The organism is Secundilactobacillus muriivasis, assembly GCF_054785195.1.
On record NZ_BAABMI010000019.1, the window covers coordinates 57,672 to 104,761 of the forward strand.

At 47.9% G+C, this 47,090-nt stretch carries 30 protein-coding genes; 7 read left to right on the plus strand and 23 right to left on the minus strand.

Translation table 11 applies throughout. The features are described 5' to 3' along the window. Nucleotides 1–341 precede the first annotated feature (341 nt). The 3 genes from ACYVR3_RS05710 to ACYVR3_RS05720 all read right to left on the minus strand — a co-directional run bounded on the left by ACYVR3_RS05710 (nt 342) and on the right by ACYVR3_RS05720 (nt 3,700). Nucleotides 342–1,646 carry a nucleobase:cation symporter-2 family protein gene (locus tag ACYVR3_RS05710; RefSeq protein WP_461243455.1) on the minus strand — a complete coding sequence of 435 codons (1,305 nt, stop codon included), beginning with the start codon at nt 1,644–1,646 and terminating at the stop codon, nt 342–344. Nucleotides 1,647–1,751: 105 nt separating this feature from the next. Continuing rightward, nucleotides 1,752–2,066, minus strand: a complete 315-nt coding sequence (locus ACYVR3_RS05715; RefSeq protein ID WP_461243456.1) for a PTS lactose/cellobiose transporter subunit IIA — start codon at nt 2,064–2,066, stop codon at nt 1,752–1,754. A 224-nt stretch (nt 2,067–2,290) separates the two neighbouring features. Next, complete coding sequence (locus ACYVR3_RS05720) at nt 2,291–3,700, minus strand: NAD-dependent succinate-semialdehyde dehydrogenase (RefSeq protein WP_054736742.1); 1,410 nt, start codon at nt 3,698–3,700, stop codon at nt 2,291–2,293. A gap of 400 nt (nt 3,701–4,100) precedes the next feature. Between ACYVR3_RS05720 and ACYVR3_RS05725 the strand changes: the two genes are divergently transcribed. Then, entirely contained in the window at nt 4,101–5,291 is a 1,191-nt protein-coding gene (locus tag ACYVR3_RS05725) for an MFS transporter (RefSeq protein WP_461243480.1), read from the plus strand. Between the two features lie 409 nt (nt 5,292–5,700). Here the strand turns inward: ACYVR3_RS05725 and ACYVR3_RS05730 are convergent, their stop codons facing one another. After that, nucleotides 5,701–6,321, minus strand: a complete 621-nt coding sequence (locus tag ACYVR3_RS05730; protein WP_057151787.1) for a DapH/DapD/GlmU-related protein — start codon at nt 6,319–6,321, stop codon at nt 5,701–5,703. Nucleotides 6,322–6,389: 68 nt separating this feature from the next. Here ACYVR3_RS05730 and ACYVR3_RS05735 point away from each other — a divergent pair, with 68 nt between their 5' ends. Both ACYVR3_RS05735 and ACYVR3_RS05740 read left to right on the plus strand, forming a co-directional pair. Next, nucleotides 6,390–7,592, plus strand: a complete 1,203-nt coding sequence (locus ACYVR3_RS05735) for an NAD(P)-dependent oxidoreductase (RefSeq protein ID WP_461243457.1) — start codon at nt 6,390–6,392, stop codon at nt 7,590–7,592. 159 nt (nt 7,593–7,751) lie between these two features. Next, entirely contained in the window at nt 7,752–8,399 is a 648-nt protein-coding gene (locus ACYVR3_RS05740; protein ID WP_461243458.1) for a DedA family protein, read from the plus strand. 70 nt (nt 8,400–8,469) lie between these two features. Here ACYVR3_RS05740 and ACYVR3_RS05745 read toward each other — a convergent pair whose 3' ends face one another. The 13 genes from ACYVR3_RS05745 to ACYVR3_RS05805 all read right to left on the minus strand — a co-directional run bounded on the left by ACYVR3_RS05745 (nt 8,470) and on the right by ACYVR3_RS05805 (nt 27,761). After that, nucleotides 8,470–9,558, minus strand: a complete 1,089-nt coding sequence (locus ACYVR3_RS05745; RefSeq protein ID WP_461243459.1) for an Ldh family oxidoreductase — start codon at nt 9,556–9,558, stop codon at nt 8,470–8,472. 83 nt (nt 9,559–9,641) lie between these two features. Then, nucleotides 9,642–11,705, minus strand: coding sequence for an alkaline phosphatase family protein (locus ACYVR3_RS05750; RefSeq protein WP_461243460.1), 2,064 nt, complete (start codon nt 11,703–11,705; stop codon nt 9,642–9,644). A gap of 654 nt (nt 11,706–12,359) precedes the next feature. Continuing rightward, nucleotides 12,360–14,456, minus strand: coding sequence for an ABC transporter ATP-binding protein (locus ACYVR3_RS05755; protein WP_461243461.1), 2,097 nt, complete (start codon nt 14,454–14,456; stop codon nt 12,360–12,362). A gap of 3 nt (nt 14,457–14,459) precedes the next feature. Further along, entirely contained in the window at nt 14,460–16,196 is a 1,737-nt protein-coding gene (locus ACYVR3_RS05760) for an ABC transporter ATP-binding protein (protein ID WP_461243462.1), read from the minus strand. Between the two features lie 698 nt (nt 16,197–16,894). Further along, the gene (locus ACYVR3_RS05765; RefSeq protein WP_461243463.1) at nt 16,895–17,545 is read right to left on the minus strand and encodes a histidine phosphatase family protein; all 651 of its coding nucleotides are present in this window, start codon (nt 17,543–17,545) and stop codon (nt 16,895–16,897) included. Between the two features lie 123 nt (nt 17,546–17,668). Next, nucleotides 17,669–18,457 carry a phosphosulfolactate synthase gene (comA, locus tag ACYVR3_RS05770; RefSeq protein ID WP_461243464.1) on the minus strand — a complete coding sequence of 263 codons (789 nt, stop codon included), beginning with the start codon at nt 18,455–18,457 and terminating at the stop codon, nt 17,669–17,671. Between the two features lie 134 nt (nt 18,458–18,591). Then, entirely contained in the window at nt 18,592–19,479 is an 888-nt protein-coding gene (locus ACYVR3_RS05775; RefSeq protein WP_461243465.1) for an ABC transporter ATP-binding protein, read from the minus strand. Further along, a complete protein-coding gene (locus ACYVR3_RS05780; RefSeq protein ID WP_461243466.1) occupies nt 19,476–20,528 on the minus strand; it encodes a taurine ABC transporter substrate-binding protein in 1,053 nt (350 codons plus the stop codon). Before ACYVR3_RS05780 ends, ACYVR3_RS05775 begins: the two co-directional genes overlap by 4 nt. Next, the gene (locus tag ACYVR3_RS05785) at nt 20,521–21,303 is read right to left on the minus strand and encodes an ABC transporter permease (protein ID WP_461243467.1); all 783 of its coding nucleotides are present in this window, start codon (nt 21,301–21,303) and stop codon (nt 20,521–20,523) included. Before ACYVR3_RS05785 ends, ACYVR3_RS05780 begins: the two co-directional genes overlap by 8 nt. 865 nt (nt 21,304–22,168) lie before the next feature. Then, on the minus strand, nt 22,169–23,593 hold the full coding sequence (gene araA / locus ACYVR3_RS05790) for an L-arabinose isomerase (protein ID WP_461243468.1): 1,425 nt from the start codon (nt 23,591–23,593) through the stop codon (nt 22,169–22,171). 33 nt (nt 23,594–23,626) lie between these two features. Further along, complete coding sequence (locus ACYVR3_RS05795) at nt 23,627–24,355, minus strand: L-ribulose-5-phosphate 4-epimerase (RefSeq protein WP_461243469.1); 729 nt, start codon at nt 24,353–24,355, stop codon at nt 23,627–23,629. 34 nt (nt 24,356–24,389) lie between these two features. Further along, nucleotides 24,390–25,991 (minus strand): xylulokinase, encoded by a 1,602-nt coding sequence (locus ACYVR3_RS05800; protein WP_057151782.1) that lies wholly within the window; start codon nt 25,989–25,991, stop codon nt 24,390–24,392. A gap of 693 nt (nt 25,992–26,684) precedes the next feature. After that, nucleotides 26,685–27,761: a substrate-binding domain-containing protein gene (locus ACYVR3_RS05805; RefSeq protein ID WP_461243470.1), complete on the minus strand. Its 1,077-nt coding sequence runs from the start codon at nt 27,759–27,761 to the stop codon at nt 26,685–26,687. A gap of 186 nt (nt 27,762–27,947) precedes the next feature. Between ACYVR3_RS05805 and ACYVR3_RS05810 the strand changes: the two genes are divergently transcribed. Beyond that, nucleotides 27,948–28,982, plus strand: coding sequence for an aldose epimerase family protein (locus tag ACYVR3_RS05810; RefSeq protein WP_054735865.1), 1,035 nt, complete (start codon nt 27,948–27,950; stop codon nt 28,980–28,982). A gap of 300 nt (nt 28,983–29,282) precedes the next feature. Here the strand turns inward: ACYVR3_RS05810 and ACYVR3_RS05815 are convergent, their stop codons facing one another. The 4 genes from ACYVR3_RS05815 to ilvA form a co-directional block, all read right to left on the minus strand. After that, nucleotides 29,283–29,735: a hypothetical protein gene (locus ACYVR3_RS05815; RefSeq protein WP_461243471.1), complete on the minus strand. Its 453-nt coding sequence runs from the start codon at nt 29,733–29,735 to the stop codon at nt 29,283–29,285. Between the two features lie 384 nt (nt 29,736–30,119). Further along, a complete protein-coding gene (locus tag ACYVR3_RS05820; RefSeq protein WP_461243472.1) occupies nt 30,120–31,583 on the minus strand; it encodes a sugar porter family MFS transporter in 1,464 nt (487 codons plus the stop codon). A gap of 384 nt (nt 31,584–31,967) precedes the next feature. Next, nucleotides 31,968–39,692 carry an MBG domain-containing protein gene (locus ACYVR3_RS05825; protein ID WP_461243473.1) on the minus strand — a complete coding sequence of 2,575 codons (7,725 nt, stop codon included), beginning with the start codon at nt 39,690–39,692 and terminating at the stop codon, nt 31,968–31,970. A 462-nt stretch (nt 39,693–40,154) separates the two neighbouring features. Continuing rightward, entirely contained in the window at nt 40,155–41,420 is a 1,266-nt protein-coding gene (gene ilvA / locus ACYVR3_RS05830; protein WP_461243474.1) for a threonine ammonia-lyase IlvA, read from the minus strand. Between the two features lie 343 nt (nt 41,421–41,763). Between ilvA and ACYVR3_RS05835 the strand changes: the two genes are divergently transcribed. Together ACYVR3_RS05835 and ACYVR3_RS05840 are read left to right on the plus strand one after the other, a co-directional pair. Continuing rightward, nucleotides 41,764–42,309 carry a hypothetical protein gene (locus ACYVR3_RS05835; protein ID WP_461243475.1) on the plus strand — a complete coding sequence of 182 codons (546 nt, stop codon included), beginning with the start codon at nt 41,764–41,766 and terminating at the stop codon, nt 42,307–42,309. Nucleotides 42,310–42,396: 87 nt separating this feature from the next. Then, on the plus strand, nt 42,397–42,861 hold the full coding sequence (locus tag ACYVR3_RS05840) for a helix-turn-helix domain-containing protein (protein WP_461243476.1): 465 nt from the start codon (nt 42,397–42,399) through the stop codon (nt 42,859–42,861). A 127-nt stretch (nt 42,862–42,988) separates the two neighbouring features. Here the strand turns inward: ACYVR3_RS05840 and ACYVR3_RS05845 are convergent, their stop codons facing one another. After that, nucleotides 42,989–44,239, minus strand: a complete 1,251-nt coding sequence (locus tag ACYVR3_RS05845; RefSeq protein ID WP_461243477.1) for an oligosaccharide MFS transporter — start codon at nt 44,237–44,239, stop codon at nt 42,989–42,991. Nucleotides 44,240–44,252: 13 nt separating this feature from the next. Next, the gene (locus tag ACYVR3_RS05850) at nt 44,253–45,227 is read right to left on the minus strand and encodes a glycoside hydrolase family 43 protein (RefSeq protein ID WP_461243478.1); all 975 of its coding nucleotides are present in this window, start codon (nt 45,225–45,227) and stop codon (nt 44,253–44,255) included. Between the two features lie 422 nt (nt 45,228–45,649). Between ACYVR3_RS05850 and ACYVR3_RS05855 the strand changes: the two genes are divergently transcribed. Continuing rightward, nucleotides 45,650–46,540, plus strand: a complete 891-nt coding sequence (locus ACYVR3_RS05855) for an ArsR/SmtB family transcription factor (RefSeq protein WP_461243479.1) — start codon at nt 45,650–45,652, stop codon at nt 46,538–46,540. Nucleotides 46,541–47,090: the final 550 nt, after the last annotated feature.

Consider the following 47,090-nt stretch of genomic DNA (forward strand, 5'->3'; position numbering starts at 1 on the left):
TGGTGCGATTTGGGTGCCGGCTGTTTGTCGTCGCTTCGCTTGCCAAAGCCGCACGAAAGCCAGCGCTCTCAGGCTACAAAATTCGGCGCCACTTAAACTGTTATTTCTAGGGTTCCTGAAGTTATAGAAACTTGTCAACCACGCGTTTTCTGGTCACCACGCCGAATGGTGCTGCGCGAGACTGAGAGCTGCATGTAGGGGCACTTCGATAAAACCGCCAGGCCCGGGCGCTTTCACCGAAGTGCCCCTACACACCGCTCTCACCCCGTCTCGCTCCGCACACTGTCGCACAAAAAGACGCCGATTCAATTACGAATCGACGCCAACAGTCAAAGCCAAGCCTAAGCTTCCTCTTCGACCTTATTCTTTAATGAAGTATTATTCAAAAGTAAGTTCAAGATAACCGCGATGAAACTCCCAACAACCATCCCGTTGCTCAAAATGGTCTGCACTTCAGCAGGCAAGAATTGGAACAGGGCTGGTTGAGTTGTAACACCCAGGCCAAGACCAACTGAAACGGCGATGATCAACATGTTCTTGTTGTTGAGATCGACCTTCATCAGCATCTTAACCCCTTGGGCACCAACCATCCCGAACATAATCAACATGGCACCACCCAGAACTGAAGATGGAATCAAGGTTGCGATGGCCCCAAACTTGGGGATCAAGCCCAAGAAAATCAATAGGAAGGCTGAGTAGTAAACTGGCCGTAATTTCTTAATGCCGGATAACTGCACGATCCCAACGTTTTGCGAGAAAGTGGAGTATGGGAAGGTGTTGAAGATCCCACCTAAAATGGCCGCTAACCCTTCAGACCGGTACCCACGCGCCAAGTCGTTGTCGCTCAAGTCGCGGTGAGTAATGTCAGCTAAGGCAAAATACACCCCGGTTGATTCGATCATACAAGTGATGGCCGCTAAGATCATGGTTGCAATTGATGACCATTCAAAGCGTGGGACACCAAAGTAAAATGGCCGTGGCAATTGAACCCAGTGGGCCGCACTAACTGATGCAAACCCAACTTTACCTAACGCGATTGCCAACAACGTCCCCACCAGAATTCCGACTAACACGGAAATCTGTTTGAAGAACCCGCGACCCCAGATGTTGATCACAATAATCACAAGCGCGGTCGTAAACCCGAGAATCAAGTTAACGGGCGAACCAAAGCTCTTGGCAGTGGCATCACCGCCACCAAGGTTTTGGAAGGCAACTGGAATCAGGGTAAACCCAATCAATGTGATTAATGACCCCGTCACAACTGGTGGGAAGAATCGACGTAATTTGGCAAAGAAGCCTGAAATCAAAAAGATAAAGATGCCGGCTGAAATAATCCCGCCGTACATGTATCCCCAACCAAAGTGACCGCCAATGCTTTGCAGTGGAGCCACGTATTCAACGGCACACCCAAGCACAACGGGTAAGCCGATCCCAGTCAACGGCGTCCGCTTCAATTGAAGCAACGTCGCGATGCCACACATAAAGATGTCCATTGAGACCAAGTAAGTCATTTGGGCAGCGCTAAAGTGCAGAGCGCCACCAATTAACAACGGGACCAAAATATCGCCAGAGTACATGGCTAATAAATGCTGAAAGCCTAAAATTAAGTTTCTGATCACCGATCGTTCGTTTTTTGCAGTATCCACGGTCTTCACGACTCCTTATTCGGTTTTAATTTTCTTGTCAACTAATAATAGCATTGAATCTAACCTAAATCAAATTAGTTCTGAACATTACAGCTATAATAGCGATTAATGTTCGCTTTCACTTATTTTCTGATATAAGTCGATAATTTCACGACCCAACTCAATCGTGGTCATCGCCATACTGAGGTGGTCTTGCGCGTGAACTGCCAGTAATGATGGGGGTTCGCTGTCGCCTCGTGCCATCGCACTTAACGCCGTTGTCTGAAGTTGATGCCCTTTAGCAAGGTACGCTTCGGCATCCGTCAACCGACTCGCCGCCAACTCAAACTGCCCCTGTTTGGCGGCTTTAATGGCTTCAAACGCCGTACTTTTCGCCTTTCCCGCCGTCATGATCAGACCCATGATGGTTTGCTCATCCACAATGTCACCTCCCTAAAGAAAAAACTTTTTAATAATTAACGTAGCGCTACTAGCAACGAAAAGCAATCTCTTTTTGGCGAATTCCGAATGTAACCGGTTTAGGTTGAAATGATTATCAAGTTTATCCAATCTAATTTTAATAAAAATAAGGCTGAACGCAAAAAAACGGTCCCGCCGCAGAATTATCATTCCGCAGACGTGACCGTCATGATTAATACTTTATTTTATAAGAAACCACCATAAGTGTTTGTCAGATCAACGTGTTCGTTTGGGTTGACCATCAACAGTTCGGCGTTAACGAAAGTCTCGATTCCAAGACGGCCTAATTCACGACCGTAACCAGAGTTCTTGATCCCGCCAAATGGGAGTTCAGGGGCAGTCCCACCAAAGTTGTTCACGAAGACCATCCCAGTTTCAATCTTACCAGCAACTTCAGCGGCGTGCTTTGGATCGCCACCGAAGACGATACCGCCAAGGCCGTAGTTTGAATCGTTAGCCAAATCAATGGCAGCTTGTTCGTCCTTGACCTTGTAAACGACCCCAACTGGACCGAAGAATTCCTTCCAGTATGATGGGTTATCACGCTTGATGTCCGTCAAGATGATTGGTGGGAAGAAGTTGTTATCCAAGTTATCATCGATTTCACCAAAGGCTAAGGTTGCGCCATTTTCAACGGCTTCCTTGGCTTTAGCGACCAAGCCCTTTTTAGCACTAACCGTACTTAATGGGGCTAAGCTCGTTTCAGGATCCATTGGATCGCCTGGTTTAACGGCACCGAAGGCCTTCTTCAAGATTTCCAAGAACTTATCGTAGTTCTTTTCAGTAACAATAAACCGCTTGGATGACGTGCAGACTTGGCCAGCGTTGTAAAGCCGGGCCTTGCCAACAATCTTTTCAACATCGCTTAAATCGGCGTCGTCTAAGATGACGAACGGATCACTCCCACCTAATTCGAGAGAACTCTTCTTTAAGTTACGACCTGCTTCGGAAGCAATTTCCTTACCAGCGCGTTCTGAACCGGTCAAGGCAACCCCTTGGACCCGCATGTCAGCAATCACGTTGTTAACTTGATCGTAGTTGATGAACAAGTTAACGCAGGCCCCGTCTTCAGCGCCACCTTCAGCAACGGCTTGTTCAAAGGCCACAGCTGAACCTGGTGTGTTGCTGGCGTGCTTGTAGACGAGTGGATTCCCAACTAAGTAGTTCGGTGCGAAGACCCGCATCATTTGGTAAAGTGGGAAGTTCCAAGGTTCAACAGCCATTAAAACCCCAACTGAGTGGTACTCAACGTGGGCTTCACCCATGACGGTTTCAATCGGTTCGTCCTTTAAGAAATCGGCACCCTTAGTGGCGTAGTATTCGGCAATCAAAGCACACAGCGCAACTTCGCCCTGCGCCTCAGCATAAAGTTTTCCCATGTCGTGGGTGATGATGGTTGCTAACTCATCTGATTTCTTTGTGAATACTTCCGCAATCTGGTGTAACACCTTTGCGCGTCCAGCAAGTGGTTCGTTCCGCCATTTCTTGTATAACGCGTGTGCCTTGGTTAAGGCTGATTCCACGTATGCATCGTCGTGGTTTTCATAAGTTTTTTCAACTTCATTCGTGTAAGGATTAATCGTTTGATAGGCCATTTAGTGACTCCCTTTCCTGCCATTCAAGATGACGTTTGTATTTGTAACCGTTATCAAGAGTATAGAGGGCTAGTTTGCCAAAAGCAAGCGCATTCTTACTCGCCGTAGTGTGAAGCTTTCACAAACTAAAAAAACGAATTGAAATGTATACTAGTCAACGTTTACAAGTTGTTTGATAATGGCGTGTTCATTGATTTCCATAATGAAAACCTAACTTTCACAGTTTGTGATGAAATGTACATTATTTAAAACTTTCATAAAAGAATTTTCGGCTAATGTTTACATTACGTTTTCATTAAAGCTTATTCGATGTTCTCATTTTTAAGTTAAGTTCCGATTCCGCCACCGCCTTGTCAAATGGTATACTTTATCTTAATAGTCCATTGCTAAAGGGGAAGTTATCGTGAAATACCGTCTACAGGTCATCATCTTTGTCCTCGTTGCCTTCATGCTAGGCTGCAACGAGTTTATGGTGGTTGGAATCCTATCCGACATTGCTGAACATCTGAACGTTTCGATTGCCGCTACCGGCTACCTCGTTACCATCTTTGCCACGACCTACGCATTAGGGACGCCGTTCGTGACCATTTTAACGAGCCGATACAGCCGGTATAAAACGTTACTGGCACTTATTATCGTCTTCTTTATTGGGAACACTTTGAGTGCCCTAGCTGTTAATTACTGGGTCATGATGCTGTCGCGAATCATCACCGCTAGTGTGGCGGGCTCGATCGAATCACTAATCATGATTTTTGCCAGTCAAGTGGCACCACGGGAGAAGCGCGCCGGGTTAGTGTCGTGGATCTACGCTGGCTTCAGTATCGCCTCCGTTTTAGGAGTGCCGATTGGGACCACTATCAGTACTAATTACAGTTGGCGGGATGCGTTCTTGGCAATTTCGGTCGTCACCGTTATTGTATTTGGCCTGCTAACGTTGATTCTGCCGAAACACATCGAGCAGGTCCAAAGTTCCATCCGTGATCAGCTCGTCATTTTAAAGGATCGGCGCATTTACGTCGCTGTTATTCTCGTGTTGTTCACGGCAGCAACCTTCTACGCCTACTACACTTATATTCGACCAATTTTGACGTCGGCACTTGGGTTCAACGTGCATCAACTCAACTGGCTGCTATTCGTCATCGGCCTCGTCAGCATCATGAGCAACTGGCTTTCGGGGACTTTGGCGAACCACGATGGCCTGAAAAAAATGCCGCCGTTTTACATGGTCGACATTGTGCTACTCGTTCTGCTGCCATTCGGCTTGATGAACCAAGTAATCGGCTACGGCATGTTGCTGATTCTGAGCTTGATCGTCACAGTTCTTGGGTCGCCAATTCAGATTCACTTCATGAACATTGCCGAACAGGATTATCCGCAAGCAATGGTGTTTGCATCGTCGTTAAATGCCATCTTCTTTAACTTCGGCATTTCGCTAGGTTCTGCCACGGCTTCGATGTTGATTGATCCGTTGGGCGTTGCGCGAATCAGCTGGGGTGCAGCGGTTTATGCGGCGTTGTCGTTGGGGTTGATGCTTGTGTTGAATCGGGTGATGAAGCGGCATCAGGCTGGTAAGGTTAAGGTGAACGATTAGCAGTTTAGATGATAAAAGCATCAAACAGCGGGCGTTGGGGCGCGTTGTTTGATGCTTTTTTGGGTTACTTGATAGGTTTTATATTGGTAAGTTTGAAGCCAATATTGCCTAGAATTGACGTTACCTTTTTGCTGTTACATAGCCTAAACGTGTTCCACAGGGCAGAGAGCTGCACGTAAGGTACTTCCACCACAATTCCCAAAACCCGGGAATTCTGGCGGAAGTACCTTACGCTCCGCTCTCTAACCGCCCTGTTCCACACTCTCTGCTCGTTCCTGTCCTCGAGACTAAACGTGCGCCACAAAGCAGAGACTTGCACATAAGGCCCTCCGGCCACAAACCCCCAAAACCGGGGTTTCTGGCCGGAGGGCCTTATGCTCCAGTCTCTAACCGCTTTGTTCTGCACTCTCTAACTATGCTTCTTAACAAACTCCTCAATCGGCAACCGAAAATCTTGATAGTACTTCTCTAAATCCTCACGCGACCAATCCCACCACGCGATTTTCTCTAAATCGGTTTTGATTTCGTCCGAGAAGCGGTCCTTGATCTTCTTGCCTGGAATGCCGCCGATGATCGTGTAGGGTTCCACATCCTTGGTGACTACGGCACCAGCGCCAATCACTGCACCGTCACCGATCGTGATCCCGGATTGGACGACGACATCGTGCCCCAACCAGACATCGTTGCCAATCACTGTCTTGACTTGCTTGCGTTTTTGCAAAAATTCGGTATCGGGATCACCGAAACCGTAACCGGCGCCGTTGTAAGCGAAGATGTGCTGAGCTGGCCGGTCGTACGGGTGATTCGTGGGGCCGATTCGCACCATCGCCGCCATACTAATGAACCGCTTTAAGGTACTATTTTGAATAAAGCAAAATTGTCCTGTATACGTATAATCATCAATGTTACTATTATCTATGAAATTTTGACTACCGATTTCAACGTATTGGCCGAAAGTCGTGTCCTTAATCTGACTGCCATCGCCAATCGTGGGGTGGTCCTTTGACAGTTTCACAAAATCAATGTGCATCTATGTCACATCCTCAACTTTAGTTTGTTCTTATTATAAAACAAAATGCCGAAAAAGGGGTCTTCATCATGTATCAAATTAACGCACTCGATCAGTTTGACGTTACCGATTACGCTGGCGACGTTTTCCAACTCAAAGACACGACGACGCCAGACGCCGTCCTCGTTCGGAGCTCTCAGGTGCCAGATGATTTAATTAGTCACCGGCTATTGTTAGTCGCTCGTTCTGGGATTGGCACCAACACGATCAACATTCCCGCCTGTACCGCAAACGGGACTGCCGTATTTAACACCCCCGGCGCCAACGCCAACGCCGTCAAGGAACTGGTGGTGCAGTGTCTCTTCCGCTACGTTCGCCCACTCTATCCGGCGATTAAAAATACCACTACGCTGACCGCCGACAACCTCCAAGACGCCGCCGAAGCAACTCGGAAGGACTACGTTGGCGAAGAACTTTACGGGAAAACCGTGGGCATCTTGGGGCTTGGCGCCATTGGCCAGCGGTTAGCGAATACCTGCTACCACATCGGGATGCAAGTTGTGGGTTACAACCGCAGTTTTAAAAATCTGCAACACGTTCAACAGTTAGAAACCGTTGATGAAGTCTTAGAACAATCCGATTTCGTCATCATCTTGTTACCATTGACCGACGAGACCAAGGGCATGCTGAGTACGGATCAGTTCCGCTTAATGAAGGACACTGCCATCTTGATGAACTTCGGTCGCGGTGAAATCGTTGATAATCAGGCCGTGATCAATGCACTGGAAGAAGGTCAGTTCTCCCGCTATATTACTGACTTCCCACATAACGATTTAAAAGATAACCCCAACGTTGTCATGATGCCCCACTTGGGTGGCAACACCGTTGAAGCCCTGTCACACAGCGCTAACCTAACGTTGCAAAACACCCTCGATTTCCTTGAATCTGGCACCATTCGGTCTTCCGTCAACTTTCCACCGGCCGACTTGCCATTTACCAGTCCTCACCGAGTAACCTTCTTCTTCAAAGCCCGGCAAGATTTTTGGGCTGACGTGGCACACATTCTTAACAAACACGAGATTCCGGTGCGTGAGTTGATGAGTAACTTCCGTGACGACTACGGCTACACCATCGTCAACATCGACTTAACGGAGATTCACAAGGAAATCGGTGAACTCAAGGAGATTCATGACCAACTGATGCACCTCGATGGTATGATTCGCATCCGCCTCCTGAAGAACCCATCAGAACGGGTCGAAGCCGCCGAAATGGAACATGGCACGGCACTATAGCGGCATCTCTAGCAAATTTCTTAAGCTTGCGCGAATCAATTGACGCCCTGCATTAAATTCGCTAAACTGAGTTGATTATGGTATTTTGACCAAAATTAATGACGTCTGTCCGTTGCATCTCACTCAATCGTGCATCTCGCACCCTAATAGGAGGCCCTAATGACAACCCACACCATCATGACGCTGATCGATCAGTACGGCTACTTCGCCGTCATCTTCCTTATCGCCCTGGAAAACGTTTTTCCACCGATTCCCTCGGAAATCATTTTGACGTTTACCGGCTTTTTGACCATCAGTACATCCATGACCGTCTGGGGCGCCATCATCGCCTCGACCGTGGGTTCCGTCCTCGGTGCCGTTATCTTATATGCGATTGGCCGAATCGCCTCACCGGAACGGTTAAACCGCTTCTTGGGCACCCGCTTTGGTCGCCTGCTCCGGTTAAAGCCAACCGATATTGAAAAAGCAGCCCGCTTCTTCAACCGTCGCGGTAACGGCGCAATTCTCTTTGGCCGCTTCGTTCCGGTCATCCGGAGTTTGATTTCAATTCCGGCTGGTATGTCCGGCTTCCCACTTGGGCGGTTCTTAGCCCTCTCCACCGTTGGCACACTGATTTGGAACACGGTGTTAATTTACGCCGGGAGTCTGGCAGGTAATCATTGGCAGGCAATCGTTGCTCAATTTGAAGTTTATAGTCACTGGTTGCTGATTGCAGTGATCGTGGTGTTAGCGATTATTGGCATCGTTTGGTTTTGTCGGCGACGGCATTTGGCACAAACCACCTCGAAAATGAAAGAATTAGACTAACTTAAACGCCCCTCAAGAATGATAATCATTCTTGAGGGGCGTTTTAATGTTGACCTAGGTTAACGACGCGCTATTTAATCAACTCCGCATAATCCACGCCAAGTCGTTTGGCAATGTTGACGACTTCCGACATGGTCTTATCATCAACGATAATCCCGTTTTGCTTGCGGTCTTCGTAAGCCAGTGCTTCCTTGTCACCATGCACGTAAACGGTCTTACCCGGAATTGCGGGTAAGTCCCGAATCTCTTGGAGGTAAGCTGAGAAACGCTTGATGATCTGATCCTTATCGCCAAAGATACCCGGATCAATCGCAACGAAGCTTTGACTTGGTCCCGAGTGCAGGTCCTTAGTGGTGATTTCGTTTGAAATACTGCCCATCGAGAGAATCCCAGTGAAAATCTCAACGATGACGCCGAGGCCGTAACCTTTATGACTCCCGGTTTCTTCGTCAACACCGCCAAGTGGCGTCAAGCCAACTGGTGCTTCGGGGTCTCGCAACTGATCGAGCGTTTCGTCATCCGTAATATCATTAACTGGTTGATTGCCGTCTTTAGCAACCCAAAACGCTGGCAGGTCTTTTTCCAACTTTCGATAAACTTCAATTTTACCCTGTGGCACCGTGGTCGTTGCGACATCGTAGATAAAGTTGTGCGGTTCGGCCGGCATCGCAAAGCCAATTGGGTTGGTCCCGATAAAGGCCTGTGTGGCGTGAGTTGGCACCATTCCGGGACGTGAGTTGGTTGACGACATGCCAATCAAGCCTTCGTTGGCAGCTAAGTTCGCGTAGTAACCAGCAATCCCGTAGTGCAGCGAGTTACGGGTCGTCACAATCCCGATCCCGTGAGCTTTCGCCTTTTGGATGGCTAGCTTCATACTGTAAATACCGTTCAGTTGGCCTAAGCCAAACTTGGCATCCACTACCGCGCTAACATCGGTTTCCTTAACGATTTCCGGCTGGCTATGCACCTGAACCTTGCCGTTTTGAATATTACGGTCATACATGATCAACCGTTGGACCCCATGAGAGGCAATCCCAATCAAATCCGTGTACACCAATGTATCCGCAACCTCTTGGCTCTGTTCATCCGTAAACCCGTAGGCTTGATAAATCTGCTTCACAAGCTGAATCATTTTGTCACTATCATATCGTTTTACCACGTGATCACCACATTCTTCTAAAGTTATCGGTACCGGCAGCCGTCAGTACTTGGTTTCAGTTTAAGGCGCAATTGATGCAAAAACTAGTCCTCAGTTAAAATCTGGTAAATTGGCGCCCCCTCGCACTGTTCCGGAACGTGAGTCCCTAGTAGGGTTGCAATGGTTGGTGCCACATCCACCTGTCGAATCACCCGTTCAGTGGTGTAATTGGCCTTAATACCCGGTCCGGCAGCGACGAAGGTCGGCGTGACGGAAGTGTTAAAGTAGCCTTCTGCCGTTGATAAACCATCCCCGTGCAGTCGGTTAAAGCCTTCGTTAACGGTGAAGAAGATATCACCCGCCTCATCACCGTTAGTGCCGAAGACAACAGCGTCCTTATTGCGAACGGCTAATCCAACTACCCGTTTACCGGTATCTGGATCGCGGTAGTTGTAAAGATCTGAGATCACTTGTTCTTCCAACTCATATTTATCAGCTGGATCAACGATTCCGTGCTTGTCACGGCCCTTTACGTTAATGTAGATGTAATTACTCCGAATCTGGACGGCCGTGGTTTTTTCCCAGTCAACTTCATCAAGTTTATGCCCATCGGCATCCGTTTTCAGTGTCGTATACCCGAGTTTCTCCATCACTGACACATTCAAACCGCCGTACTCACCCAGAATTGGCGGTACGTTTTCACCGACCAATAGACCGTGATCGGAAACAACGAAAATTGTGTATCCTTCATCCAAGAAGTGCAGGAATCGACCAATGTAGTCGTCAGTCTGTTTGAAGACCCGTTCAATGAACTGTTGGTAGACTTTTTCATCGGTATTTTTCCAAGGGGCTAACGTTTTGCCGAGGTGCCAGAGTTGGTGGCCCGCACAGTCTACGTTGTGTAAATGACTAAAGATGGCGTCATATTGGTGATGCTGAAGGAGATATTCTAGACAATCCGCTTGCCACTGACAATAAATATCCCATGACGGAATAAAAATTTCCCGAACCAGTTCAGCATCTTCCCCACCAATCAAACTAACTGGCGGTACGGGACCAACGTTTTTCACGATATCGTCAAATAACGCTTCATCCGACCACAACATGTGATTCGTCACATCTAGGGCATTACTGATCCAGAAACGCAGGTTTTGCCCGTCAGGTGAAAGTTCCAAGATTTTATAGGATCGGCAGCACGGCTTCGTCTGACCCTTTTTCGTCACGTCATCCACGATTTCTGACACCATTTCACCCTTTGGAATAACCGCAAATGGTTCGGCATCCGCCTTAGTATGGTAAAGTGCTACGGCATCGTAATCACCAGATTCACCCTTAGTGATCAGGGCAATCCGCGTTTCAGTCCCGCCGGAAACAACGAAGTGAAATTCTAAGGCGTCCTTAGGCGCGTTCGCCCAACCTTCAGCAGGCTTTATCCCCGTAAAGAATTGATCATACGCCACTTTAGCGCCAATCATCATTTCGGTATCGTCCAATGTCTTGATATAGGTCCGGATCTCATTACCTTCGCGGGACTTATCACCCCACCAGAGTTCCATCATCTCATCATCTTCATCAGACGGCGCGCTGTCTGGCGTTTTCAAAACCTCTTCTAAATCGGTAATGTTACACCCAACGCCAGCAGCTTTATCGGTGTGGGCCGTAAAGTGATCGCGTTCGACATCAGCGTTTGCGTAAACGATTTTTTCCCAATCCATTTGAGCAACGCCCATGTTGACGGATCCTGGTTGGGTACCATCAACCACACTCAGTAACGGACTCTTTGAAGTTGGTGGCCATGAACATCCTGGCCAGTGCCAGACCATCGTTTTCTTACCATTCTTAGTTGTTTCGTTCCAAATCGGTTCGGCTTTACAATTTCGAGAATCCATATTGTAGACCACCGCATCCAAACTTTCCGGCGCCTGACGCCAATAACAAGTAATGCCGTGTGTCCCAGGATATGTACCCGTCGCTAACGTTGTCCAACAAGGTGGCGTAATCGTTGGAACGGCGCCTAGCAGTTTAATGCCTTGGTGGGCAGAGCCCCGTTCGAGGTATTTTTTTAAATTCGGCATCTTACCTTCAGTCACTAAACGGTTTGCCGTTCGAGAATCCATGCCATCGATTCCGAGAACGATCACTTTATCAGTTCGTGGTTTTTCGGTCATATTAAAGCCTCCAGTTCTTCTGCTATCAATCGGCGCTCAGTGGGGATTGCGCTCGTTAGATTAGATATTATTGGCGGAAGCTTAACGAGAACTTAAAATGACAGTTTTTGGTATCTGTTTGGTTATGGTTGATGCCGTGGTGATGGGATTGGTTGAGAATTGTTAAGAAAATTAAAAGGCCGGGGCGTTGGCGCTTGGCGGCGTTTGGTGTTACCGGGTGGTGCTGGCGACGTGCTTTGCTACTACGGTTGTTTCGGCTCGGTTTGCGCTGACTCATTTCCGCAGGTTATTAACCTTGTGAAGCCTTCTTAATTAATTTCTTTCTGGCCGCCACGCCGAAACGCGTGAAAAAAATCAGAAGCTTGCACATAAGGCCCCCATCCCTAACCCCCGAAGTTCAGGCTTTCGTATTACTGAGTGGTGCTGGCGACGTGCTTTGCTATTACGGTTGTTTCGGCTCGGTTTGCGCTGATTCGTTTCGCAAGCCAGTTATTTGTGTGAAGCCTTTTTAGTTAACCACTTTCTGGCCACCACGCCGAAACGCGTGAAAAAAATCAAAAGTCTGCACATAAGGCCCCTCTAGCTAAACCCCAGGTTCGGGGGTTTAGCTAGAGGGGCCTTATGCTCCGACTTCTAACCGATTTTTTTCACGCTCTACTCAAACACAAACTGATTATGATAAAGTTCCGAATAAAACCCACCAGCTGCAACCAGCTCATGGTGCGTGCCTTCTTCGATGACTTCACCATCCTTCAGCACAACGATCTTATCCGCGTTTAGAATCGTCTTCAACCGGTGGGCAATCACGAAGGATGTCCGGCCGGCGATGGCTGCTTCCATGGCGTATTGAATCTGTTGTTCCGTCACGGTATCCACGTTTGACGTGGCTTCGTCCAAAATCAGGATTTCTGGGTTGGACAGAATCGTCCGCGCGATTGAGATTTGTTGCTTTTGACCAACGGAGAAGACGTCGTTACTGTCATCCACGTGGGTCTCGTACTTGTCCGGTAAGCTATCGATGAACTCGTGAATGTGGGTCGTTTTAGCAACCGTAATCACTTCATCCATCGTGGCGTCTGGTTTCCCAAACCGGATATTATCCGCAATCGTACCCGAGAACAGCACGGATTCTTGCAACACGATGCCGACCTTTGACCGGAGACTATCCAGATCAAACTTTCGGATGTCGATGCCATCGTATTTAATGACCCCGTTATCCACGTCGTAGAACCGATTCATCAGGTTCATGACAGTGGTCTTCCCAGAACCAGTTGGCCCAACTAAGGCCACCATCTGGCCCTTCTTCACATCAATGTTAACGTCTTTTAAGATGTGTTGATCTGGCAAATACCCAAAGTCAACGTGTTCAATTTGGATCCCATCGCCGACTTCCTTGAAGGGTTCACCATTTTCAGGGCGCACTTCTTCGGGTTCGTCAAACATCACGTTCAACCGAGTGGCACCGGTGATGGCCAATTGGAGCTGACCAAATGATGATGAAATCTGCATGATTGGGTTGTAGTACTGTTGTGCGTATTGGATAAACGTCACGATTAACCCCAACGCCGTAGCGGTGCTCATCGTTGAATCGTTCAGCACTAACTTGGTCCCAACGAAGATCACCAACGCGGTCGTCAATAATTGGAACCCATTCATCACGGGCATGATCATCCCTGACCAAGCTTGAGCAGCAAAGGTTGATTTTTGAACCTTGTCGTTACGAACGGTAAAGCCGTCAATAGCATCTTGTTGCTGACCTTCAACGATGATCGCCTTTTGGCCGGAAATTTTTTCGTCCATGTAGGCGTTCAACGTACCGACTTCGGCTTGTTGGCGATCGGTGTATTTTTTAGCTTGGGTAATAATGATCACGGCACACAACACCGCAACTGGGGTGGTCGAGACCGTTACCCATGCCAGGCTGACGTTTTGCCGGAAGATCATGATCAACACCCCAACGAACAGGGCAAAGTTGGTCGTGACGTTCACAGCAGCTTGGTTCAACGTGTTTTGAATGTTATCCAAATCAGAGGTGAACCGCGCCAAAATATCACCGTCTTCATGCCGGTCAAAGTAGGCGATCGTCAAGCGTTCCAACTTACCAAACAAGCCTTTACGCATCCGGTTAGTTGAGTGACCAACGATCCGGGTGAACAAAATCGTGTACAGCAATTGGGCAACCCCGGTCATGACGTAGAACGCCAACAGGAGCCACATCGACTTGAAGAACGTCACCTTACTTGCCGGGTTCGACACCGCAACGCTGTGTAGCGTGTTGATGGTCGTCCCGTGTGGCAGTGATGACAAGATTGAAGCCGGCACGTTGCTGTTAGTCAGTTGGTGCCAGTCGTGTGGCATGGCAGCCATTTGTTGCAGGCTGTGAATCGTCGTGCCCTTTGGTAGGCTCGACAGCACTTGAGCGGGCACGTTGCTATCCGTCAATGACTTCCAGCCAATCGTGTGGCCGGTTGCTTGACTCAACTGAGTAGCAATGTGTTGCAACGCATCTTGCGATGAAACGGCCCCGGCTGCGATCTTCTTCAGCGCCTTAATGGCTTCAGGCGCATGCTGGTGCGTGAAGAAGTTGCCGACGTAGTTTGTTAAATGCGTGATGGCATCCCCCATGATCACCGGCGCCTTCACTTGCAGGTAGGTGGCGGCAATCACGAAGATCGCGATCACGAGAAATTGTAGTTTGTATTTTTTAAAATACAGGTAGAAGAATTTAATCGCTCTAGCAGTATCATTCATTGATTAGTCCTCCTTCGCCTTTTGCGTGTCGTAGATCTTGCGGTAAACGTCAGAGGTTTCAACCAACTCGCGGTGATTGCCTTGCGCAACCAGGCGACCTTCGTCCAGTACCAAAATCGTATCAGCGTGAACTACTGATGAAATCTTTTGAGCGATAATGATCGTGGTCGTCCCCTTTAACTCGCGGTTAAAGGCGTCTTGAACCAGCTTTTCAGAGTGGGCATCCAACGCTGAAGTTGAATCGTCCAAAATCAGTACCTTTGGCTTCTTGATCACACCACGGGTAATCGATAACCGTTGCTTTTGACCACCAGAGAAGTTGTTGGCCCGTTCTTCCACTTCCGCATCGTAACGTTGTGGTAACCGGTCGATAAATTCCGCGGCTTGGGCAATTTTAGCCGCCCGGTCCATATCAGCATCGGTGGCGTTTGCGTTCCCCTGCTTCAAGTTCCCGGCAATGGTCCCGGAGAACAGGATGGCTTTTTGCAACACGATGGAGATGGTGTTCTTCAATGTGAGTTTAGAGACGGTTCTCAAGTCCTTACCGCCCACTTCAACCGTCCCCTCGGTTGGATCAAAGAGTCGGGGAATCAGTTGCGCTAACGTCGATTTTCCGGCACCGGTCGCCCCAACGATCCCGACCATTTGACCTGGTTCGATGTGGAAACTGATGTCCTTTAAGGTTGGCGTTTCATCGTTTGGATAAGCAAATGACACGTGGTCAAAGTCCACGGAACCATCCAAATCTTCGCTATCTTCAGTAATGAAGGTCATCGACGTCTTCGTGTTCAGTACTTCGTTGATCCGGCCGATCGACACGAACCCCCGAGAAGCAAACATTGACACCATCCCACCCATAATAATGGCAAACATAATTTGCATCATGTATTGAATAAAGGTCATGATACCGCCCAATTGATCCTGAGCGTACGATGCAGATTGGGTGATATTGGTTGAAATCAACCAAATGGCAACGAAGATCGCCAACTGGGAGATGACCGTAAAGGCGGGAATCATCGTGGCAAAGGTGTACCCAACCGCTAAGTTGTGCCCCAGCAAGTCGTCTGATTCCTTATCAAACTTCTCAGCCTGACTCTTTTCTTGCACGAAGGATTTGACCACTCGTGCCCCACGCAGGTTATCCCGCGCAATCGCGTTGATGCGATCCATTAAATGTTGGAACGCACCAAAATGCGGTCCCATCGAACGCATCGACAGGCCCGTGACCATCACGATCAAGACCACCATCACAATGATGATCCACCAAAGCTGTGGCATTGTAATAATCGAGAGCACAAAGGCCCCTACGAATAACAGTGGAATCCGAATTAAAATCTGGAACGCCATCATCAGGAGCGTTTGCACCTGAGTGATATCGTTGGTCATCCGCACGACGAGGTTCGCCGATTGGTATTTTTCAATATCTTCATATGAGAACGTCTGAATCTTACGGAACGTCATTTCCCGCAAGTCCGCTGATACCGACTGGGCAATTTTGGCGGCGGCTAGCGTGTTGAGCACTGAGCCAATCAAACCGATCACCGCGATGCCAATCAAGGCAACCCCGTAACCACTGACCTTGTCGATCTTATCGGACGTTGAAAGCGACATGTTGGCCATGACGCTTAAGATACTTTTCATAAAACTGGGTTGCCACAACGCGGCCCCCACTTGGAGCAGCATTGTGAGCAACGCTGCGGTGATCAGCAGTTTGTACCTGCCGATTGCCTTCATCAACATACTATTGTCCTCCCCTTTAGCACGGTCTCGTGCACCTAGTCGGCTCCCCCTCAGTCGTTGCCCGGCACAGTTCAGTGCATACAAATGGTGATAACGGACGCCTACAATGGGTCAAAAACGCCAGTTATCACGACTTGGTTGGGCTTTATTTTTTTTACGATTAAACAGAGCAAGATGTATTATCCGCTAACGCTTCTTAAATGTAAAGCATAAATGCTATCACAAAATTGACGTTGTGCACGACCTTGACTACTTGGTCAATTAAACCCGATTTTGGCGGTGTTGTAAATAGCGAGTGCGTAAGTGGTGTAATTATGTTATTAAGCGGTGCGCTTACGTTTGTGTCCAGCGTAAGTGTGCGGAGCGAGACGGGTTGAGAGCAGTGTGCAAGGCGACATCGGTGAAGGCGCCCGGGCCTGGCGGGTTTACCGATGTCGCCTTGCATGCAGCTCTCAGTCTCGCGCAGCACCATTCGGCGTGGTGGTCAGAAAGCGCGTAGTTGACAAGTTCTTACAACTTCAGGAACCCTGGAAATAACAGCCAAAGTGACGCCGAATTTTGTAGCCTGAGAGCGCCGGTTTTCACGCGGCTTTGGCGAGCGAAGCGATGACAAACAGCCTTCACCCAAAATCCGCCCAATGCTTACGCTGGACAAAAACGTCAACAAAAAAAGAGACCACCACTGGCCTCTCCATCACCTATAAAATCGAAACATTGCCTTCATTCAAATCAACTGCATCCAAATACGCGGTTTGATTATAAACATCCAGATACATGCCATCATCTCGCACACCCAAAATCGATGTCGACAAATTCTTCAATCCCAGCAAGTGTTCGTTACCAGTCGCGGCCTTAATCCCCAACTGACTAATGCCACCGTGAGAAAAAATCAGCGCGTTCTCGTCCTCGCCTAGTTCCTCCGCAATCGTCCGAAGCGCATCCGCATACCGTTGCCGAGCCGCGTCAAAGTCTTCCACACCAATTGCTGCCAACCGGGGATCATTTTCACGCCGGGACAGTTTGCCAAACAGTTCCCGGTCACTGGCAATCAACGACTCCCGAGTTTGACCTTCCCACTGCCCAAAGGACAGCTCAGCTAATCCGGCAACTGCTTCGATACCGTCAATCGGTTGTGATAACCGCAACGTAACCAATTTAGCGGTATCCATCGCCCGTTCGATTGGACTAGCGTAAACTTTCGCAAACTGGTATTGATCCAAATACCGCGCTAACTGCTCATAGCCGGTCAGGTCATCCGTCAACAACGGACTATCCGCACCGGCGCCCTGGAGCCGCTTTTCAAGGTTCCACTGCGTCTTACCATGACGAATAATAAATAATCGTTTCATATCGTATAGCGGGACAACACCTTACCTGTCCCAACCTCCTTTGATTAAGACAAAGCGCTTAGAAAGCTCACTGCTCCCTAAACGCTCTGCCTTCTCTTCTATATTATGGTAATCGTCCGTCACCTAGCGCGCAAGGTTCGCCGCTGATTTAATTTTGCCTAACGTGTCACCACGAAGGCCCCGCCGAAGCGTTGCCAGTGAAATGGCGTCTTCTGTAGCAATGTTGCCCATGTTAACCTGCGGACCGTATTTTAAAATCAACGCCACTTGTTGGGCCTTCAATGGGGCCTCGAAAATCAACTTATCGATACCGTTTTCGGCCAACAAGTCGAGTTCGTCCACCTTGATGTTACCGTTGTTGTCGTAAATGCCGATGTTCTTTCCGGCCTCACGGGCTTCGAGAATCACGTAATGTGAGCCAGCAGACAAGTCAGCGTTGATAATAGCGACCCGTTCAGCTGGGGTTAGCTCGTGATCCAAGTCGGGGTTCTTCTTACCCACCTCGGAGATCACGAAGAAACCAGCTTCTCGCGCCTTAATGATTAAGTCGTGACGAATGTCTGCCGCAACAGTCGTCGAGCCATCGCTAACCTCGATGCCTTTAAACCCTAAAGCCTTGGCTTCATCTAAGAAAGCGTCGTATTGGTCATTTGCCAACGCCGCTTCCAGTAACGTGCCACCGGGATAAGGAATCAACCCAGCCGCCGCATACCGCGCCGTTTTGGCCATCACGAGGTTCCGGTCCATCACCGCGCTGGTGCCCCAGCCGAACTTCACGAAGGTGATCGCGTCACCGGCCGTGGCAATCAAGTCGTCCACGGCGTTGAGTCCCAAGCCCTTATCGAGAACCATCGTCTTGCCCATCGGAATCGTTGTTTCACTGGTTTGGTTTAAAAAATCGAATGCTTTCATTGGCAAATGCCTCCACTTTCTTGGTGCCTGTCTGGTTATCGTACTGTTAGTTTAGTGAGCAACTCTTAAATGAAGCTTAGAGTTTTCTCATAATTTCATGGCAATTTCACGATTGATTAATTTCTGAAATCTTTTCACTGCCCGTTGATCAACTTCAAAATATACTGTCGGCGTTCCCCAAACTCCGGCGTATACCGCACTGACTGAGACTGATCGCCAATGAGTCGTGTCGTAAAATCGGCTGAAAAATCAGCAATCACCCGTCCCGGATGCTTTGACATCACTAAAATATGGGTTCCTAGCAATAGCGCTTCGTCTACGTCATGGGTAATGAAGAAAATCGTTTTCCCGGTTTCATGCCAGATTCGTCGGACCAACGTTTGCATCTGTTCACGTGTCAACGCATCCAGCGCGCCGAACGGTTCGTCCATCAACAAGATATCCGGATCATTGATCAGCGAACTCGCAATGTTGGCACGTTGTTTCATCCCACCGGAAAGCTCATAGATGCGCTTGTCCCCGAATTCGGTTAACCCAACTTCATTTAAGTAGTAATCGACGTCCGTTTTGATCTGAGTTGAATCAACGTGTTTCATCTTAGGACCGAAAGCGATGTTATCGCGCACCGAGTACCAATCGTACAATGGCGCATTCTGGAAAACAACGCCACGCTGCGCATCAGTCCCCTTAATCGGCGTTTGATTCAGTAACACCTGACCCTCGCTCGGTGCCATGAAGCCGGCTAAAATATTGAGCAGTGTACTCTTACCACAACCACTCGGTCCCATCACACAAACGAATTCACCCGGGTAAATTTGAAGGTTGACCTCGCCCAATGCCGGAACGGTCTGTTTACCATTTTGGTAGTTCATCGCAACGTGTTGAATATCCAACAATGGTGCCTCATCCGTTGTTAAACCTTTGGCTGTTGTCGTTTGATGCTCAGTAACTGGTGCCGCTGATTTTGCTGCAATTGCCTCGGCTGCAACCGCTTCTGGTGTCACAATCTTAGTTTCACTCATTTGCCAGTCTCCTTTCCTAACGCCTCTGCCAGATAATCGTTATCAACCGTTGCACTCAGGGTCTTGCGTGACGGCACGGTGGTGATATTTTCCTGTAGTTTATGGAATTGGGCGGTTAACTGAAGCGTTTCGACCAATGACCCACTACCCGTTCCGGTTAAGCTGCTTAACTGCTCACTACCCGTTAGCCAGTGGTTATCTTCAATTTGTGCCTTAGCCGCTGCTTTTGAAATGCCTTCCCAACTCGCAACGTCCGCAATTGCGCGCTGAGGATTCGTTTTGACCAATTTGCCCACCGCCAGCATTGCCTTGACGTACTGTGCCACCACCTTCGGATACTTAGTCATCATATTATTAGTGGCAACCGCGATTTCAGGAATTGAAATGCCCTGCGCTGCAAGCTGACCATCACTTGTGATTACCGTCCCGGTCTTTTTGATACTATCAAGACTAGGACTCCACGTGTAGGCCGCATCGATTTCTTTTCGTTTCCAAGCGGCAACGATGTTTTGGCCGGACAAATCTTCAATCGTCACATCCGACGTGCTGAGGCCCGCTAATTTTAACGCCTGTAACAACGCATAGTGGGAAGTTGTGCCAGCAGGAACCCCAATGGTTTTCCCTTTCAGATCCTTAACCGATTTGATACCAGTTCCGTTGCGAGCAACCAACGCTTCGATTTGGCCACCCTCGGTGTACGGCACCGCAACCGCCTTATAGCTCACACCATTGACTAGGCCCAGTGTAACCGGTGATGAGCCAAACGAAGCAAGGTCTAATGTATGCGAGATGAAGGCGTTATTGATATCAGTTCCCGAAGAATACGTGGTCACTTTGACCTTCGTTTTAATGTATTTTTGTAAATACCCTTCTTTAGCTAAAATGGCCGATTCAGGACCACCTTCGATGATGCCAACGTTAACGGTGGTTGGATAAGCACTCGTTTTGTTGGCTTCGGCCGTCCCGGAGGTTGATGAACACCCCGTTAAAATCAACAACAGCGTCATCATGAGACCAACGAAACTCACGATCGTCAATTTTCTAAGCATGGCGTTCCCTCCCACCGATCATCTGGTGTTCCAGCAGTAACAAGAGCTTATCAAGCACGATCCCGGTGATGCCCATTAGGATAATACCCACAAAGACCACATCGCTTCGCAGATACTTGGAAGCGTCCAGCACCATCCAACCGATTCCGGAAACGGCCGCTACCATTTCGGCAGCCACTGATGTTGCGTAAGCGATACTCATTGCATTTCGCACCCCAACAAAAACCTCGGGCAACGATGCGGGCAAAATAACGTGGACGAAAATCTGCCATTGGTTGGCACCCAACGTTCGTGCATGATTAATGTAATCGGGATTGACTCGGGTCACGCCCGAAACGCAGGAGACAAAAATCGGTGCAAAGGCGCCAAGAAACAGTAAGAAAATCTTCGACGCATTACCAGTCCCCATCCATAGAATAATGATCGTATAGTAACCCAAAGGCGGCAGTGGTCGAATAAACGCAATAATTGGTTCAAATACCGCGCGAATCTTTTCCGAATAACCACTCAATAACCCGATTGGAATGGCAGTAACTGCGGCCAACCCGAAGGCGATAAACAGCCGTTGCAGGCTCGCCCACATGTGTCCCCACAACGAGGTCCCCTTGTAGCCATCTTGCAATAGCTGAACGAAGCAGGTCCAAATCTGTCCTGGCGACGGGATGATCAATTGCGATACTTGGTGCTGATATGTAATCGTGCTCCAAACCAGTAAAATCACCGCGACCGTGATGATGCTGATCCAGTACTTCTGTTTAAATGCTTTGATAGTCATCAAAATCCTCTCTATTTAGAACGCAACTTAGGCATCCTGCTCAAAGTCGTTCTGTTCGTTGTAGTTACGCTACAGTTTTTTGATATTGAATAGGTTTGATGATAACGGGGGAACCTTAACTTGGACTTAAAACAAAGTTTGGTTAGTGTCTGGCGTAACGATCAACTTTCCTTGGTTGCTGTCAGACTGTTCTTTTAACTCCTACACTGATTATCCAGATGGTTGCGAGACTTCATCGAATTATGCTGTGTGATTAATATAAAGAAACTACTGTCGTTTGTATCCAGCGACAGTGTGCGGAGCGAGATGGGTTGAGAGCAGTGTGTAAGGTGAGTCCGGTGAAGGCGCCCGGGTTTGGCGGGTTTACCGGACTCGCCTTACATGCAGCTCTCAGTCTCGCGCAGCACCATTCGGCGTGGTGGCCAGAAAGCGCGTGGTTGACAAATTTCCACAACTTCAGGAACCCTGGAAATGACAGTTTAAGTGGCGCCGAATTTTGTAGTATGAACGAGCACTTTTGACCGCGGCTTTGGCGAGCGAAGCGACGACAAAAAAACACCCCGCAAACGTGGGCGCGTTTGCGGGGTGTTTGCCTATATTAGAAAAAGGGTTACCTGTTTTTAGTGGGTTGCCTGTGACGAGCTTACGGGCAACATTGGTTTCGGCGCTTATTAGACTTCGTCTTCTTGGTAGTCGGGATACTTGGTGAAGCTTGTCGTCTTTGGTATCGTTCTGGCTACCGCGCCGAAATGCGTTCCGAGAAGCAGATTGCTGCATGTAAGGCGTCTTGGGTAAAACCCCAGGCCCGGGGCTTTCACCCAAGACGCCTTACACTCCGCAATCTAACCGCTTCTCTCCACGCTCTCTACTTAATATTAACCAAATGCAAGTTAACCATAGCAGAGAAGTCTTCCATTTGTTGGGCAGTCACTGCGAATGAGAAGACGGTGTGGTGACCACCACCATTTTCGATCCAAGCCTTTGAACCAGCCTTTAAACCGGCTTTAGGGGTCCAAAGTTGCTTAGCAACTGGCAAGAATGGAGTTTCAGCTTCAGGCTTGTTGCCTTCTACTTCGTACATGATCATCCGGAATTCGTCGCCGAAGTCAGCAACAGTCACGTCAATGGCGTCGCCTTCTGAACCGGTGAAGACCAAACGAGCTGGATCTTCCTTACCACCAATATCCAATGGGTGAACTTCAACGCGAGGCTTGTCTGAAGCCAAGGTTGGGTCAACTTCCAACATATGTGAACCGAGGATGGCTTCGTGGCCCTTCCGTAAGTCCAAGGTGTAGTCTTCCATGAAGGCAGTTTGCTTGTTATGGCTCATGATCTTCATCAAACGATCCAAAGCAGCGGTCTTCCAGTCACCTTCACCGGCGAACCCGTAACCTTCAGCCATCAACATTTGCGTTGCCAAACCTGGTAATTCCTTCAAGCCGTAAAGGTCTTCGAAGTTGTCAGAGAAGGCAGTGTAGCCGCGGTCGTCCATGAACTTCTTCAAGCCGAAGTATTCACGAATTTGGTACTTCACGTGGTCTTCGAACATAGCAGGATCGTTCTTACCTGGCGTCAAGGTGTATTCTTCTGAGATTTCGGCATACTTCTTGTCGATGTCAGCGTCAGAAACGGCGTCAACAACTTGAACTAAGTCACCCATTGCCCAGTAGTCAGCAGTCCAGCCTAATTGAATCTGGGCTTCGATCTTGTCACCATCGGTAACGGCAACGTTCCGCATCTTGTCGGCAAATACAGCGACTTTGATCTTGAAGCTTTCGTTGTAAGCCACAGCAACGTCTTCCCAATCAGCAATTTCTGCTTGGGTTTCTTCGTCGCCCCACCAGCCGTAAACGACTTTGTTGTTCTTACGAAGACGAGCGTTGATAAAGCCGTATTCACGGTCACCGTGCGCACTTTGGTTCAAGTTCATGTAATCAAAGTCGATGTCAGCGTAAGGAATGTTGTTCAAGTATTGGGTCGCCAAGTGCAACAATGGCTTTTGTAATAATTGCGTCCCACGGATCCAGTTCTTGGCTGGGCTGAAGGTGTGCATCCAAGTGATGACACCGGCAACTTCGTCGTCGTAGTTGGCATCCTTCATCAACTTAGTGATGTTTTCAGCAGTCGTTGCGACCAACTTGAATTCGATTGGGTAAGGCAACTTGCCAGAAGCATTTAACTTAGCAACGATGTCCTTAGCATCGTTTTCAACGGACTTTAATTGATCTTCACCGTATAAGAATTGTGAACCAGTAACGAACCAGAATTTGTAATCAGGTAACTTTTGCATGATTAATTTCTCCTTTTAAATGTTAGTTAATGATTATTCGTGCTTAGCATGGGTCTTTGATTGGGCGTTGTTTTGACCGTAGTAGGCGTTGGCACCGTGCTTACGGTAGTAGTGCTTGTCCAACAAGTACTGTGGTAAGCGGGTGTTGTCCATGGTCATTTGCATCGTGTGGTAGTCTTCTTCGGCAACCACTTCAAGGACCTTAGAGTTGTAGACGGCCTTGGCTGGTGTAGGACCCCAAGCAAATGGGCCGTGTTGGCTAACCAACGCTGCTGGAATGGCTTCGTAGTCGATGCCACGTTCGTTGAAGGTCTTAACGATGGTTTTACCCGTGTTACCTTCGTAATCTTCTTCAATTTCTTCCTTAGTTAAGGCATCCGCTGCCGGCACGTCGCCGTAGAAGGTATCTGCGTGCGTCGTGTTCATAGCTGGAATGTCCAACTTAGCAGCCGCAAACGAAACGGCCCATGGTGAGTGGGTGTGCACGATGCCGCCGATCTTTGGGAAGTGGTTGTAAAGGTACGTGTGCGTTGGGGTATCGCTAGATGGGTTCATGTCCCCTTCAACAACTTCACCCTTCAAGTTCACAACGACTAAGTCAGATGGCTTCAGGTCATTGTAATCAACCCCGGAAGGCTTGATGACGAACAACCCTTTTTCCCGGTCGATCCCGGAAACGTTGCCCCAAGTAAAGGTGACGAGTCCGAGCTTTGGCAGGGACATGTTGGCTTCATAAACTTCTTGTTTTAGTTCTTCAAGCATTGTTTATTAAACACTCCTATTTAAGGTATTTGGTTTACTGTTTGATTGCGTTAACGGCTGCGAGTTCAACGTTCAAGCCTTGTTTGTAGGCTTCGATAAATTCGTTGCAACCGGCCACACCAGCGGCGTCTGGTTCGATCGTGGTGCCCTCGGCATCAGCGAAGACTTGTTGATCCAAGTAGTCCGCTAAGTTTTGGTTGTGGTTGTCTTCGGCGTAGAGTGCCAAGACTGCCATGCCCCAAGGACCACCCTCACCGGCGTTACTCATCACGGTGATCGGCGTATCCAAGGCATCGGCCAAGACTTGTTGGCCAATGATTGGCGTCTTGAACAACCCACCTTGAGCGATAAAGCCGTCCGCTTTGATGTGTTCTTCATTGGCCAAGATATCGTTCCCAATCTTCAGTGGGGCGAAGGCTGAGTACAGATGCGTCTTGATGAAGTTCGGCAAGTTGAAGCGGCTGTTTGGTGTCCGCACAACCATTGGCCGGCCTTCAGGCATCTTGGTGATGTTTTCACCAGATAGGTAGGCGTAGCTCAAGATACCACCGGCGTTATCTTCAGCGCGTTTTGTGCTGTTGAACAATGCACCGTAAAGGTCGTTGGGCTTCAAATCAACGCCAATTTCCTTGGCAAATTCACCGAACAGACCGACCCAAGCGTTGATGTCTGAGGAACAGTTGTTGGTGTGGACCATGGCAACGGGTTCGCCGCTTGGCGTTGTCACCATGTCGATGTCGCGGTGGACGTTAGCCATTGGTTGGTCCAAGACCACCATGGAGAAGGCTGAGGTTCCGGCAGAAATGTTACCGGTCCGCGTCCGAACGGCGTTGGTTGAGACCATCCCAGTCCCGGCATCGCCTTCAGGGGCAGCCATCACTGAGCCGGCTTCCAACTGACCGCTCTTATCCAATAACTTGGCGCCTTCAGCACTCAAGGTGCCGGCTTGTTCGCCCGCTAATTTAATCGCTGGCAAAACGTCGATCAAGCTCCAGTTGTACTGGCGAACGCTCTTTTGTTGGTTAAACAGGTCGATCATCTTGCTGTCGTAACCCTTGGTGGCGTCATCGATTGGGAAGACCCCGGAAGCATCACCGATACCCAAGACCTTTTCACCAGATAACTTCCAGTGAACGTATCCCGCTAAGGTCGTGATGAAATCAACGTCCTTCACGTGATCTTCTTGGTTCAAGATGGCTTGATAAAGGTGCGCGATGCTCCAACGTTGTGGCACGTTGAAGTTAAATAACTCAGTTAATTCATCGGCAGCTTGTTCGGTAATGTTGTTCCGCCAAGTCCGGAATGGCACCAATAGGTTGCCTTCCTTATCAAATGGCATGTAACCGTGCATCATGGCACTGATCCCAATTGAACCGATCTTTTGTAAGGCCACGTGGTAGTGATCCGCCACGTCATTGGCCATTGCCGTGTAACTAGTTTGGATGCCCGCCCAAATCTTGTCGACCGGGTAAGTCCAAATGTTGTTCACCAATTCGTTTTCCCAGGTAAAGTCACCTGAAGCCACCGTTTGGAAGTCGTCAGTGACCAAAACCGCCTTGATCCGGGTCGAGCCAAGCTCGATACCCAACGCAACTTGACCAGCCACGATTTTAGCTTTGACTTGGTTTGTATCCATTTCGAAGTCCTCCAGAAATTTAAACTTATCTCGTTTACTTATCGATATGTTAATCGCTTACAAGACAGATTATAGCTTATTCATTCGTATCAATCAAGATTTATTTTATTTGTACGTATAAAAAGAGTGCGGAGCAAAACGGTTTGAAGTCGGAGCACGTTTCGGCACGGTAGCCAGAGCGTGGAACGAAACGCTTTGGGAGCGGCTTACACATAGCGCCCAGTTTCGTGGCGCACGTTTCGGCGCAGAAGCCAGAACACGCAACATCGACAAGTTTCACCACCAAGCTAACCTGTGGAACCCCCAATCCACCTAAGCGCCGAAAATCGCCGCCAACTTACACCCAGTAAAAAAACGCGGCTTTGCCCAGCGAAGCGCAGGCAAACAGCCCACCAAATCTCCCCAACACAAAAAAGCACCGTAACTTCCCGACTAGGAAATCACAGTGCTCATCCAATTCATTCAATCAATTCTCACTCGACCTACCGCTTCTGCCGTTTTCGCGCAAACGGATGTTTATGCCGGGCCTGAGTGGCCTGTTGCTGTTTCAAAGCTCGACTTGCGTTCGTCTCCTGCTCAATTCGATCCGCTACTGCCGGGCTCAATAGCGATCAGCGTTAAAAATGGCGCATCGTTGCTTAATGACTGTAATTCATCACCAAACACCAATGTGCCATCATCTAACTCAATTAATTATCGTTTCGCCACTGAATTGCGAATAATCAGTTCCGGTTCGTAAACAATGTCTTCGACCGGTTGCTTATCGATCATGTTGATCAACATCCCCGCCGCATCGTGACCCATCTTTTCCTTTTCGTGCACCATCGTGGTGATGGCGGGTTCCATAAATTGCCCTAGGCTGTAATCATCAAATCCGGTTACCGATACGTCTTCCGGCACCTGCAGATCTAACGATTTCACGAGGTCAATCACTTGAATTGCCAACTGGTCGTTATAGCACATGATGGCGGTTGGTCGTGGTTCAACGGCTAGCGCCTGTTCGATCTGATCCAGCGTCTTCTTGATTGGATCAGTCGTCCGGTACATGATGACGTTGCTTTGAATCATCACATCGGCGTTACGTTGATAAGCTTTGATAAAGCCGTTCATCCGGTTGATCCCTTGAACGTCATCGATTTGGAACACGCCCAAGATGCGTTGGTGGCCTTGGTCGATCAGGTAGTCCGTCATCCGTTTCATGGCGTCCTCATCATCCGTGGTCACCGAAACGCCGTCGATTTGTTCGTACTTGGCGTTGATAAATACCGTTGGCAACTTAAGTTCTTGGATTTTTTGGTACAAATCCGCGTTCGGCGTCTGCAGCGTACTTTGGGTTGGTTCGATGATCAGCCCCGCCACGTTGCTCTCCAGCATGGTAATCAGCGACTTGCGTTCTCGCTGTGGGTCATTGTGGGTGTTTGCCAAGAGCATCGCAAACCCGTTATCCGAAATGATTTGGTCAGCCCCGCTAATGATGCTTGGGAAGATATAATCCGCGATGTGCGTTGCGATAACGCCAATCATGCGGTTATTGCTGATGCTGTTGGCCTTGGCGCTTTGCCAATCGTTCACGTACATCCCGCCACCCTGGATCCGGTAGATCAGGTGCTCGTTTTCCAAGTCCCCAACGGACCGGCGCACCGTGTAGCGGCTAACCCCGTACTTATTCATCAGTTCGGTTTCGGTTGGTAACTTTTCACCGATCTGATACTCACCAGCCAAGATTTTATTTTTAAGTGCTTCTTCAACTTTTTCGTATTTTGCTTGCATGACGTCGACTCCATTTAGCGTTCATTTTAAGTAGTTGTTCGAATTTTTTAATAAATTCATTGCTAATCGGCCAAAAAGCATTGACATTTGTCCGAATAATTATTATGTTCGTAATCGTATTCATCTTAACACACAATGCGAAAATCCCCGAAAGTTTTAATAAATTATTTCTAGGAGTGACAAATTATGAAAGCGTTTCAAGAAGTGTTTGACCAATACCAAGGCCACGATGTAACCGCCTTTCACCTTGAAAATGACAACGGTGTATCAGCTGTTATTTTAAGTCAGGGGGGTATCATCCGCGAAATGAACCTGCCAACCAAGGACGGGAGCACGCAAAACATTCTGTTGGCTTACCCAACCACGGCGGACTACTATTCAAATCCGTTCTACGTCAACATGATCATCGGCACCGCCGCTGGCCGGATCAAGAACGGTGAATTTACCATCGACGGCAAGACCACTAAGGTAGCGCCAAACGAAGGTAACAACACCCTCCACGGTGGCCCTAACGGCTTTAATACGGCTAACTGGACCGGTGCCGTAGCTTCTAATGATGAAGCCGCTACGTTGACCTTAACGCACCATTTTGAGGCTGGTGAAGGCGACTTTCCAACCATCGACGTGGCCGCAACTTACACGTTGACTAACGACAATATTTTGAGCGTTGGCTTCGCCGCTCAATCTGAAACGCCAACCATCTTCAACCCAACCTACCACACCTACTTCAACGTGGCTGGTAGTGAAACGGTTAAGGATCAAGTGTTGCAATTAAACAGTCCACGCCACTTGGACGTTGACGGCGAAAAGATTCCAACTGGCAAGTTCTTGGACAACACCAACACGCCATTTGATTTCCAAACACCCGTTACGTTGGGGAGCGCCATTGACCAAATGCAGGATACCGACGAAAAGGGCTTCGATGACATCTTCGAAGTTGTCCCTGACGCCCAAACTCAAGCCATCGCTAAGTTGAGCGATCCTGAAAGTGGCCGTGCGGTTACGTTGCATTCTTCACGGAACGGCTTGATCGTCTTCACCGCCAACTCATTCACGCCTGACATGGCATTGACCTTGGGCGCTGGCAAGCCTTATGAAGGGGTTGCCTTGGAAGCCCAAAACTTGTCAGACGCCACTCGGTTTGATGATTTCGGTGACGACTATGTCTTGATGCCTGGTGAACATAAGGTTTATGCGATTGGGTATCAGTTTGAGTTTTAGGGTGTTGGATGGCGCTCTGAAACCTGCTCTTAGATAAACATTTTAGTCAGTCTTCGCTGTTGAGGGCTGGCTTTTTATGTGTTTTAAGGTATAGATGCAACCTCATCGCATAGACATTCTGGCGTGATATTTGTGACCACTTAGGCTAAACTATTACCTACAAAAGTGTATAAGGTTAACACCTAGGCCAGTCACAACTACCAGTGGTTAGCTATTTTTGTGCGACGAATGGGCGCATAGAAACTCGTCAATACCTGCGTAAACAAAAAGGACGCTCAATAGCGTCCTTTTTGTTTATCCTCATTTCCAATAATACCACCGCCGCCACTCCTGAAACCGAAACTGTACCCAGTCATCAAACGAGGCAAATCGTTCTGGAAGCCGCCCTTTTCGGTAGATTGGTTCCAGTTCTGGAAGCTGTTCAAACTCGGGTTCACGATCATCAGTATCTCGCAAACGAGAGTACGTCCACCACTTTTCAGGTACCGGTTTAGCAAGCATCACGCCTCTACGTTCAAAGGTCTTCCGCGTCATTTCAATCTCAGCTTGAACACTAGACCAAGGCTGACGCAAAACGCCATCAATAACGTCATATTGATCAATGCCAATCCGTTTATAAGCTGCCCTAGCACGGTGTGGGTAGTCATCAAAAACACCCGCATTAACGCGGCGCCGATATTGACGATTAGCAATTTCCTTGCCACCACTCATGTGCATCTTAACAATTGGATGGTGCCGATAACTTCTACTCATGGTTATTTTTCAGTTGCGCTACCCTCACGCTGACCTAGCACTTGAATGAGCCAGCTAGTAGTCGCAACTCTCCTTTTAGTGCCATTACAGCACGGGAGAAATGTTTTGGTAGGGTTGGATCATGTGATAGACCTCCTGCCCGAGTTGGATGTGGTTGGGTTCTGTCGAGCCTTTTAAGTTAACATACATCCGTTATTTTAAGCAATTGATTTGACCCATGATGTTCATTTTCTAAATTAAGTCACCTTTTCACGTCATCGCTAATATCGCAAAAAATGCCTAAACCGTTCAGTAACGCTCAATCCACGCACGAAAAGCACTGCCATTCCATACTAGAACGACGGTGCTTTTCAACATCTATTCAATTAATCAATTCAACTCAAATTAGTTAGTCCCTGGTTCCCCAGCTTCAACGTGACCCTTAGCGTGGGCACGTGAACGAAGATCAGCTTCCAATGATTCAAGCGTCCGGTTACGAGTTTCGATGGTGAATTTGGCAATGAACCAAATAGCAACGAAGCAAAGTACGCCGTAAACGATGAACAATTTAGCAATCCCTTGGCCTTCGGCGTTAACTGCGTGTGCAGGAGTGAAGGCAAGTAATAACATTGGGAATGATTGTGAAACACCGAAGTTGGCAGCCCAGTTGATAACGGCGCCGAATGAGTTACCTAAACCACGAATGTTCAATGGGAAGGCTTCACCAATCATAACCCACATAACAGGGCCCCAAGTTGCTGAGAAGAAGGCGATGTAAAGGGTCAATGCGATAACACAGATCCATGAACCCAAGTTACCGTTACCGGCTTTCAATACCAACATAGCGGTTGACATCACTAAGAGTGACGCACCCATCCCGATGGCACCGTAAGTCAACATCTTCTTACGATCGATCTTATCCATGATCTTAACGGCAATCGCAGTCACAACCACGTTGAAGATCCCGATAACGATGTGAGATTGAAGCGCAAAGTGTTCGCTAAATCCGGCAGAGATAAAGATCTTTGGCGCATAGTACAACACAGTGTTACAACCCATGACTTGTTGGAAAATCGCAAGTCCTAAGGCCATTACCAACACGGGACGAGCCATTGTACCGAATAATTCTTTGAAACCGCCTGAAGGAATCGAAGCTTGTAACTTGATATCTTCCAATTCTTCGTCAACGGCACTGTCATTTGCATTAATTTGAAGTAAGACGTTCCGGGCATCGTCTGCACGGCCCTTTCTAACTAAGAAACGAGGTGATTCAGGTAAGAACAAGCCACCCAAGAACAAGAGAGCGGCAGGAACAGCGGCTAGGCCAAGCATCCAACGCCAGCCGACAGTCTGTGACAAACCAATCATACCCTTTGGTGATAACCATTCGTTAGAAACGTAGGCCAAGAAGATCCCAGTCATGATCATCAATTGGAACAAGGTCCCAATCCCACCACGCTTGTCAGCGGGTGCCAATTCGGCAAGGTAGGTTGGAATCAAGGCTGAGGCACCACCAACGGCGATCCCTAACAGTACCCGTGAACTAACCAATACGGCGTAATCTGGCGCAAACCCAGAACCAAGGGCCCCGATAAAGAAGATAATTGCAGAAGTCAGTAATAATTTCTTACGACCTAATTTATCAGATAAAGGTCCGATAATAGCGGCCCCAACAATGGCACCTAACAGAACAGAAGCGGTAATGAAACCGTCTTCAAAAGATCCCGCCTTAATCCCTAATTCTTTCCCAATAAACAACATGGCACCGGAGATAACCCCAGTATCATAACCGAACAGTAAGCCACCAAGGGCCCCAAAGAAGTAAATGAAGTTAGTCGACATTTTCTTCGGACTTGCATTGCTTGCCATATACTAATTCCTCCCATTCAACTGAATGATAATTGCTAAAACTCCAATAAATTTAGAAAGCAAACAGTAAGCGCTTTCTTGTATGATATGTACTATACAGTACTTAGTTAGTTTTTTCAACCAACTAATCAAAAATATTTTAACTTTTTTGATAAGTTAAACCGTTTCCATGACTTAAATCATTGACAAATCTAGTTTTTGTGTTCTCGGAAGCTAACCTAATCGGGCGCGATGACCCGTCAAATCATCAAACATCGCCATCTACGCACAACAAAAAGTAGCTTACCGACTTAAAAACTCAAGTTCGTTAAGCTACTTTTTAATGATGGGCTGTGCGACTTCCTTAGATCGCGTTTCTCCGCAGTCACGTCATATAGATTCGTTCTACTCGTCCTCATGCCGTTTCTTGCGCCGTAAGCCCGCTAACCCAAACATGCCGGTTAAGAGGCCTAAAATACCAGCCGCCTTCGCAGATTCGCTTGCCGCATCATTGGTCTGCGGTAACTTATTAGCCGCCTTGTTTGTGGTGACCGTTCCAGCGTCGCTATCAGCGGTAGCGGTTGCTGATACGACCGTATCGTTAGCAACGTTCGATTGAAGTTGCTCAGTCGCAATTGCGTTAGTTGTCACCGCATTTCCGTTCGCATCCGCTGTCCCGTTTTGCGTGTCACCAATAAGCTTATCCGCTGGCTGACCAGTCGTTGATGTCGAATCTGTCGATAACGCGGGCGTCTCAGGTTGAGCCGCTACCGATTCATCCGTACTCGTGCCAGGTTCAGCACCAGTACCTGGCTCAGTGCCGGTCTCGGGTTCGGTTCCAGTACCCGGTTCAGTGCCGGTCTCGGGTTCAGTCCCAGTACCCGGTTCAGTCCCAGTGCCAGGTTCAGTCCCAGTGCCAGGTTCAGTCGTTACCGGTACGTACGTCACCACTGTATTTTCACTCAGATCAGTTGGAACAGTTGGTGGCAGATAGCCCTTCGACGGATCAGCTGAATCAGCTGGTTGGAGGGCATTCCCGGCGCTATCCGTTGGCGTGTAACCTGGAACGTCCGGTACGATTGGTGTCGTCGGGGTCGTTGCCTTGGTTGCGTCAGTTGGATCATTCGGATAGGTCACAACCAGTGGGTCACCGCCAGTTGGTGGGGTGATTTGGTACTGCCCCATTGCGGTGTAGACGTAGGTTACGGTTACATTACTATCTGGGACTTTCCCCGTTGCGTTGACCGGGGTCGTCGTTAGGTAGTAGCCGTTGATGACCTTGGCGTTAGTGCTGTAATCGGTCTGATAGGTCAATCCGGTCTGTACATCCGCTGGTGCAAGTGATGTGCCGGCACCATCAACATAATTGACCGTTAAGCTGTAATCATGGTTAATCGTGTACTTAATTGGCGTATCGACACCCGGATTCGTTACTTCTGGTAGCCGGTAGCCCTGACTTGGGTCAGCCGAATCAACCGGTACCAACTTGGTACCATCTGAAACAGCTGGTGTATACCCTGGCACATAACTGACGACTGGCGTGGTCGGTGTTAAAACCTGACTCGGGTTAACCGGATCATTTTGATAAGGCACCGTTGTCGTTTCGCCATCAGTTGGCGACGTCACCAAGTAATTGCCCAATTGACCGTAAGTGTACGTAACATCCTGATTGCCGTGCCCCATCTTACCCGTTGCGTTCGCTGGTGTCTGGGTCAGATAGTATCCGTTGATAACTTTTGCCGTTGACGTATATGGATCGTTGTAATTCAACGTCTGCGTCTCTGGATCACTGATTGCGGTTCCGACGCCATCAACGTAATTTACCGTCAAGACGTAGTTGTTATCGGTAATGGTCAACTTGCCATTGATCGTCGTGATGAGGTAGTTCTGGTTAGCAGCGGCATCAGCCGTCACCGCGATGTCATAACTACCAACCGCCGTATCACCACTCACATCCGTTAACGTATAGACCGGCGCAACCCCTTGCGCTGGTTGCCCAGTGACAGTGGCCACGATTGGCCCATACGCAGTCCCGTCAAATGCCTTAGTAACCGTTGGCGCCGCAATGGTGATCGCAACTGGCGTAATAACAACCAGACCATTTTGGACATCAGCAGCGTCAAAGTCGAAGTTCGGGTTAGCCGCTTGTAATTTGGCCAAGCCGTTCGCGCTCAACGTAACACTGTATTTACCAACGTTTTCACTGGTAATGCCAGTCGTATCAAAATCCGTTGCGGCCAACGTTGGTACCGTGAATGTATCGGCGTAGTTGCTTGGTGCCAAGACGGTAAAGGTTGCTGGGGTCGTCGTGTGGTCACCATCGTAAGCTTTAGTAGCGCCTTGAACCACAATTGAAGTTGCGAGTTGTGGGTTGGCGTCAGGTTGGGCAGGATTGGCTGGTTGATCAGGCGTGTTCGCCGTTGTTGGTGTGGTTAACATGGCCTTAGCGATGCTCAGTTTTCCCGCCACCGTATGAATCTCATAGTTGCCGTTAGCGCTTGCATCAGACGTTACCACAATTGGGTAGTCTCCGGCATCGATAGCGTGAGTTAAATCAGTCAGGGTATAAACTGGGGCGACACCTTGCGTTGGCACCCCGGTGATACTTGCTGCCGTGACGGTTCCGGTGTAGCCTTCACCGTCATACGTCTTGGTCAAGGTTGGCGCCACGATAGTCACCGGCGCCTTTGTGATGCTAAATTGGCCAGTCGTAATCGAAGCCGTGGTCAAGACGTAGTTCGGGTTAGCCGCTTGCAACTTCGCTAAACCGGCGTCACTCAAGGTTACGACGCTATTACCAACATCTTGACTGTGGGCAGCCACCGTAAAGTCGGCCGCCGTCCAGTCCGTTGGTGCAACTAACCCAGTACCCAAGCTTACTTGGAACGTGGTTGGGTCAGTTGTGGCATCCCCGTTGTAGAATTTGGTTTCATTTAACACCGTAACATCAGACGCCGTCGTAGCGGCAGGCGTAATCGTCAACTTACCGGGCACTAGCGTCATCGTGTAATTACTGTTCAGCGAAGCATCAGTATCTACGAAGATCACCGCACCGGTGTACGTCCCAGCATCGATATCGTGACTTAACTCACTCGTGTTTGCAAATGCACTGTAGTCCAGGCTGTCACCGGTCGTTGGCAAGCCAGTCACCGTCAAAGTCGTCCCATCCAACGTAACTGGGGTCGTGTAAGCCAGCCCATCATAGACCTTGGTTAAATTAGGTGCAGTCACCGTAATCGCTGCCGGCGTAATCGTCAACTTACCCGTCACTAACGTCCGATCAACATTGGCAAAACTGACCCCAGCATTGGCCGCAATCAACTTCGTCCAACCTTGATCACTCAACGTCACCGGATAGCCATCAGTGTTGACATCTTGACTGGTAATGCCGGTCTTATCGAAATCAGCCGTCGTCCAAGTCGTTGGGGCCGTTAAGCCAGTTGGCAAATTAACGGTATACGTTGCTGGATCAGTCGTGGCATCGCCGTCGTAAACTTTAGTGCTGCCCACAAGGGTAATCCCGGCGTCTGCAGGTAGCGCATAAACGACCTTGAAGATTTGGCTGGCACCGGTCGCATCACTAGTCGTATCAAACGTTCCCTGAGCTGCTAAAGCGGTTGCCAATGAGGTGTAGGTACTGTTACCAGTTGCATCCGTGATTGGCGCCCCACTACCGTTAACGACTTGAATCGTGTATGGAATGCCCACTTGTGCCAAGTCAGCATCAGTTGTCGTAAAGCTGATCGTATCGGTTCCCGTTTCAGTATCAGGTTGCGTTGTCGCCGCTACATCACCGCTGGCAGTATCGTTAATGCCGGGGTAATCGGAAGTTAATTGCGCTGAACTGACTTGATAATGGTTAACCAACACCCCTGAGCCGTCTGCTAGGAACGTTGTTGGGCCCGTTGTGTTAACAAAAACGTACCCGGGAATCGTTGGCACGGTATTTAAAACCGGATCCCCCGTCTGCCCAAACAAACCGGTCACAACGTAACTGCCATTAACTAATGCAACACTTGGCATGACACCGGGATACCCATTGATTGCGTTACCATCCTGATCAACGTTTTCTATCGTTGCCTTCGTATCGTAATCATCCGTCGCCGAACTGGTGAGCAGGGCCGTTGCCGCACTAGATTTCAGCGTACTATAAATGGTGGCCGACTTATTCGTGTTCGTGTCACTAGTTGGCGAATAAAGATCACCAATATAAGTTATCTTGTTCAAACCCGATACTTTATCAGCTCGAACGATAATACTCTTAATGGCCGCCCAATCAGTCACTTGATCAGCCGTCAACAGTTCACTTGGCAAGGTCGTCGCCGGGTCAATCGTCCAAGCAGTCCCATCCGCAAAATTCAATGCTGTACCATCCGTTGAGTAGCTGACAGCATCAGTCGCATAATAAACGGTACTCGTATCGCCCTTAACGTTGTTGGTGACATCACTACTTTGCTGAAGGGCTCCCGAAAGCTTGAGGGTGAAATCGGCCGTCTGACCACCCGCCGCATTTGGATCAGTCTGTCCCACTTGTGGCAAATTCGTCACATCCCAGACAGTCGTTACATCAGCCGTAAAGTTATTGACGATGGGGATTTGAAGATGCTGCAGTCCTTGAATCGTATCACCTATTCCAGTGTAGTCTACTACCGGGTAGTTATGCGCCGTACTTGAATAACCCGTCATGCCATCAGCTGTTCCTTGAATGGTTGGCGTGTTCAACAGACTTTGTGGGGCAATGATGGTATAACGATCATACAGATCACCATTATTTCTCAACGTTGTTGTTTGAATCACCGTACCATCTGACAATGTCAACGTTGAAGCCACCCCATTATTTAAAGTGGCTCCCTTTAGGCTTGCTGTATCAAATTGAATCGCCGAAGTCCCAGTTGGGAGTGGCGACGTGATTTCTTGCATACCTGCCGTTGATGAAATGCCTAAAGCCGCCAATTGTGTGGCATTCTTTTTATCATAGGTCGTCCCGCCGTCAGCCGTATAAACGTACTCGGGCGATGGTGCCTGACCAAAATTGGCAAGCACAGTACTGGTCGCAGTTGGGTCAACTTTGAACGTAAAGGTGTAGCCATCATTATTGTTAGTGGTATACCCGGTCCCAGTCCAATCCATCTTCAACACCGTTTGGCCATACTGATTCTTTAACGATGTAAACGTTGGGACAATGGTGTTTTTAGAGCTATACGGTAAGCCATTCGTTAGCTGCAACGTCATTTGTTCCGGCACTGTGACGTAAACGATCGGTTCAAAGATCCCGGCTGCAATTAACCCATTGTTCCCGCTTAAATTATAGGGTGAGCCATCATAAGCATCTAAGTTGTTTCCAGTGGTCCCATCACTATAACCATTCGTATTGTACGAGAGCGTTGTGGTCCCACCTGGCACAACGATTTTATTATCATTAGCTAAGCTACTGCCAGTAGAATTACCACCATAGTTAATAAAATTAGGATTAATGGTTTGAACCGCAACGTTCATCGATTTTGCGTCATCATGGCCATCAGCCGAGATTGTCACTGGCATCTTGTAGGTCGTTCCCGTAACCGCGTTATCATTGGCATAACCTAGTACCGTAAAGTGGTAAGCATTCACGTCACTCGCTGGAAACTCTGGCACGATTCGGTCAAAGGCATCCGGATAAATCGCACTTTGATAATTAATAGTATATTGTTCAATTTTACTGTCAGTTGCGAGTGCTTCACCAGTCGATAACTGTCCGGCCGTATCAATTTGACCCGTTAGTGGATTCCAACTTTGACCCGCAGCTAAGGTTTGAGTCACCGAATTCCCGGTTGTATCGGTCGCAACAACCTCGTAACTAGTCGGCGTATTATCATAGTAGGTCCCGATATTGGCAATTGGCATGACGATCCCGGTTGACGTCAACTCATCCGGAATGGTCATCGTAATACTTGGTATTTTCTCGGTGGTTGATCCATTTGAAATGCCCAAGATACCAATGATATCACTGCTAGGATCACTACCAATGCCGCGCTTAATGGTCCCCGTGTACCCGGTTACTGACGTTGTCCCAGTGGTGCCAGTAAGCGTCGGTGTCGTCAATCCCGTAAACGTATTGGCGGTATCCAATTCGTCACCGTTATCGATATTCGTTTCACCAAAGTATAGGGTACTGCCATTAGCGTATGTCATATACCCGGAGGCGCCCACACTGCCATCAGTTGGGGTCGCTTCTAACGAGGTATATTCACCAATAAAGTAAAATCCAGTCGCGTTATTGAAATTTCCCAAGTACGCATTCGCTTGATCCTGTTCCGCAATAATTGGCGTGCCCACCCCACCGGGTTGAGAAATCGTTAATGGTTGCAGGGTTGAACCGATGCTTGGAATCGTCAGCCAGTAATTCAAAACCCCTCGAGCCTCAGCAGTCTTATTTAACGCAGTAGTCATCTGCGTGTCCAGCTTAAAGTTCGATGGTACTGGAATCGAAGCATAGAATTTATCAGTATAATCTGATCCGCTAAAATCAAACCGAGCGCCATAGATATATGGTTCATTCGTCGTTTTTTCTGATTGATTGACGGCAAAAATCGTTCCCTTCGTTATTTTGATGTTTGGATCCAAGGTAAACGTTTGGGTTGCCGTTGGTACTACCTCATTATTAATCGCCAGTGTAATGGTCTGCTGGGCGCCTGAAGCGATTCCCCTCAGTAGATTGACTTGGCCAACGTTGACCGCGTAAATCTGGTTACCAGTCCCTGGCAGTGTCCAGGTATACGTTAAACTGCCATCGGTATTATTAACTACCGTTGGCGTGCCATTGTACGCTTCGAAGTATGCGCCCTTGGAAGTCGTAAACGAAAAGGTATCGCCGGCAGTCCCCGTCATCGTTATCTTAAGGGGAATTTGTTGTCCGGAAGTGAACTTATAGCTATCACCAGGCGTCGTAGCGGTCGTATCCTTGCTGCCACTAATATCCGTGCCCCAAGTCAACGCAACCGTATCAGTTCCCGCATAGTCATTTGGATCAACAATTTCCCGGAAACTGGCCGTTAACCCCTGCTGTGCAAGCGCTGTCACCACAGCTTGATAAACGGCGCTACTAGGGGCATTGACGATCAAATCCCCATAAGCATCTAGTTCAGTCGTCACGCCATCTGGTAAACTAGCCCGTTCTTGGGCGGCTTGGGCATTTACTAAAACGCTGGCAGAAACACCCTTTTTATCTGATTCCAGTAAAACGCCCGCTTGAACCAGTTCTTGACTCATGTTATTCACAATTGTGGCCGCTAAATTCAGTGATGACACTGCACTATCCAGATTTGTCACTGATTGACTATCAGCTTGGGCGACAGCGTCCGTCACAGATTGCACTTCATTGGTTGCGTGGGTGGCAAGCGCGGTTAACGCCTTGTCCGTTGGAATGTTGTCAGTCTCACTTTGGTTGGCAACCGTCGCTCCTTGCGTCACCGTTGTTGCAATTTGACTACTGATATCGGTGGCCTGCTTCACCAATTTTTGACCAGTTTCGACACTGTAAGTCGTCACTTTAGTAGCTGTTGTTGGTGACTCCTTGCTGGCGGCTGGGGTCGTTGTTGATTGCCCATCGGTAGTCGTTGTTGACTGCGTTGAAGTCGTTGGGGTTGTCGCATCCGTCCCGTTGATGACAGTTTTAGCCTTAGTCTGATCAGCCGTTGACGTCTCGGATTGAGTACCCGTTGACTCAGCCGCTGTCGTCGCCGTTTCGGGCTGATTTGTTGCTACCTCACCAGTACCACTTGTCGTTTCGGACTGACTCGTCGATGTGTCATTAACACTACTTGCCGCTTCGGACTGATTCTTCGCTACCTCATCAGCACTGCTTGACGAGCCATCCGCTTGCACACTGGTTGCCGGATCAGTCACTTGACTGGTTTTCAGCGTCACTTGCTGCTGATCAGTTGCCGTACTGGTCACCGCACTCGTACTAACTGCCGCGTCAGTCGCAGCATGAGCGGTTACTGAACTATTATCTGGAAACACAACTAAGCTAGACGAAAAAAGCGAAATCCCAGCAATTAGCCAGAGTTTCCCTTTCTTGTATAACTTATAGTGCCGTTTTTCTTCCAGACTATCCCTAAACAGCTTAGACTGATTTTGATGATTTTTCATAAAAAGCCCCTCCTGCTCCTAAATGTCTCATCTTACCGGTGATTCCCGCAATCACCTACTGCTCAAATGCAACGCAAGTCGCCTGCACTTTAGCCCCCTAATGATGATATCCCAACTCGTTTCCACACGAGCTAGTTGACTTACCAGATGAGTATATTCGCTCAAAAATCCGAGACAACCCATCCTTATTACCGTCTAGTATAAATCAGTTACTAGCAAAAATTAACCATTAATTTTTCAATTCAAAATTGCTTTCCAACTCTATAATTGTTCAACCAAAAGGCCATGCATGGCTATTGGTCATGATACAACTTTAGAGTAACATTCTAATAAAATACATACAACCGATAATAACTGGATACGATTAAAAATAGGCCGCTGAACTCGAAACTCGAATTCAACGACCTATTTTAGTTATGCCACCAATCAGTTTATAGCAGCAATTAATCAGCGTCAGTTGGACTAAACCAACATCCGATACAACCGCTGATTCTCCTGCAGATTAATATAGTTCGGATCAAACTTAGCCAACCGTTCCAATAATCGATCCAGATTCTTGGCGTCACCTAACCGAACCCCAATCAACACTGGCCCTTCAGCACTGTTGACCTTCTTCGTATATTCAAACTTCGTGATGTCATCATCCGGGTTCAACACCACGTTCACGAACTCCCGCAGTGCCCCAGCCCGTTGCGCAAAGTTGACCACAAAGTAGTGTTGTAACCCTTGGTAGATCAACGACCGTTCTTCAATTTCTTGCATCCGGTTGATGTCATTGTTCCCACCAGAAACCACACACACCACGTTCTTGCCGGCCAAATGATCCTTATAGACTTCCAAAGCTGCAATACTTAAGGCGCCCGCTGGTTCAGCAACTAACGCCAACTTGGTATAAACGTCTAGAATCGTCGTGCTAACTAGTCCTTCAGGCACTTCGATCAACCGATCCACGTTTTCCTGACAGGTGGCGTAGGTCAGCTCGCCCACTTTTTGAACGGCCGCGCCATCCACAAACTTATCCACGGTCTCAAGGGCTTGAGGATGCCCCACCGCAAAGGCTTTAGCCATCGAGGCCGCCCCGCTGGGTTCAACCCCCACGATCGTCGTTTGCGGACTGACCGCCTTCGCGTGAGTACTGATTCCGCTGATCAACCCACCACCGCCAATGGCTGCGAATAGGAAATCGATGGATTTAGACTGTTCCTGCGCATCGTTGAAGACTTCAACGGCTAAAGTTCCTTGGCCCGCCATGGTGTTTAAGTCGTCAAATGGCGCGATGAAGGTCTGGTTGTGTGCCTCGCTAAAGGCGACCGCAGCAGCATTTGCCGCATCAAAGGTATCACCAACCAGTTCGATTTTCGACTTGTCGCCGCCAAAGAACTTCACCTGATCAATTTTTTGTTTCGGTGTCGTCACCGGCATAAAAATCGTGGCCGGGATATCCATTTTGGCGCTAGTCCACGCCACCCCTTGCGCGTGGTTTCCCGCACTGGCACACACAACGCCGCGCTGACGCACATCGTCTGGTACCTGCGAAATGGCGTAGTAGGCGCCGCGAATCTTGAAGGACCGAACCGCTTGTAAGTCCTCACGTTTCAAATAAACGTTACAATTGTATTTCTGTGAGAGATACGCACTGTACTGCAACGGCGTGTGAGTGACCACTGGCGCTAACACCTTGTAGGCCTTTAACACCGCTTCATCCGTTAAAACTGAACTTGTTGTCATTAATTACCATCCTTTTTGATTGAAATTGACGTGATGTCGTCATTAATATCGTTTGACCCTATGTAGCTGCTACACGCTCTTGAATCTAAGTTACTTATAAGATAAATAATAAATGAGTTTTCTCATTATTTTATCATCTTATCACACTACTTAGCCATGTCAACGGTTAATCAGACACTTTTTCTCGACTGAGTATTATCGGTAGAATCCTGTTTATAGCGTAATAAGATTTGTTAAACTGAGGCAGATAATGTCTCATCAACCTGATGCTATAATGAGGTTAAATAACGGTGCATCATCACCCAAAGCGCCACTTAAAATAAGTACAAGGAGGTTCCCACTCATGACCCTCACCATGTCGTTAACCAGAATCATCACCTTCAATCCCCCAGAATCTAAAAATCAACCCAACTTTGACATCTCACTGCGCGATACCAATCAGACCGTTCCGGGGATTCAAGTCGACCAAGCGCTGTCAACCTTACTGCACCCACTTGGCCAACAAACCAACCAAGTTGGGACCTTCGCGATGGAGTGGACCGACGCCTTCTTTTTAGATCAGTACTTTCAACGCCACTTTCGCCACGAACAGTCCTACCTGCACACAATCGACATCACTTGTAACTTCCAAGATTTGACCAAGTTAAATCGGTTACTCAAATCAGCAACTCAAGCTGATCATCCAATTGACGAACTCCCTTTAACCGATGCTGAAAGCCCGACTAACCGCGTCTACCGCTCCCAACTGTCAAGAACGAGTTGGTTCATCGCGCTGGAAACCAAATCGATGACGCAACTGATCAATGCTGGGTTGGTGAATGGCATTGATTCGCGGGCGGCGACGAATAGTTTGTCGGTTGTTTATCGGTATGAGGCGGTTGAGGGGTAGCAACTTCATTGATAATGGCGTGCTTTATTATTTTGAATTAGAATATCATGCTATATTGTGATTAATTACTTGAAGGAGGCTCACACAATGGCTAATTCCCCAATTTCAGAACAACAAGTCTTAAAACAGCTCAATCAATACACCCATACTATCGAGACAGCACCTCGAGATTCAACTGAATTTTTTGATGCAACTAAAGCTTACAATCAGCTCTTGCACCCAACTATTAACATTCGCGATTTGGTATTTTTAGGTAAAAATCTTGATCACTCGATGACGAATGCCAAATTGGCCAAATTGATCATAGCAGCTCGCAACGACCAAGACCTATCTGACGTCTTAGATATCAACGAAGACGCTCGAGTCGCTTACAAATTCAAACATCTCCGTCAAGCCAAACATATGACCCAACAAGAAGTTGCGGCCAAATCTAAAAATTATACCCAGAGTCAAATTGCTAAAGCCGAGCTTGGTCAACTATCATTGAGTCTGTCACGTTGGCAAGCACTATTTGAAACGTTGGGTGCAACTGCGCACTTTGTGATTGCTTAACCCATTATTTTTCCTAATCAAAAGTGGCACGACATTCTGCTAATTCGCAAAATGTCGTGCCACTTTTATATGTGAGTTGTGTGAGTTACCTGTATCAAATCAAACTAACTATATTAATGAGCCTAAATTAATCGTTCTTAGGTCCTTCAACTTCACCAGCTTGGACAGGATCTTCCTTCTTCAATGCGAAGGCAGCGAAGATGGTAACGACGGCAACGATAGCACCCAAGACGAAGTAAGTGTGTTGGAAGCCCATTGAGTCGTACATTTTCCCAGCTAAGAATGAGAAGACGAAGACTGAAATTTGCTTAGCAAAGTTCGACGCTAACGCGTACACTGTGGCGTAAAGACGAATATCGAAGGCCCCGGCAACGTATTTCATAATTGAAACCAATACCAATGGCATTTCGAATGACGCCAACAACCGAAGGAAAACAACCCAGAACAAACTTGGTGAAAGGGCACTCCCAAGAATCCGGATGGCCAAGATAACACCGTAAGCGATCAACCCATTACGTGAACCGATCCGGTTGATGATCCATGGCATTGGGAACATGAGTAAGAATTCCAACCCGATTTGGGCAGTGGTCATGTAGCTGTATGCCTGAGTCCCTGAAGCGGCCGTGTGGAAGAACGTCTTGAAGAAGATGATAAATTGTTGATCAAACACATCGTACAAAGCTGAAGTCCCGATGTAGAAGATTGACAAGTACCAGAAGTTCTTCATCTTGAAGATTGAACCAATCAAGCTGGTATCCAATGAACCTGAAGTATCACCGGCAGCTGATGCATTTTCCAAGTGAACCTTATCAGAGAAGATCAACAAGAGGGTCAAGCAGATACCCATGAAGGTACATGCCCAGAAAATTGAGTTAGGGCTCCACAGGAAGAGTTGACCACCAGCGAAGGATGCACACATCCCGGCTAATGAACCACCCATCCGTGAGTGACCATATTCAAACCCGTTAGCTAAACTAGCACGTTGAACGTACTGTTCAATAACGGAAACCCCACCATTGAAGATGAAGCTTAAGAAAATCCCGGTAATGACGGCAACTAAGCCGGCATTCATTTTAGATAATGGCAAGAATAACCATTGGAAGTACGGGCCGATTAAGATAGCGGCAACCGCAATGGTAATAATCAAGTTCTTTTTGAACAGTAACCGGTCAGATAAGACCCCGAATGCTGGTTGGAATATCAGTGAGATCCCGGCCATCATCGAGAACACAAGTCCGGCAGTGGTACCGTTTAAGTGACCAACTTGTTCCATCCACAGGGTCAAGTACCCGTTGATGATTTGCCACATAAAGAAGTACGTAAAGTGGGTTAATGGAAAACCCCAGAAATCTTTCTTTTTACTAGCTGTTTCGTTCAAGGTTATTCACTCCTTAGTCGTAGTTGTAAGGGACAGGCTTGCCAAAGTTTGGTGTGCCATCGTCATTCCAAGTAAAGGCTTGAACCTTCGTGTGCCGGTTTGGATCGTACAACGGATCGCCTTTGATCTCGGTGTAGTCACGGCAGTGGTAGACGAGAATATCGGTTTGACCATCTTCGGCAACTGTAAATGAATTATGTCCTGGGCCATATTGGTGTGTTTCCATATCGCTACCAAATACTGGCTTAGCAGACTTACTCCAGTTCGCTGGGTCCAACAAATCAGCATCATCGCTAACTGTCAGCATCCCCATTGCGTAATGTTCGTCGGTTGCACTAGCCGAATAAGTTAAGAAATAACGACCATTGCGGTGAATAATAGCTGGTCCTTCATTGACCCAAAAACCAATTGTTTCCCAGTCATATTCTGGCTTGGATAACATCACTGGTTTCGTCTTCAGGGTCCATGGGTTGCTCATTTCAGCGATGTACAGGTTGGAGTTCCCTTTGATTTCGGGATCCTTTTGGGCCCATACGTAGTAGAGTTTGTCGTTTGCTTCAAACGTGGTGGCGTCGAGACAGAATGAATCCATTCCGGTTTCAACTTGACCATGTTCGAACCAGTTGTCTTCGTTAGCCATTGGGTCTTCTGCGTCACATTCGATACAGAACATCCGGTGTTGGAACATGCCTAATTCGTCCAGAGCAGTTGTTTCAGAGGCTGCAAAGTACACGAACCATTTACCGTCAGTGTAGTGCAGTTCTGGTGCCCAAATCAGTTGTGACATGGGACCGCTTTCATGCTTACGCCAAATTGTCCGTGGTGCAGCATGTGCCAATCCCTCCAACGTTCTTGCACGCCGGATTTCAATTAAGTTGTATGCTGGTACTGATGCAGTAAAATAGTAATAACCATCAGTATGCTTGTAAATGTATGGATCAGCCCGCTGTACAATGAGCGGTGATGAATATTGCTTGGTGTTCGTCATGGTTGCAGTCTCCTTGGTGCCAGAGTGCGGAGAGAAGCGATTAGAAAGCGGAGCGTAAGTGACGTTTGCCAGAACTCCCGGGTTTTGGGAGTTGTGGTGAACGTCGCTTACGTGCAGCTTTCTGCTTCTCGGAGCACGTTTCGGCTAGATAAAATTTCCCCAGAATCTCAGAGGAATAAATCTTAATAATGATAATCTAAATTCCAACGCTAGAATTTATATGATAACTCTTGTCGACGAGATAAGCATACGGTCAAATGCAAGCGATTACAATATGCTTTTTAGTTTTTTTTAAATTTTTAGCCTTTATTGAAAACGTTTTTATTGTTATAATCGTTAAAAATAAGCTTTTTATTGTTAAAAAAGCAATATAAATATTGTTAATTAAATAACAAGCAATAAAAACATTGGAGGTAATTGGTATGGAAGCTGATATTTCAGATAGTTCACTGCCCGTCTTCAAGGCCCTCGCAAGTCCGGTTCGAATTCACATCATTCAAAAATTGTCCCGGCGTAAAATGAGCGTTTCGGAACTGGCAACCGATCTTAACCTGAGTAGTACGATCATCTTGCTGCACCTCAATAAGTTAGCGGATGCCGGGATCATTAAGTTTGAGCGCGTTGGTCATAATAAGGTTTCTCGCTTACAAGTGGATAACATTAATGTCCATTTTCCACAGATGATTTATCCTGAATTTGAATCCTATACCACTCAGGTACCAGTCGGTCACTTTACCAACTTTAACGTGACCCCTTCCTGTGGATTGGCTGGTAAGACTGACTATATTGGCAAGGTTGATAACCCCGCCTACTTTGCGGATCCAGAGCGGATGAACGCCGGGATGATCTGGTGGTGCAATGGGTTTGTGGAGTATCAATTTCCAAACTACCTCGCTAAAAACGATAAGTTAGAGATGCTGGACCTCTCTATGGAGCTGGGCTCCGAGTTCCCATTTTCCAACAACGTTTGGCCGTCTGATATTACGGTCTACATCAACGGAACCGAAATCGGCACTTGGACCAGTCCTGGCGACTTCTCAGATATTCGTGGCAAATACACGCCGGAATGGGTGCCAGACAACGTTAACCAGTACGGGATGCTGAAGACTTTCCGGTTGACTCACGATGGGAGTTTCTTGGACGGTCAGCCATTTACGGATGTGTCGTTGGAAGATCTGGATACGCATCGTGAAACCTTCTCCGTTCGGTTTGCGATTAAGAAAAACGCTAAGAACAATGGTGGTTGCTGCATCTTTGGGCATGGATTTGGCAATTATAATCAGGATATTGAGATGAAGTTGTTTCATAGTTAGAACGTGAAATAGGCACCTTGCTGAAACCCTAAAGTTAGGGTTTAGTAAGGTGCCTATTTCGTGTGAGTTTTTAGTCAATGTATTTTATTCTAGCGCAGCAATTGGAGCAGATTAAAATCAATAATAGTATTAATTAAAATTTATCAAATAAATTTAAGCATCGTTGACTATCAAAACGTCCTTTTAATCAGTGAGCTTTTTTCACTTATCCAGCCATCGTGTTTTCAAAGTCTCAAAATTTTCAACTACTTTCCCAGTATCATTTATCAGCCCTAACTCTTCTGGCTTCGCAATCAACATCGCGTACTCAACACATCAGGCGGTAAATGGGGATAATCATCTAGGCTAACTCTAGTAGTCACCATAAACATCTCCTAAATGGTTTGGTGTCTTTAGTATATAGCACCGATTAACTACCGCCAAACCATCAGCCTTCGCTGACAAACAAAAACGGCGATGAATTCTGAACAAAATTCATTAAAATATTGGGCGAGATACCCACGTTTTCAAACGTGGGAGGAAAGCCCGCCACTCCTCTTTTCTGTAAAAT

Bases quoted from the DNA above. Each gene is read 5' to 3' on its own strand.
- ACYVR3_RS05720 (WP_054736742.1), bottom strand. From the start codon at position 3,700: ATGGCCTATCAAACGATTAATCCTTACACGAATGAAGTTGAAAAAACT.
- ACYVR3_RS05730 (WP_057151787.1), bottom strand. From the start codon at position 6,321: ATGCACATTGATTTTGTGAAACTGTCAAAGGACCACCCCACGATTGGC.
- ACYVR3_RS05735 (WP_461243457.1), top strand. From the start codon at position 6,390: ATGTATCAAATTAACGCACTCGATCAGTTTGACGTTACCGATTACGCT.
- ACYVR3_RS05740 (WP_461243458.1), top strand. From the start codon at position 7,752: ATGACAACCCACACCATCATGACGCTGATCGATCAGTACGGCTACTTC.
- ACYVR3_RS05750 (WP_461243460.1), bottom strand. From the start codon at position 11,705: ATGACCGAAAAACCACGAACTGATAAAGTGATCGTTCTCGGAATCGAT.
- ACYVR3_RS05755 (WP_461243461.1), bottom strand. From the start codon at position 14,456: ATGAATGATACTGCTAGAGCGATTAAATTCTTCTACCTGTATTTTAAA.
- ACYVR3_RS05760 (WP_461243462.1), bottom strand. From the start codon at position 16,196: ATGTTGATGAAGGCAATCGGCAGGTACAAACTGCTGATCACCGCAGCG.
- ACYVR3_RS05765 (WP_461243463.1), bottom strand. From the start codon at position 17,545: ATGAAACGATTATTTATTATTCGTCATGGTAAGACGCAGTGGAACCTT.
- comA (WP_461243464.1), bottom strand. From the start codon at position 18,457: ATGAAAGCATTCGATTTTTTAAACCAAACCAGTGAAACAACGATTCCG.
- ACYVR3_RS05775 (WP_461243465.1), bottom strand. From the start codon at position 19,479: ATGAGTGAAACTAAGATTGTGACACCAGAAGCGGTTGCAGCCGAGGCA.
- ACYVR3_RS05780 (WP_461243466.1), bottom strand. From the start codon at position 20,528: ATGCTTAGAAAATTGACGATCGTGAGTTTCGTTGGTCTCATGATGACG.
- ACYVR3_RS05785 (WP_461243467.1), bottom strand. From the start codon at position 21,303: ATGACTATCAAAGCATTTAAACAGAAGTACTGGATCAGCATCATCACG.
- araA (WP_461243468.1), bottom strand. From the start codon at position 23,593: ATGCAAAAGTTACCTGATTACAAATTCTGGTTCGTTACTGGTTCACAA.
- ACYVR3_RS05795 (WP_461243469.1), bottom strand. From the start codon at position 24,355: ATGCTTGAAGAACTAAAACAAGAAGTTTATGAAGCCAACATGTCCCTG.
- ACYVR3_RS05800 (WP_057151782.1), bottom strand. From the start codon at position 25,991: ATGGATACAAACCAAGTCAAAGCTAAAATCGTGGCTGGTCAAGTTGCG.
- ACYVR3_RS05805 (WP_461243470.1), bottom strand. From the start codon at position 27,761: ATGCAAGCAAAATACGAAAAAGTTGAAGAAGCACTTAAAAATAAAATC.
- ACYVR3_RS05810 (WP_054735865.1), top strand. From the start codon at position 27,948: ATGAAAGCGTTTCAAGAAGTGTTTGACCAATACCAAGGCCACGATGTA.
- ACYVR3_RS05815 (WP_461243471.1), bottom strand. From the start codon at position 29,735: ATGAGTAGAAGTTATCGGCACCATCCAATTGTTAAGATGCACATGAGT.
- ACYVR3_RS05820 (WP_461243472.1), bottom strand. From the start codon at position 31,583: ATGGCAAGCAATGCAAGTCCGAAGAAAATGTCGACTAACTTCATTTAC.
- ACYVR3_RS05825 (WP_461243473.1), bottom strand. From the start codon at position 39,692: ATGAAAAATCATCAAAATCAGTCTAAGCTGTTTAGGGATAGTCTGGAA.
- ilvA (WP_461243474.1), bottom strand. From the start codon at position 41,420: ATGACAACAAGTTCAGTTTTAACGGATGAAGCGGTGTTAAAGGCCTAC.
- ACYVR3_RS05835 (WP_461243475.1), top strand. From the start codon at position 41,764: ATGACCCTCACCATGTCGTTAACCAGAATCATCACCTTCAATCCCCCA.
- ACYVR3_RS05840 (WP_461243476.1), top strand. From the start codon at position 42,397: ATGGCTAATTCCCCAATTTCAGAACAACAAGTCTTAAAACAGCTCAAT.
- ACYVR3_RS05850 (WP_461243478.1), bottom strand. From the start codon at position 45,227: ATGACGAACACCAAGCAATATTCATCACCGCTCATTGTACAGCGGGCT.
- ACYVR3_RS05855 (WP_461243479.1), top strand. From the start codon at position 45,650: ATGGAAGCTGATATTTCAGATAGTTCACTGCCCGTCTTCAAGGCCCTC.